Genomic DNA, 56,022 nt, shown 5'->3' on the forward strand with positions numbered 1-56,022 from the left:
GCGCCGGGTGCCGCGCGGCACCGTCGTGCTGCTCGACGAGGCGTATATCGAGTTCACCGGGCCTGAGCACCGGATCGACGTATCGGCCTTGGTTGCGCGTTTTCCCAATGTGGTGGTCGTGCGGACCTTCTCCAAGGCGTACGGCTTGGCGGGGCTGCGGATCGGTTACGGGGTGGCGTCGCAGGGCCTGGCCCGGGCGCTGTGGTCCCAGCAGCTGCCATTCGGCATCGCGATCACCAGCTTGCTTGCGGTCGCGGCTTCCTACAGTGCGGAAGACGAACTGCTGCAACGGGTCCGGCTGATCACCACCGAACGCCGCTATCTCCGTACGCGCCTGAGCGCAATGGGGATATACACGACTGCCGCACATGCGAATTTCATGTACCTGCCTTCGAGGGGTGGGCAGGGTCGGCCATGGCATGAAATTTTGACCGACAGTGGACTCCATGTGCGGCACTACGCGGACGGCGGTGCGCGGATCACCGTGGGCAACCGCGCGTCGACGCTGGCGGTGCTGTCTGCGCTTGGAAAGGCCACGCGTCGGGTCCAAGTGCGGTAAGAAGGGGCGTGGCCGCCTCACGAACTGAAAAACGTGACCCGATCGCTGCGGCACGGGCCAATTGGGAGCGCGCCGGGTGGGGCGACGTGGCGCAGGGCATGGTCGCGGTCACCTCGGTGATGCGTGCGCACCAAATCCTGCTGGCCCGTGTCGAGGCCGCGCTGCGTCCGTACGATTTGAGTTTCTCCCGCTTCGAATTGCTGCGGCTGCTGGCGTTCAGCCGGACCGGGGCGCTGCCGATCACGAAGGCCTCCGATCGGCTGCAGGTGCACGTCACCAGCGTGACCCACGCGATCCGCCGGCTGGAGGCCGACGGACTGGTTCAGCGCGTGCCGCACCCCACCGATGGGCGCACGACGCTGGTGCGGATCACCGAGCTCGGCCGTTCCACGGTCGAGGACGCCACCGTCACGCTCAACGAGCGGGTGTTCGCCGACATCGGAATGTCCGACACCGAATCGCAGGCCTTGGCGTCGTCCATCGATACGTTGCGGCGCAACGCGGGCGACTTCTGACCCGCGGCGGCTCGCCAGCGTCTGGCTCAGTTGCCGCGCAGCATTTCGATGACGGCGCTGAAGTCTAAGGCGCCATGGTCGGCGGCGAACTTGGCGTAGATCTCGGCGGCGTGCGTGCCTAGCGGCGCCGACGAACCGGTGGATGCCACCGCGTCCATCGCCAGGCCAAGGTCCTTGTTCATCAGTGCGGTGGTGAAGCCCGGCTTGAAGCCGTTGTTGGCCGGTGACGTCGGAACCGGGCCCGGCACCGGGCAATTGGTGTGCACCGCCCAGCAATTGCCGGTGGCGCCGGTGATGACGTCGAACAGGGATTGCGCCGACAGTCCGAGCTTTTCGGCCAGCACGAACGCCTCGCCGATCGCGATCTGTTGCACCGCCAGCACCATGTTGTTGCACACCTTGGCGGCCTGCCCGGCGCCGGCCGCGCCGCAGTGAATGATCTTGCCCGCCATGGGTTCCAAAATCGGATGCGCGCGACGCAGGCTTTCCGAGTCACCGCCCACCATGAACGCCAGCGTCCCGGCCACGGCACCCTTCACCCCGCCGGAGACCGGCGCGTCCAGCTGCGACACCCCGTGCGACTGCGCCAGCGAGTGCACCTCGCGGGCGTCGTCAACCGAAATCGTGGAGCTGTCGATGAACAGCGCGCCGGCTTTCGCGGCGGGCAGCACGTCGGCGTAGCAGCGTTTGACGATGCCGCCGTTGGGCAGCATGGTGATGACCACGTCGGCGTCGGCCACCGCGTCGGCGGCGGTGTCGAACACCGTGACGCCGCCCGTGGTCGCGGCGGCCGCGGCCGCGGCCACCGGGTCGAACCCGCGCACGGTATGGCCGGCGGTGACAAGGTTCGCCGACATCGGCCCGCCCATGTTGCCGAGCCCCAGGAACGCGATAGCCGTCAACTGACCCTCCTACGCGCTGGCACGCACCCGCGCGGCCTCGGCCCGGCCGATGACCACCCGCATGATTTCGTTGGTCCCCTCCAGGATTCGATGCACCCTCAAATCACGGACGATCTTTTCCAGACCATACTCGCGCAGGTAGCCATAGCCGCCATGCAATTGCAGGGCCCTGTCGGCGACCTCGAAGCAGGTATCGGTGACGTAGCGCTTGGCCATCGCGCACAGCTCGACCTTGTCGGGATCGTCGGCGTCCAACGCATTCGCGGCCCGCCACAACATCATTCGCGAGGTTTCCAGCCCGGTGGCCATGTCGGCCAGGGTGAACCGGACGGTCGGCTCGTCGAGCAGGGCAGACCCGAACGCCCGCCGCTCCCGCACGTAGGCCCCCGCCTTGTCGAAGGCGGCCTGCGCGCCGCCGAGTGAGCACGCCGCGATGTTGAGCCGGCCGCCGTTGAGGCCGTTCATCGCGATGCCGAAGCCGGCGCCCTCGCCATCCGCCCCGCCCAGCATCGCGTCGGCGGGGACCCGCACCCCCTCCAGGATCACCTGCGCGGTCGGTTGCGCGTGCCAGCCCATCTTCTCCTCGGGTGCGCCAAAACTCAGTCCCTCAGTGCCCTTTTCGACGACGAAGGCCGAGATGCCCCGCGGGCCCGCCTCTCCCGTGCGTGCCATCACCACATACACGTCCGAGGCGTCCGCACCGGAGATGAACTGCTTGACGCCGTCGAGCACGTAGTCGCCACCCTGTTTGACGGCTCGGGTGCTCAGCGCGCTGGCGTCGGATCCGGCGCCGGGCTCGGTGAGGCAGTAGCTGGCGATGACGTCCATCGGAGCCAGCCGCGGAATCCATTCCTTGCGTTGGTCGGCGGTGCCGAAGGTGTCGATCATCCACGCGCACATGTTGTGGATGGACAGGAACGCGGCGGTCGTCGGGTCGGCGGCGGCCAACTGCTCGAAGATGCGGACCCCGTCGAGCCGGCGCAGCCCGCTGCCGCCGACGTCGTCGCGGCAGTAGATCGCCGCCATGCCGAGTTTGGCGGCCTCGCGCAACACGTCTACCGGAAAGTGCTTGGTGGCATCCCATTCCAGGGCGTGCGGGGCGAGGCGTTTGGCGGCGAACGCGGCGGCCGTTTCGATGATGACCCGCTCGTCGTCGTTGAGAGTAAACATAAGGGTCTAATTCATTGTGGGGATGACGAATTCGGCGCCGTCCTTGATGCCGGATGGCCACCGCGACGTGACGGTCTTGACCTTGGTGTAGAACTGGATGGACGCGGGGCCGTGCTGGTTGAGATCGCCGAAGCCGGAGCGCTTCCAGCCGCCGAAGGTGTGGTAGGCCACCGGGACGGGGATCGGCACGTTGACACCGACCATGCCCACCTGCACCCGGGAGACGAAATCGCGGGCGGTGTCTCCGTCGCGGGTGAAGATCGCCACGCCATTGCCGTATTCGTGCTCCGAGGGCAGCCGCAACGCCTCTTCGTAATCATGCGCCCGCACCATGCACAGCACGGGGCCGAAGATCTCGTCGGTGTAGATCGACATGTCGGGGGTGACGTGGTCGAACAGGGTCGGCCCGATGAAGAAGCCGCTTTCGAGGTTGGCGTCACCGAACGTCAGGTCGTCGCTGCGACGGTCGCGGCCGTCGATCACGATCTCGGCACCGGCTGCCACACCCTGGTCGATGTAATTGCGCACCCGGGCCACCGCGGCCTCGGTGACCAGCGGGCCGTAGTCGGCCTTGGGGTCCAGGCTGTGCCCCACGCGCAGGTTGTTGATCCGCTCAATCAGCCTGGCGCGCAACCGGTCCGCAGTCTGCTCACCGACGGGTACCGCGACGCTGATCGCCATGCAGCGCTCGCCGGCGCTGCCGTACCCGGCGCCGATCAGCGCGTCGACGGCCTGGTCGAGGTCGGCGTCGGGCATCACGATCATGTGGTTCTTGGCGCCGCCGAAGCACTGCGACCGCTTGCCGGTCGCCGCGGCCGTCGCGTAGATGTACTGGGCGATGTCGGAGCTGCCGACGAAGCCGACCGCCTTGATGTCGGGGTGGTGCAGGATCGCGTCGACGGCCTCCTTGTCACCGTGCACGACCTGGAACACGCCCGGCGGCAGGCCGGCTTCCAGAAACAGCTCCGCGAACCGCACCGGAACAGACGGGTCACGCTCACTTGGCTTGAGCACGAACGCATTTCCGCACGCGAGGGCGGGCCCGGCCTTCCACAGCGGGATCATCGCGGGGAAGTTGAACGGGGTGATGCCCGCGACCACGCCCAGCGGCTGCCTTAGGGAGTAGACGTCGATGCCGGGGCCGGCGCCCTCGCTGTACTCGCCCTTGAGCAGGTGGGGAATCCCGATGCAGAACTCGATCACCTCGATGCCGCGCTGGATGTCGCCGCGCGCGTCGGGCACCGTCTTGCCGTGCTCGCGCGACAGCAGCTCGGCCAGCTCGTCGCTGTTCTTGTTGACCAGCTCGATGAATCGCATCAGCACGCGGGCGCGGCGCTGCGGATTCCACGCGGCCCAACCCTTTTGGGCCTCGACGGCCGAGGCCACCGCCGCGTCGACGTCGGCCTTGCCGGCCATCGGCACTTTCGCCTGCACCTCGCCCGTGCTGGGGTTGAAGACGTCGGCGGTGCGGGTGGACTGGCCGGCGGTGCGCTTCCCGTCGATGAAGTGCGGGATCTGTGCGGTCATGGGTGCCCTCGAAAATCGGTTATGCGCGAATACTTGCATACCCTAGTAACCGCTTCTGGTGCTGGCAAGTCGGGTGACTTGTCCCACGTTTACGGCCTGATTACCGTTTCGCCGTGTCCGAAGAGACCGGTCTCGGCGCCGGTGCGGCGCGGGCCCGCGAAACGGTGTTGGCTGAGAGCGTCCGGGTGCCTGGCGCGGCTGACAGGATGGTCGTGCCCACGCTGCGGGCCGCTTATGGAAGCGTGCTGCGAGGGCGGTGGCAGCTCGACGCGATCGGGGCCGACATCGAGAGCGCCGTGGCGAATCAGCGGGCGCTGGCGCTCGACACCCCCGCGGGTGCCGTCACGTTCGCCAAATTCCTTGCTGCCAAGGCACAAGACATCAACCGGGTGGTCACCGAAACCGCCGAGGGATCCCGGGGCGGGGCGGCGACACTCGGGTCCCTGGGTCCGTCCTACCAAGCTCTCGGATATGGCCCCAAACCACAGGAGCCGCCTCCGGCCCCGGTGCCTTTTCCTCCCTACCAACCGAAGGTGTGGGGCGCGTGCCGGGCCCGCGGCCAGGACCCGGACAAGGTCGTCAGGACGTTCTACCATGCGTCGATCAGCGCGCGATTCCGGTCGTTGCCCGCCGGTGACTCGGTGCTGTATTGCGGCAACGACAAGTACGGGCTGCTGCACATCGAAAAGGAACACGAAGATCAGTGGGATCGGATCGCGAACTCACGATGGCCGAGCGCAGGCAATTGGCGCTACCTCGCCGATTACGCGATCGGCGCTACGCTGGCGTACCCCGAGCGGGTGGAGTACAACCAAGACAACGACACGTTCGCCGTATATCGCAGGATCTCGCTACCGGACGGCCGGTACGCATTCACCACTCGGGTCGTGATTTCGGCAAACGACGGGAAGATCATCACGGCCTTTCCCCAGACGAGTGCATGAGCCGGTTGACCAAAGGAGGTGACTCATGACGGAGCCGCCGCGGAGTTATACCGGGCGTCGCGATCTCATCGCCGAGAAGCTGGAGCCCTACTTCCAGATCAGCGACATGCTGCCGAGCAACGTCAGACCCAGCTCAGAAGCTGCCGAAAAGTTCTGGGACAACTCATTGTGGTGCAGCTGGGGGGACCGGGAAACGGGATACACCCGCTCGGTCACGGTGGCGATTTACCAGGTGGCTGACGGCGAGCGGCGAGCCAACGAGATCCGCACCATGATGCGGGAAGAGTGCCCGTCCGGTCTAGATTTGCAGAGCCCAAACCCCGAGGCCTACGAGGTCACCGGCCAGCGGGCTGGGGAATACGTCTTCGTGCTGAATTACCTGGGACATGTGAGAGCTGTAGTGGGTAGGTGCGTCGTCGAAATCATGCCGATGGGCACGGGGATCGACCTGAGCAAATTGGCCGACGTGGCACTGGATATCGGCCGCACCGTTGGCTGCTCGGCCTACCAGAACGACTTCACGCTGCCGGACGTGCCAGAAGAATGGCGCAATCAGCCGGTGGGGTGGTCGACGGAGGGATTTCCCCCGTACATACCGGGGGCGGGCTAGCCGTCACCCGGAAACCCTGGTTACCGCCAGCTCGTCGGCAAGTCGGTGATGTGGTTGGGGCAGTAGTCTTGAGCCGCCTGAGACATGATGTTTCGCGCGTCCTCGGCCGACATCGTGGCGCGCAGCTGCATGAAGGCGTATTCGGCCGGCGCGTAGCCCTGGTCGCGCCCCGCCGGATCGTCCATCAGCTGGCACGCCTCCTTCTCCTGCCTGGCGTCGGCGTGCGCGACGCCCGAGCAGAACACCGCCAGGCCCACCAGGCCGCCGGCGGCCATCTTCGTGACAGCCCTCATGGGCGTTTCCTCCTGCCTACGCGCCTCGCGCCCGCCTCACCGGTTTTTCCTTTGGTGGGTGCCGCGCATGCCGTCCACGAACCTCTGCGTCTCCTCCCAGGTGGGCAGGAGACCGGACGCGCGCACTTCGTCGAAACCCGGGGCCGCGGCGTCGCGGTCGGACAGGCTGGGAGGGGCGCCGTCAACCAGCGGCCAGTCGATTGCCAGCGCCGGGTCCGTCGCGCAGATGGTGTGCTCGCGCTGCGGGTTGTACTCCGCCGAGCACAGGTACATCACCGTCGAATTGTCTTGCAGTGCAAGGAATCCGTGCCCGAGGCCCTCGGAGAGGTAGATCGTCTTGCGGTCGGAGTCGTCGAGCAGAACCGAGTCCCATCGGCCGAAAGTCGGTGAGCCCAAACGGATGTCGACGACAACGTCGAACACCGCGCCGCGCACGCAGGTCACGTACTTGGCCTGGCTCGGCGGCAGCTGGGCGAAGTGCAGGCCGCGCAGCACGCCCGCCGCGGACACCGAACAGTTGGCTTGCCGGACGTCCAGGCGGTGACCGGCGAATGCGGTGAACCCGCGGTCGGTGAGCCATTCGAAAAATAGGCCGCGGGAGTCGCCGTGGATGGTGGGGGTGATCTCCCAGGCGCCGGGAATGCCGAGTTCGCGAACCTTCATTCACTGACCGCGTTCTTCGTAGCGGGCTTCCGCGGCGTCCTTCAACGGGCGCCACCACGACTCGTTGTCGCGGTACCAGTCGATGGTGGCACGCAGCCCCTCCTCGAAGTCGGTATGCTTTGGCGCCCAGCATAATTCGTCGTACAGCGACGACGGGTCGATGGCGTACCGCAGGTCGTGGCCCACCCTGTCGGTGACGTGGTCGAAGTCGTCCGGGTCGCGACCCATCATCTGCAGCAGCGTGCGCAGCACGGTCAGGTTGTCGCGCTCGCCCTCCGAGCTGATCAGGTAGGTTCGGCCGATCTCGCCCTTGTCGAGGATCCGCCGCACCGCGCTGTTGTGGTCGTCGACGTGGATCCAGTCGCGCACGTTGGCGCCGCTGCCGTACAACTTGGGTCGCCGGCCGGTGAGCACGTTGGTGATCTGGCGCGGGATGAATTTCTCGATGTGCTGATACGGCCCGTAGTTGTTGGAGCAATTGGAGATCGTCGCGCGCACCCCGTACGAGCGCACCCAGGCGCGGACCAGCATGTCGGCGCCGGCCTTGGTCGCCGAGTACGGGCTCGACGGGTTGTAGGGCGTCGACTCGGTGAACCGCTTCGGGTCGTCGAGCTCCAGGTCGCCGTAGACCTCGTCGGTCGAGATGTGGTGCAGCCGCACACCGTGGCGTCGCACCGCTTCCAGGATGGTGAACGTTCCGACCACGTTGGTCCGCAGGAACGGCTCCGGGTCATCGAGCGCATTGTCCACGTGACTCTCGGCGGCGAAATGCACCACCGCGTCGGATTCGGCGACCAGCCGGGAAACCAGCTCGGCGTCGGTGATGTCGCCCACCACCAGCCTGATGGCATCCTCGACGTCGGCCAGCGACTCGCGCCGGCCCGCGTAGGTCAGGGCGTCGAGCACCGTCACCGCGTCCTCGGGATGCTCACGCACCGTACTGTGCACAAAATTGGCGCCGATGAAGCCGGCTCCCCCGGTGACCAGCAATCGCATGGTCAAACCCTAACCGAGCGGGATACTCAGCTCGGGGGAGTTAGCCCCAATGGCCCGGCCAATTCGCTCAGCGCGGGCAGCAGCGTGTCCTCGTTCCAGCCGCCCAGCACCTGAATCGCCACGTGGTCGGCGCCGGCCTTCACGTGCTCGTTGAGGCGGCGCGCGATGGCCTCCGGCGTGCCGTAGGCCACCAGCGCGTCGATCAGCCTGTCGCTGCCGGGCTTGCGCACGTCGCCTTCGGCGAACCCCAGCCGCAGCCAGTTGTTCACGTAGTTGCTCAGCCCCAGGTAGAGGTCGAGGGCGGCGCGGCCCGCCGCGCGGGCTTTCGCCGTGTCGGTGGTGAGTATCACCTTGTGTTCCGGCGCCAAAAACACCGTCTTCCCGACGAGTTCGCGCGCCTTGGCCGTGTGTTCGGGAGTGGTCAGATACGGGTGGGCCCCGGCGCTGCGTTCCGCTGCCAGCCGCAACACCCGCGGTCCGAGGGCGGCAAGCACCCGACGGCTGGTCGGCACCATCGCGGCGTCGAGCTCGTCGAGGTAACCGACCAGCGCCTCGTAGGGCTTCGCATACTCCTGCGTGTGCTCGCGGTGGCCCACCCCGATGCCGAGCAAAAACCTTCCCGGATAGGCGCTTTCGATGCGCGCGAACGACTCGGCGACCGCCGGTGCCGGCGCCGACCAGATATTGACGATCCCGGTCGCCAGTTGCAACGAGGTGGTCGCTGCGAGGGCGGGTTCGACCCAGTCCAGTTCCGCGTCCGGCGACCCGCCGACCCACGCCGCGCCGTAGCCGAGCGATTCGATCTTGGTGGCCAGTTCGGGCGTGATCGACCGGGTGGGCAGCCAGACGCCGAACCGGCCCAGGTCGGGTTTCAGTGCAACTGCCTCGGTCATCCGGGTCCCCCTCTGCGTTAAGGCTGAGTCAGGCCGAGCGGCTCGGCCAGTTCGGCCAGCGCCGAGACCAGGTTTTCATCTTTGGTGAGGACCTGCACGGCCACGTGGTCGGCGCCGGCGTCGAGGTGCTGCTTCAGCCGCGCCGCGATCTGGTCCGGCGTGCCGTAAGCCACCAGGGCGTCGACCAGGCGGTCGCTGCCGGGCCGGGTGATTTCCTCGTCGGAAAAGCCCAGCCGTTTCCAGTTGTTGCGGTAGTTGGCGAGATTGAAGTAAATGTCGAGCGCCTTGCGACCCACCGCGCGAGCTTTCTCGGTGTCGGTGGTCAAGACCACCTTGTGTTCGGGCGCCAGGAACGCCGACGGGCCGATCAGTTCACGGGCCCGCGCGGTGTGTTCGGGCGTGGTCAGGTAGGGGTGCGCGCCGGCGCTGCGTTGGGCCGACAGCTTCAGCACCCGGGGACCCAGGGCCGCCACCACGCGCCGGTTGGCGGGCACGCCGTACTCGTCGAGCTTGTCCAGGTACTCCGCCAGCGCCTCATAGGGCTTGCGGTACTCGCTGTGCGCCTCCGGATGGCCGACGCCGATGCCCAACAGGAAGCGGCCGGGGTGGGCCTTGTCGATCCGGTGGAACGAATCGGCCACCGGCTTGGCGGCTGCGGTCCAGATGTTGACGATGCCGGTGGCCACCTGCAACGTGGTCGTCGCCTCGAGGATGGGCTCCACCCAAGCCAGCTCGGCGGGCGGGGATCCACCCACCCAGACGGCCCCGTAGCCCAGAGACTCGATTTCTTTGGCTTGCCGGGGCGATACGCCGCGCCCGAACGATCCGAACCGGCCGAGATCGGGCTTGCTCGCTGCAGAGCTGGCATGCGCGTCGGTCATGGTGTTCCCAACCTGCGGTGTGCTGCCGCTATTCCGCGCCCTGAGCTCTCGCGGAACGATTTTGGTCAGGGCGAATGACCGGGTATCGTGGAGTAACGGTGCGGCATCCGCGCCGGCTTTTTGCGTGCCCAGTCCCTCGGAAATTCTAGGAATTTCCCGTCACCGGCTCACGTTTGAAGTCCGGGTAAGCGTCGCGCCGAACGGGCGCGGACGGGAACGAAACAAACGACGAGGATTTTTGGGGAGTATGGCCAAGAAAGACGGTGCCATAGAGGTCGAGGGCCGTGTGGTCGAGCCCCTGCCCAATGCGATGTTCCGCATTGAGCTGGAGAACGGCCACAAGGTGCTCGCCCACATCAGCGGCAAGATGCGGCAGCACTACATCCGCATCCTGCCCGAGGACCGGGTGGTGGTGGAGTTGTCTCCCTACGACCTGTCCCGGGGCCGCATCGTGTACCGGTACAAGTAAAAGCCCGAATCAAACCACCGACGAGCAGACAGAACAGGATCGAAACGGCCGTGAAGGTGAACCCGAGCGTCAAGCCCATCTGTGACAAGTGCAGGGTGATCCGTCGGCATGGGCGGGTCATGGTGATCTGCTCAGATCCGCGCCACAAGCAGAGACAAGGCTAGTCCGTCCGGCGACGATTCCCACTGGCCTGAGGTGGGGGTCCCCCCTCCGGGGGAGAGACGGACAATCAGTCAGGGTTTCTGCTTACACAACTGAATGCAGACCTCCCAGCACCAGTGAGCGGCTGGCATCTATTGAGATGGGCCAGCTCATCCACGCCCGGACGGAGGCCGGGCCCCGCCTCAAACATTGGGGCGGGAACGGGCTGGGACCAGACCTCCGCCTAGAAAAGAGGAAACGCCACCCATGGCTCGACTAGTCGGCGTCGATCTGCCGCGCGATAAGCGGATGGAGATCGCCCTGACCTACATCTACGGCGTCGGCCGTACCCGCTCCAACGAAATCCTGGCGGCCACCGGCATCGACCGCGACCTGCGCACCCGGGATCTCACCGACGACCAGCTGACCCACCTGCGTGACTACATCGAAGCCAACCTAAAGGTGGAGGGTGACCTGCGCCGCGAGGTGCAGGCCGACATTCGTCGCAAGATCGAGATCGGCTGCTACCAGGGGCTGCGGCACCGCCGCGGCCTGCCGGTGCGCGGCCAGCGGACCAAGACCAACGCGCGGACCCGCAAGGGCCCCAAGCGCACCATCGCAGGCAAGAAGAAGGCCAGGTAGTACAGATGCCACCAGCGAAAAAGGGGCAGGCAGGCTCCGCCAAGAAGGGACAGAAGACCCGCCGTCGGGAAAAGAAGAACGTCCCGCACGGTGCCGCGCACATCAAGAGCACGTTCAACAACACGATCGTGACGATCACCGACCCGCAGGGCAACGTCATCGCCTGGGCGTCGTCGGGCCACGTCGGCTTCAAGGGCTCGCGGAAATCCACCCCGTTCGCCGCTCAGCTGGCCGCCGAGAACGCCGCGCGCAAAGCGCAGGAGCACGGCGTGAAGAAGGTCGACGTGTTCGTGAAGGGCCCGGGCTCGGGCCGGGAGACCGCGATCCGGTCGTTGCAGGCCGCGGGCCTGGAGGTCGGTGCGATCTCCGATGTCACTCCGCAGCCACACAACGGTTGCCGTCCGCCCAAGCGCAGAAGGGTCTAGGAGGAGAATTCATGGCTCGTTACACCGGACCCATTACCCGCAAATCGCGCCGGCTGCGCACCGACCTCGTCGGCGGCGACCAGGCCTTCGAGAAGCGTCCCTACCCGCCCGGCCAGCACGGCCGCGCGCGGATCAAGGAGAGCGAGTACCTGCTGCAGCTGCAGGAGAAGCAGAAGGCCCGCTTCACCTACGGCGTGATGGAAAAGCAGTTCCGCCGCTACTACGAAGAGGCCGTGCGTCAGCCCGGCAAGACGGGTGAGGAGCTGCTTCGAATCCTGGAGAGCCGGCTGGACAACGTCGTCTACCGCGCCGGGCTGGCGCGGACCCGCCGGATGGCCCGGCAGCTGGTCAGCCACGGGCACTTCACCGTCAACGGCGTGCACGTCAACGTCCCCAGCTACCGGGTATCGCAGTACGACATCGTCGACGTGCGGGACTCCTCGCTCAACACGGTCCCGTTCCAGATCGCGCGGGAGACGGCGGGGGACCGCCCGATTCCGAGCTGGTTGCAGGTCGTGGGGGAGCGCCAACGCATCCTGATCCACCAGTTGCCGGAGCGCGTGCAGATCGACGTGCCGCTCGCCGAGCAGCTGATCGTCGAGTACTACTCGAAGTAAAGGCGCAGACTTCCGCCGCTGCATCCGCACCGGCGGGAAACCTTGCGGCGATCGCAAGCGCGGCGAAGCCGGGCGAAGCGGGTCGACGCGAGAACCAAACGGCATCAAATAGCGGGTGCCGAGAAGGAGAAGAAGAAACACCATGCTGATCTCTCAGCGACCCACACTGGCCGAGGAAGTCCTCACCGACAACCGGTCCCAGTTCGTCATCGAACCGCTTGAGCCGGGATTCGGCTACACGCTGGGCAATTCGCTGCGTCGCACGCTGCTGTCGTCGATTCCCGGCGCCGCCGTCACCAGCATTCGCATCGATGGTGTGCTGCACGAGTTCACCACCGTGCCCGGGGTCAAGGAAGACGTCACCGACATCATCCTGAACCTCAAGGGCCTGGTCGTGTCCTCGGAGGAGGACGAGCCGGTCACCATGTACCTGCGCAAGCAGGGCCCGGGCGAGGTCACCGCGGGTGACATCGTGCCGCCCGCCGGTGTGACCGTGCACAACCCCGGCATGCACATCGCGACGCTGAACGACAAGGGCAAGCTCGAGGTCGAGCTGGTCGTCGAGCGTGGCCGCGGCTATGTGCCGGCGGTGCAGAACCGGGCCTCGGGTGCCGAAATCGGCCGCATCCCAGTCGATTCCATCTACTCCCCGGTGCTCAAGGTGACCTACAAGGTGGACGCCACCCGTGTCGAGCAGCGTACCGACTTCGACAAGCTGATCCTGGACGTGGAGACCAAGAGTTCGATCACCCCCCGCGACTCGCTGGCGTCGGCGGGCAAGACGCTGGTCGAATTGTTCGGCCTGGCACGCGAACTCAACGTCGAGGCCGAGGGCATCGAGATCGGGCCGTCGCCGGCCGAGGCCGACCACATCGCGTCTTTCGCGCTGCCGATCGACGACCTGGACCTGACCGTGCGGTCCTACAACTGCCTCAAGCGCGAGGGTGTGCACACCGTCGGCGAGTTGGTGAGCCGCACCGAGTCCGACCTGCTCGACATCCGCAACTTCGGCCAGAAGTCCATCGACGAGGTGAAGGTCAAGCTGCACCAGCTGGGCCTGTCGCTCAAGGACAGCCCGCCCACCTTCGACCCGTCGGAGGTCGCGGGCTACGACGTCGCCACCGGCACCTGGTCCACCGAGGGCGCCTACGACGACCAGGACTACGCCGAAACCGAACAGCTCTAACGGCCGTCCGGTGACGAGGCGGGCGTTAGGCCCGCTGAGGAGCCAGACAATGGGACTCAGCAGAATCTAGACAGGAGCGTCAGCAATGCCCAAGCCCACCAAGGGCCCTCGCCTCGGCGGGTCGTCTTCGCACCAGAAGGCCCTGCTGGCCAACCTGGCCACGTCGCTGTTCGAGCACGGCCGGATCAAGACGACCGAACCCAAGGCCCGTGCGCTGCGGCCCTACGCGGAAAAGCTGATCACGCATGCCAAAAAGGGCACGCTGCACAACCGGCGAGAGGTGCTCAAGAAGATCCGCGACAAGGACGTGGTGCACGCCTTGTTCGCCGAGATCGGGCCGTTTTTCGCCGACCGAAACGGCGGCTACACCCGCATCATCAAGGTCGAGGCGCGCAAGGGCGACAACGCTCCGATGGCCGTGATCGAGCTGGTACGGGAGAAGACGGTGACGTCCGAGGCCGACCGGGCGCGGCGGGTGAAGGCGTCGAAGGCGGCTGCGGCGCCGCAGGCGGCCGTCGAGCCCGAAGAGGCGGCCGGACCCACGGCAGCGGAGGTTACGGCCGAAGCCGACGAGCCCGAAGCCGAGCCCGAAGAGGCCAAGGCGGCCGCTGAGGAGGCCGAGGAGGCCCCGGCCGACGAGCCAGATGAGGCCACCGACAGTTGACGAGGCCGTCCGTCTGCGGCTCGACATCGCCTACGACGGAACGGAATTCGCGGGCTGGGCGGATCAAGCCGGGCAGCGTACCGTCGCCGGCGTCCTCGACGAGGCGCTGACGACGGTTTTCCGCACGCCGGTGCGGCTGCGCGCGGCCGGGCGCACCGACGCAGGCGTGCATGCCAGCGGGCAGGTGGCTCACCTCGACGTGCCGGTCGACGCGTTGCCGAACGCCTATCCGCGGTCGCCGCGCGCCGGCCAAGCGGAGTTCCTGCCGCTGGTGCGCCGCCTCGGTCGGTTCCTGCCCGCCGATGTCCGGGTGCTCGGCATCGCCCGCGCCCCAGCGGGTTTCGACGCGCGGTTCTCGGCGCTGCGCCGCCATTACGTCTACCGGCTGTCGACGGCGCCCTACGGTGTGGAGCCGCAGCGGGCGCGCTACGTCACTGCCTGGCCGCGCGCACTGGACCTGGACGCGATGCGCGCCGCATCGCGAGATCTGCTGGGACTGCATGACTTTGCGGCGTTCTGCCGTCGTCGGGCTGGCGCCACCACCATCCGCGACCTGCAGCGGTTGGACTGGTCGCGGGACGACGACTTGATCACCGCGCACGTCACCGCCGACGCGTTCTGCTGGTCGATGGTGCGGTCGCTGATCGGGGCGCTGCTGGCCGTCGGCGAACGCCGCCGCCCGGCGTCCTGGTGCCGCGAATTGCTCACCGCCACAAGCCGATCCAGCGATTTCGCCGCCGCCCCGGCGCGCGGGTTGACGCTGACCGGTGTCGATTACCCGCCCGACGATCAGCTGGCCGCGCGGACCCTGATCACCCGGGGTCTGCGCTCGCGGGGCTAGATCCTGCCCGCGACGACGCGGCGGTCAGACCAGACCGGGTTGGGGGGACGGCGAGCTCGGCGAAGGCGCCGGTCCGTGTATCGACGGGCCGGACCCCGGTGCCCCGGGCGCCTGCGGCAGCTGTGGGACGTACATTTGCGGGGGCCCATACCCGGGCACCTGCTGGCCGGTCCCGGCCAGCAGCTTGGACGCAACGAAAGCCGCCGCCTGGGTGGTGTACACGGGGACGTAGCCCTCGGTGTGCCCGCTCCACTCGTTGCCCGGACCCGCGTGGCAGATCGGGTCGTTGGGGTTGCACAGATCGATCGCCTTGGATCCCAGCATCGCGCTCGCGGTCGGCAGCGAGCCGCCGGCCCGGTCGGCCACGTCGCCGAAGGTGACCACCGCCGCGATGTTGTTGGCGTACTCCGGCGGCAGCGAACTGCCCCAGTCGATGCCGCCGATGGGAACGCCGGCCACGATGTCCATCACGGACGCGCCCTGCGAGTAGCCGCCCAGCACGATCTTGGTGTTCGGGCACTTCTGCACCGTCTGCTTGACACGATTGATCGTGTCGTTGGCGCCGTCACCGCCGTGCAGCTGCAGCTTGCTGGCGGCGTAGTTCACCCCGTAGGTGTCGATGCTCATGCCGCCGGTCTGTTGGCGCAGCGAGTCGACGAAGGCGTCGCCCACCCGGCCGAGGCCGGGCGGCTCGTTGGTGCCGCGCGCGAAGATGACCTCGGCGTCGGGGCAGTTGTCGGCGGACGCGACCGGTGTCGCGAGGGGGGTGCAGAGCAGGCCGGTCGCGGTGACCAGTGCCGAAGCGCCCAGGCCGACCCAGCGGCCCGTTGATGACCGCGCGCTGCCCGCCCGAGGGCCCCGTATGCGGTGAGACTTCACGCCGAAATTTTACCCGCATTCGGGCGCAGCGAAACTTCCGCTTGCCTGTGGATGGACCGCCACAGCGATGTTGACCTGCGGCTTAACGTGAGGGCGAAGACGGATTCGATAAGTTTTCGGGGGAATTTTGGACCGATCACCGCCGCACCGGCCGACGACCCGATTGCAAATCGGTGGTTACCGGTTTTTGCTGCGTCGCCTCGAGTGCGCGTTGCTGGGCAGGGATGTCGGCGCGGTCAACGAACCCCTGCGCGCGCAGTCGGCGTCGCTCACAATCGGGTGCGTGCTGGCGGCCGTCGCCATCGCCGGATGCGCGGTTCTGGGTTTGCTGCGGCCGCGCGCGGACCTCGATCGGGCACGGATAGTGATGGGCCGGGAATCCGGGGCGCTGTATGTGCGGGTGGGCGACACCTGGCATCCGGTGCTGAACTTGGCCTCGGCGCGGCTGATCATCGCGACGGCCGCCGACCCGCAGCCGGTGCGTGAGTCCGATCTGAGCCGCACCAAACACGGCCCGCTGCTGGGTATTCCGGGTGCGCCGCAGTTTCTCGGCAAGCCGCTGTCGGCGGGCGAATCGGCCTGGACGACCTGCGATACCGACGGCGCCGCCGCAACGACGGTCGTCGTCGGGCCCACCGGGGGGCCGTCGGTCCGTCGCCTGGCTTCCGAGCAGGCCATCCTGGTCACGCCCGCCCCGGGTTCGCCGGCCTACCTGCTCTACAACGGGCAGCGGGCCGTCGTGGACCTTGCCGACGCCGCGGTCCTGCGGGCACTGCGGCTGGAAGGCCACGCGCCACGCGTCGTCTCGCAGTCGTTGCTGAACGCCGTGCCCGAGGCGCCGCCGATCGGCACCCCACGGATTCGCGGCGCGGGCGGCAAGGCGGCCGGGCTGCCCGGGTTCCCGGTCGGCAGTGTGCTGCGCATCACACGTGGCGACGGTGACGAGTATTACGTCGTCCTGGCCGCCGGGGTCCAGCGCATCGGCCGGGTGGCCGCGGACCTGCTTCGGTTCGCCGACTCGCAGGGGACCGCAAACGCCGTCACGGTGGCGCCCGACGCGCTCCGCACCGCCGCGATCGTGAACACGCTGCCGGTGGCGAGTTTCCCCGACCGGGCGCCGACGCTGCTGGACGGCGAAAGCGCCGTGTGCGTCACGTGGAAGCCCGCGCCATCCGGGCGCTTCGACACCGCGTTGCTGGCGGGGAGCGGCCTGCCGGTGCCGGCCGGCCAGGCGCCGGTGACCCTGTCCCAGGCCGATGGCGACGGCCCCGCGCTGGACGCGGTCGGCCTGCCGCCCGGCCGCAGCGCCTACGTGTGGGGCAACGGCCGGATCGGCACGCGATACCTCGTCACCGACACCGGGGTGCGGTTCGCGGTCCACGATGACGACGCGGCGCACGACCTCGGCCTTCCGGCGCCGGTCCCGGCGCCCTGGCCGGTGTTGGCGGCCCTGCCGGCCGGACCGGAACTGAGCAGGCAGACCGCGTCAGTCGCCCGGGACACCGTTGCGGGACCCCCGTAACCGGCCCCCGGCCGCACCGGCCGCCAGGGCCGCCACCAGCGCGACAAGGCAAGCGCCCGCGCCGCGCAATGCGATGGTTCGGGCGCGAGAATTCGGCGGCTCGGGTGGGGGTGGTGTGCCGATCGGCACGGGCGCCGGTGCCGGTTTGGCGGTGGTGCCACCGGCCGGAGCGGGGTCGGTACTGACCGCGGCCAGCGCGTCGATGGTGCCGTTGCCGACGAGCGGATCCCAGCCGGCGGGTGGGTGATGGGCGGTGGACTCGATGCGCCGCATCACCTGGCGTGCGGTCAACGCCGGGAAGCGGGCCCGGATCAGCGCGGCCAGCCCGCTGACCACCGGTGCGGCGTAGCTGGTGCCCGATACCGGTTGCGAACCGAGCGACGTCACGGCCTCGCCGGTGGCGGCGACGTCCACCCACGGCCCGGCGAGGGTGAACGCCGACGGCGTCCCTTCGGCGTTCACCGAGCCGACGGTCAGCACGTAGTCGTCGTACCAGGCCGGGCTGACCGCGACCGTGACGGTCGCCCAGGTTGCGTCGGACCGCTGAGGCGGACACTGCGCCGTGCCGCCGGTATTGCCCGCCGCCGCCACGACGACGGCATTCTTGACGTCGACCGCGTAGGCCAGCGCGGCGCCCAGTGCGCGGTCGTCGGGGGCCGACGCAACCGGAACGCAGGCAACCGACGAAATGTTGATCACCGATGCGCCGAGATCGGCGGCCGTGCGGACGGCTTTCGCCATGGTGTCGACGTCACCGACCCCGGCGTGGGACCGCTCGCCGGCGGGGGCGAACTTCGCGCTGGACTGGCGGATGCTGATCAGCGTGGCCTCGGGCGCCACCCCGCCGAAGCCGTCGGCCCTGGAATCCGGTGCGGCGGAGATGATTCCGGCCACCAGGGTGCCATGCGCGTCGCAATCCTGGGTGCCGTCGCCGACGGACACATAGTCACCTCCGGGCACCACATCGGGCAGTCGGCGGTGCCGCGAGACGCCGGTGTCGATGACCGCGACCCGTTGTCCCGCACCGCGGCTGAGTTGCCACACCCGCGGCAGGTCGATCAGGTCCGGGAGCCCGTCGCGGCGTGGTCCCGGGTCCGCCGTCATCGTCGCGCAAACCTCCCGTTGCACGGTCGGCCACGGCGGCGCCGGCAAGGCCGGCTTCGGTAGCCACCTGTCGTCGATCTGCGGCGGCGAAACCGCGTGTGCCGGCGGCGTTCCCGGCTGGCACAGCGCGGTAAGCACCGACACCGCCAGCAGGCGCGCGACGCGTGCCGCGCTCACTTGGGACTCCATCCGCGAACGGCACCGTAGAGGCCGCATACCCAGCACGTCAGCGGCACCATCGCGACCAGCGCCAGACACTCCAGCAGCTCGACGCTTCGCCGCACCACGGGCGAGACCGAGATCGCCGGGGCGACGAAGCCCAGGTAAATCGCCGCGGCGGCCAGCACCGCCGTCACCGCGGCTATCCATGCCCCGCGCTCGGGCACGTTCAGGGCCGTGACGCCGAATGTCGTTGCGGTGACGACGGTTCCGCTGGCGACGAACACCGGCGTCCTTACCCCGGAAACCGAACGGGCGCGCAGCAACAGCAGCGAGCCCGTGGCAATGCCAAAAGCGACGCAGCACAGGCGCGGCGCGCCGGCGAGCACGGTGACGACGGCACCGGCGGCGGCCGACGACGAGAACGCGGCGAGCAGGCCGGTCAGCCAGTTGTCGGCGCGGATCGCCCTGGCGGCCAACCGATCCCCGGTCGATTCGGCGGTGTCCGGGCCCGGCGGCAGCCGAGGCGATAACCCCGCCAGCATGATCGACGCCCGCGCCGCCACCCCGAGCAGGCCGAGGGATATCAGCGCCGATACCGAACCGATGGCGCGCGGCGGCGCGCCGGTGATCACGCCCACCAGCGCGGCGGCGGCAACGATCGCCGCCGCGCAGGAGACCGCGGTCAGCGTGACGACACCACAGCCCGAAGCCCGCATCGCCAGCACCGCGGTGACGGCCGCCGCCGTGGCGGCCAGCAGTGCGTTGGGGATGCCGGGGGCGCCGGGGACCGCCAGAAAGCCGGCAACCGCCGCGAACCCGGTGGCGATCGCGCTGAGCGCGAGCCCGGCGACCGCGTCCCGATAGGCGCGGTGGGCGATCACCGCGAACAGCAGAGCGAGCAAGCCGGCGAACACCGCAGGGCCCGCAGTGGCGCCGGTGGCCTTGGCGCTGACCGCATTTCGCACGAGCGCCAGCGCGCCGACGCCGGTCAGGCAGCCCGCCGCCACCGCGCCGGTGAGCCGGGCGGCCTGCCGGCGCCGGGCGTGGCCCCAAGGCCGGGCCGCCTCCAGCGTCGCCGCCACGGCCTCGGCCGCGTCGTCGTAGCGGACGGTGGGTGGCGGGGTAGGGGACTGGCTCAGGACCAGAACGGCGCCGTCTTGGATGCCGTTCTGCGCCAATGTCGCCGACGTGTCCAAGGCGGACGTGCCCGGGCGGGACAGCCGGTAACGCCTCGCCTCCAGATCGTCGATACCGCGGCCCTCCAGGATGTCGACGATCGACGGGATCAGGATGGCGACGGCAACCCCGGCGGGCAGGGCCACGTCGGCGACGGCCGTGCCGGCATGAACTGACACGCGGCGCAGCCCCGGATCGGACGCGGGCAATGGCGGACCCCTTCGGTCGGATTACCCGCACGGTAACCGGTTTTCGACGCCCCGGTATCCGGCTGTCCACAGGTGACTTGCGGCCGGTTGCGGGGCTGCCTACCTTCGCCGAAACGGTGGGAGGGACCGAGATGACTCAGGGTGTCGTGCCCGCGGCGCGGCGGTTGCCGCCGGCGGTCGCGACCGCGGACATCGCCGTCGACGCGCCGCCCGGCCTGCCGCCGCCGGGATCGGCGAGCATGCTGCCGCGCCTGCTGCCGACCGTCGCGGCGCTGGCGACCCTGGGCGTCGTGGCGGTGGCCTTCTTCTCGGGGTCGGCCGTCACCCGCAGCCCCATGTTCCTGGCGTTCCCGGCGATGACGCTGGTTTCGATGGCGGTGACGGCGGGAACCGGGCGTAGTGGGCGGCGGGGCCGCGGCATCGACGCCGACCGCGTCGAGTACCTCGGATACCTGGGCGGGCTCCGCGATACCGTCACAGATATCGCTGCAGCGCAAAGGGTTTCATTATTCTGGAACAATCCCGACCCCGATACGCTGTGGACGTTGATCGGCGGCCCGCGGATGTGGGAGCGGCGAGCGTCCGACTCCGACTTCTGCGTGGTCCGGGTCGGCGTCGGAACCCAACCGCTTGCCGCCCGTTTGGTGGCCCCCGAGCCGCTTCCCCAGCCGTCGGATCCGGTCACCGCCGCGGCCTTGCGTGGCTTTCTCCATACGCATTCGACGATCGCGGACGCGCCGATCACGATCGGCCTGCGCGACGTCGGGTGCGTGACGATCGACGGCGACCCGGCCCCGGTGCGCGGACTGCTGCGCGCGATGATCTGCCAACTGGCCGTGCTACACCCGCCCGACCAATTGCTGATCGCCGGCGCGATCGGCGACCGGAATCGAGCCCACTGGGATTGGCTGAAATGGTTGCCGCACAACCAACATCCGGCCGCCGCCGACGCGGTCGGGCCGGCCCGCATGATGTATCGGAGCCTGGCGGAGGCGCGGGACGCGGTCGCGGGATCGCCGCACGCGATCGTGGTCGCCGACCCGGACGACGATGGCCCGCTCGGCGCCGGAGCGAACACGGGTGTGACCGTGCTCCGGGTGGGCGCGAGCGGTGGGCCGTTGACGATCGGGCGGGCCGGCGAAGCCCTACCGTTGCCGCGCGCCGACCGGATGGATCCGGTGGACACGCTGATATGCGCCCGCCGGCTCGCGATGTACCGGGCCGGGGCGGCGTGCGACCGGGACGGCGGCCCGGGCTGGCCCAGCCTGCTCGGGCTCGGCGATGTCACCCAGTTCGACCCGATCGTGTTCTGGCGCAGCCCGGCCCACCACCGACTCCGCGTTCCCATCGGAACCAGCGCCGACCACGCGCCGCTCGAGCTGGACATCAAGGAGCCCGCCGAAAACGGCATGGGCCCACACGGGCTCTGCGTGGGCGCTACCGGGTCGGGCAAGTCGGAGCTGCTGCGCACCATCGCGCTGGGCATGATGGCGCGGAACTCCCCGGAGGCGCTCAACCTGCTCCTCATCGACTTCAAGGGGGGCGCAACGTTTCTCGATTTGGCGCGGGCGCCGCACGTGGCCGCGGTCATCACCAACCTCGCCGAGGAGGCGCCGCTGGTGGCGCGGATGCGCGACGCCCTGGCGGGCGAGATCAACCGCCGGCAACGGCTGCTCCGAACGGCGGGCTGCGCCAGCGTCGCGGCCTACGAACGCGCGCGTTGGGCCGGCTTGGCCGCCCTGCCGACGTTGTTCATCATCATCGACGAATTTTCCGAATTGCTCAGCCAGCACCCCGATTTCGCCGATATGTTCGTGGCGATCGGCCGGCTCGGCCGATCGCTGGGCATGCACCTGCTGCTGGCCAGCCAGCGGCTCGAGGAGGGCCGGCTGCGGGGGCTGGAAGCCCACCTCTCCTACCGGATCTGCCTCAAGACGCTGTCCGCCGGCGAATCGCGAACGGTATTGGGAACACCGGACGCCTACCAATTGCCGAACACACCCGGCGCGGGGTTCCTGCGCGCGAGCGGCGGTGAGCTGATTCGCTTTCAGGCCGCGTTCGTCTCGGGACCGCTGCGGGCCGACACGTCAGCTCGTGCGCCCACCGTGGGCGCGGCTTCGGCGCGGGTGTTCAGCACCCGGCCGTCCGGCTCGGTCGTGCCCGCCGCTGCCAGGGCCGACTCGCCCAGCCGGACCGTCCTGCAAGCGGTCCTCGACCGCGTGTGCGGGCACGGACCGCCCGCGCACCAAGTGTGGCGGCCGCCGCTCGACGCGGCACCGGCGCTGGACGCCCTGCTTCGCGATGCCGCATGGGCGCCGGGCGGTCTCGCCGTGCCCATCGGTATCGTCGACCGCCCATTCGAACAGCGCCGGACGCCGCTGATCGTCGACTTGTCCGGGGCCGCGGGCAATGTGGCGGTCGTCGGTGCCCCCCAATCGGGCAAGTCGACGGCACTGCGGACGCTGATCACGGCGTTGGCGGCCACGCACGATCCGAGTCGGGTGCAGTTTTATTGCCTGGACTTCGGCGGGGGAGCGCTGGCGTCGGCGCGCGCCGTGCCGCACGTGGGTGCCGTCGCCGGCCGGGCCCAGCCGCGGCTTGTCGCGCGCATCGTCGCCGAGTGCGAGTCGATCGTGCGATCCCGCGAGGCCATCTTCGCCGACCACTGCGTCGACTCGGTCGCCCAGTACCGTCGGCTGCGAACGGAGGGGCTCGGGCCGGCCGACAACGACCCGTTCGGTGACGTGTTCCTCGTCGTCGACGGCTGGGCAACCCTGCGCCAGGAGTTCGAGACGCTCGAGGCGTCGATCACCGCCCTTGCGGCCCAAGGGCTTTCGTTCGGCGTGCATGTGGTGTTGTCGGCATCGCGGTGGGCCGAGGTCAGGCCGTCGCTGAAGGACCAGATCGGCACTCGCATCGAGTTGCGGCTCGGCGATGCCGCGGACTCCGAGCTCGACCGCAAGCGGGCCCAGCAGGTCCCCCACGACAGACCGGGCCGCGGTCTTTCCCGCGACGGGCTGCACATGGTGATCGCCCTACCCACGGACAAGATCCCCGATGGTGAACCGGCGGCGCCGCCGATACCGCTACTGCCCACGCACGTGGACCACGACACCGTCGTCCACCGGGCGGACGGCGAACCCGGCGCGCCGATACTGCTCGGTCTCGAGGAGCGGCGACTGCGGCCGGTCCCAGTCGATTTCGAGCAGCATTCACACCTAGTGATCCTCGGTGACAACGAGTGCGGGAAGACCGCCACGCTACGGACGCTGTGCCGGGAGGTCGTCCGGACGAAGACCGCCGCACAGGCCCGGCTGTTCATCGTCGATTTCCGGCGTTCCCTGCTCGGTGTCGTCGAGTCGGAACACCTTGGCGGCCATGTCATGTCGCCGGCCGCGCTGGGCGCGATGCTGCCGGGCCTGCTCGATCTCTTGCGGCGGCGGATGCCGCCTTTGGACGCGAGCCAGGCGCAGCTGCGCGCCAGGTCCTGGTGGTCCGGGCCGGATGTCTACGTCCTGGTCGACGACTACGACCTGGTCGCCACGCCGGCGGGCAACCCGCTATCGGCCATCCTCGAATACCTGTCGCATGCAACAGATCTGGGACTGCACCTGGTCGTGGCGCGGCGCAGCGCGGGCGCCGAGCGTGCCCTGTTCGACCCGCTGCTGGCGGGCCTGCGTGAGCTCGGCTGCCTGGCACTAATGATGAGTGGGCGCCCGGACGACGGGCCACTGCCGGGCTTTGGCCGCCCGGCGCGGCTACCACCGGGCCGCGGCGTCCTGATCACTCGTGCCGGCGACGAACAACTTGTCCAGGTCGCCTGGAGCCCGCCCCCATGAGCCCGGCCGCCGGCGCGCACCGGGCGGTCATCGAGGCCGGCCCCGGCACGATCCGCCGGTTGTGTTGCGGCACAAGCATTATCGTCGACGACATGGCCGAGGTCGCCGCCGAGGCGCTGGGCGCGATCGACGACCGAGTGGCGCTCGTGGGTGGGCGCCCGGTGGCCGTCGGCTCGCTGTGGCGCGCCGCGCTGCGGTCGCTGATCTGTGCCGATTCCGACGGCCTGGTCGTCGTGCATCCCTCGTGGTGGCCGTCGGCGCGCGTTGCCGTGGTCACCGCGGCCGCAACGGTCGTGGCCGACGGCGTGGTCGCGCGCCCCCGGACGTGGCTGCTGGCACATGCATCCCATGCCGAGCGCGAGGCGACGGTGGTGGAGATCGCGGAGCGGCTGGTGGTGATCACGGGTGCCGAGGTCGTGGCCATACCCCGCGGCGCGGAAACGCAGCCCGTCGCCGAGGACGTCGCAACGGCCGTCGCCGCGATGACTCGCGATGCGACGGCGGTCGTGCTGGTCGACGCCCCGGGCGCGGTCGCCGGGGCGCCGGCGCTCGCGTCGTCGATCGCCGGTGCGGTGCGCGGTGGCGGACGCACGGCCATCGAAATAGGCGACGCCCGGCTGCCTCGGCTGGCCCGGTCGGCCCTACAGCTACCGGACGAGCCGTCGCCGCCGCGCGCCGGTCGCGCTCGGATGCTTACCGGGGCTGCGGGCGCGGGCGTCGTGCTGGCGGTGTCGTCGCTGGCGGTTTCGGCCGTGCCCACCGGGGGCCGCCATGGCGAGTCGCCCCTGGCCCAGGTGCAGGCGGCGCCGACAACGTTTCTGGTGGAGGGCCGGGTCGCGCTGACGGTGCCCGCGAACTGGCCCACGCAGCGGGTAGTCGCCGGGCCGGGTTCGGCGCGGATACAGGTCACGTCGCCGTCGGATCCCGAAGTGGCGTTGCACGTCACGCAGTCGCCGGTCGCGGGCGAGACGCTCAGCGGCACCGCCGAGCGGTTGAAACACGCGATCGACGCGGAGCCCGCCGGGGTGTTCGTCGACTTCGATCCGTCCGGAACCAGCGGCGGCCGGCCCGCGGTGACCTACCGCGAAGTGCGCGCCGGCCACCACGTGCGGTGGACGGTCCTGCTGGACGGGCCGGTCCGGATCAGCGTCGGATGCCAGAGCCGACCCGGCGGTGAGGAGGCCGTCCGCGACGCGTGCGAGCAGGCGGTGCGGTCCGCCCACGCGATCGGATGAACCGGGTGGAACCGAACGGGGGTTGGCGCGGTCCTATTTGGTATGGCAACGAACACACTGAGCACCGACTTCGACCTGATGCGCTCGGTCGCGGGCACGACGGATGCCCGCAACGAAGAGATCCGGGCGATGCTGCAGGCATTCATCGGCCGCATGAGCGGCGTGCCGCCGGCGGTGTGGGGCGGGCTCGCGGCCGTGCGATTCAAGGACGTGGTGGATCGCTGGAGCGCCGAGTCGCTGAGGCTTTACAACATCCTGCACACGATCGCCGACACCATTCGGCACAACGAGGCCACGCTGCGGGAGGCCGGCCAGAACCACGCCCAACGCGTCGCCGCCGCCGGCGGAAACCTGTGACCGGGGGATTGCCCATGGACCCGGTGTTGTCCTACGACTTCGGCGAGATCGAACACTCCGTGCGCCAGGAGATCCACACCACGTCGGCCCGTTTCAATGCCGCGCTGGACGAGCTGAGATCGCAGATCGCCCCGCTGCAGCAGCTTTGGACCCGCGAAGCGGCGGCCGCGTACCAGGTCGAACAGCTCAAGTGGCACCGGGCGGCGACCGCGCTCAACGAGATGCTGGTCGACCTCGGAAATGCCGTGCGTGAAGGCGCGGAAGAGGTGGCGAACGCCGATCGCCGGGCGGCCGGGATCTGGGCGCGGTAGCGCCAGCTAGCCAGATGGCTCCTGTGTGGTCCCGGCGGGGGAGAGCCGCCGGGACCACACAGTCATTTTGACCTGCGGGGACGCCCATCGGTAAGCTGCTCGGTTGGCGTGCGGTACGCCGGGGTCTCGGGTCAATGTCGGTCGCCGAGAATAGACCCCGCCGTGGACCTACCAGGGACGCCTGACCGGCACCCGGCTCGAACCGGGATCCACCCACGAGAGAAGGTAAGCGCTGTGCCCACCTATGCGCCCAAGGCGGGTGACACCACGCGGTCGTGGTACGTCATCGACGCCACGGACGTGGTGCTTGGCCGCCTTGCCGTCGCGGCGGCCAACCTGCTGCGCGGCAAGCACAAGCCGACGTTCGCCCCCAATGTCGACGGCGGTGACTTCGTCATCGTCATCAACGCCGACAAGGTCGCCCTCAGCGGCGACAAGCTGCAGAACAAGCTGGCTTACCGCCACTCGGGGTACCCCGGCGGCCTGCACAAGCGCACCATCGGCGAGCTGCTGCAAAAGCACCCGACCCGCGTCGTGGAGAAGGCGATCGTCGGCATGCTGCCCAAGAACAAGCTCAGCCGTCAGGTCCAGCGCAAGCTTCGCGTCTACGCCGGCCCGGAGCATCCCCACGCCGCTCAGCAGCCGGTTCCGTACGAGATCAAGCAGGTGGCCCAGTGACCGAAACGACAGAGGCCGTGGAAGAGGCCGTGGAAGAGGTCGTAGAAGAAGCCGCGGCCGAGACTCCGGCGGCCCGGACCGGCGATTCGTTCGTGTTCGAGCGGCCCATCCAGACCGTCGGTCGCCGCAAGGAGGCCGTGGTGCGGGTGCGCCTGGTGCCCGGCACCGGCAAGTTCGATCTCAACGGCCGCAGCCTGGAGGACTACTTTCCCAACAAGGTGCACCAGCAGCTCATCAAGGCCCCGCTGGTCACCGTCGACCGGGTGGAAAGCTTCGACATTTTTGCCCACCTGTCCGGCGGCGGCCCGTCGGGTCAGGCCGGTGCGCTGCGCCTGGGCATCGCCCGGGCGCTGATCCTGGCATCGCCGGACGACCGGCCCGCGCTGAAGAAGGCCGGCTTCCTCACCCGCGACCCGCGTGCCACCGAGCGCAAGAAGTACGGCCTGAAGAAGGCCCGCAAGGCGCCGCAGTACAGCAAGCGCTGATCGACGATCACTTTCTGGCCGCGAGCGTGCATAGTTGTACGCATCCGTCGGCGTGTCGACGTGCAAACACGCACGCTCGCGGTAAAGAGGAGAGGCATGGGTCGACTGTTCGGCACCGACGGTGTTCGCGGGGTCGCCAATCGTGAGTTGACCGCCGAGCTGGCGCTGGCGCTGGGCGCCGCGGCGGCGAGGCGCTTGGCGGGCTCGGGCGAACCGGGCCGGCGGGTCGCCGTCATCGGCCGCGATCCCCGGGCCAGCGGCGAAATGCTGGAGGCCGCGGTGATCGCCGGGTTGACCAGCCAGGGTGTCGACGCGCTGCGGGTCGGGGTGCTTCCGACGCCCGCGGTGGCGTACCTGACCGGCGCGTACGACGCCGACTTCGGGGTGATGATCTCGGCGTCGCACAACCCGATGCCCGACAACGGCATCAAGATCTTCGGCCCCGGCGGCCACAAGCTGGACGACGACACCGAGGACCGGATCGAAGAGCTGGTCGCCGCCGGACCCGGGTTGCGCCCGGTCGGCGCCGGGATCGGCCGCCGCATCGACGCCGAGGACGCCGACGACCGCTACCTGCGCCACCTGAGCAAGACCAACACGCTGCGGCTCGACGGCCTGACCGTGGTGGTCGACTGCGCCCACGGCGCGGCCTCGTCGGTGGCGCCGCGCGCCTACCGCGCGGCCGGTGCGCGGGTGATCGCGATCAACGCCGACCCCGACGGGCTCAACATCAACGACGGCTGCGGCTCGACGCACCTGGACTCGCTGAAGGCGGCCGTCGTCGCCCACCGCGCCGACCTCGGCCTCGCGCACGACGGGGACGCCGACCGCTGCCTGGCCATCGACGCCGACGGGCGGCTCGTCGACGGCGACCACATCATGGTGGTGCTGGCGCTGGCGATGAAAGACGTCGGCGAACTGGCCTCCGACACCCTGGTGACCACCGTGATGAGCAACCTCGGGCTACACCTGGCCATGCGCTCGGCCGGCATCACCGTGCGCACGACCGGCGTCGGCGACCGCTACGTCCTGGAGGAGCTGCGGGCCGGCGACTACAGCCTCGGCGGCGAGCAGTCCGGGCACATCGTGATGCCCGCGGTCGGCTCCACCGGCGACGGCATCGTCACCGGGCTGCGCCTGATGACGCGCATGGTGCAAACCAACTCGGCCCTGGCCGATCTCGCCTCGGCGATGCGGGCGCTGCCGCAGGTGCTGATCAACGTCAAGGTCGCCGACAAGGCCACCGCCGCCGCGGCGGCCTCGGTGCGGACCGCGGTCGCGAAGGCCGAGGCCGAACTCGGCGACACCGGCCGAATCCTGTTGCGCCCCTCGGGAACCGAACCGATGATCCGGGTCATGGTGGAGGCGCCCGAAGAGGGCGTCGCGCAGCGGGTCGCCACCCGGGTCGCCGAAGCGGTGAGCGCCGCGCGCTGAACCTTCGCTCCCTGAGCGCGGGAACCCCGACGCGTCGTCGGGCGTCGGATTAGGCATGAGATTCGATAGCCGAGCCGGTTTTGCCCGTACCGAGGTCGACGTCGCGGCGGTGCACGAAGTCGCCGAAAAGCTGAGCGGCGCCGCCGAACTCGTCGACGGCGCGGTGCGCAACCACCTGGCGAGGTTGGCTTTCACCGGGGCCGGCGCCGGCCGGGCGCACACCGCACGCGGCGACGCGCTGCGCGTCGAACTGGAGCGGCTGGCGGCCCAGGTGTCGCGGTGGTCGCGGGCGGCCGCCGAGATCGCCGGCGCGCTGCGCGCCGGCGCCGACCGCTACGCCGACGCCGAACTGTATGCCGCCGCACGGATCGCCTGACCGTGGCCGACCGGTTAGACGTCGCCGAGCGCCTCGCCGAGGGCCGGCCCGCCGTCGAGCACACCCAGAGCTACGTGCGGGCGTGCCATGCCCTCGGCTACCAGCATCCCGACCTGACGTCGCACCCCACCCAGGTCCGCGACTGGTACGACAGCGAAGACGGCCTCGACCTTCACGCCCTCGACCGCGACTGCGCGCAACTACGGGCGGCCGGTGAGGCGGTCTCGGAGGCGTTGCGGATGCAGCGCGCCCAGCTCGCCGAGCTGGCCGCGGCATGGGCGGGCCCGGGCGGGGACGCCGCGGTTCGGTCCCTGCAGCGTCATGTCGACGCCGCAAATACGGTGGCCACCGAAGTCCGCGCGGCGGCCCAGCGGTGCGAGTCCCTGCGCGACAACCTGTGGTATCTGGTCGATTCCAAGGTCGCGACCGCCATCGCCATCGACGATCGCACGCAGGCGCAGCGGCAGGCGTGGTTGGCCGCGGCCGCCGCCGTTACGACCGGGGTGGGGGATCGGCCGGGCGCCGAGGAGGTGATCCGCCAGCAGGTAAACCCGCACGTGGACAACGAAATTCGCAACGACTGGCTGACGACGATGCGTTCGACGCTGGACGGGGTGGCGACGTCCTACGCCATGGTCACCGACAGGATGGCCGCCGCGCCGGCGCCGTGCTTCGAGTTGCCCGGCGATCTGGCGCCTGGCTATCAGCCGCTACCGCCAACCGTGCCGAGCGCGCCGGCGCCGGCCGCCGCGGTGCCGCCCGCCGGGCTTCCCAGCCCGCCGGCGGACCCCGCGCCGGCGCCGGCCCCGACTGCCGCCGCTCCGGCCCCGGCGCCCACGATCCCCGCGCCGCCGCCGCCGGACCCGGGAACCGCGCTCGGCGATGCCGCGGCCATCCCGGCGGGCGACGTGGGCGGCGGGCTGGGCGGTCTTGGCGGGTTGGCCAACCGGATTGTCGACGCGATGGGTTCCCTGCTGGGTTCGGCGGCCGACCAGGTGGGCACCGAGGGCGCCTTCGACGACGAGGACCCGTTCCATGCCGACGACGGGCACGACGTTGCCGAGGACAAGCGCGATGAACCCGAGGAGGTCAAAGAGGTCGACGAGACCCCGGACACCGAGGAGGCCCCGGACACTCAGGAGGCCACGCCCGCCGAGGAGGCTCGACCGGTTGGCGCGGCACCGCCGGCGGACGCACCGCCCGTCGACGCGCCACCGGCACCGATCGACGCGCCCGCGCCGGTTCCCGCCGCGCCGATCGCCGGACCGGCGCCCCCGGCGAATGACGGATCGACACCGTGCGAAATCGCCGCGGACCAGCTTCCGCAGGCGGGCCAGTGACAGCTCAGGCGGGCCGCAGCCGAAGCACGTCCTCGACAAAGCGCACGGATTCGCCGGGGTCGGCCGCCACCGGGCTGACCAGCAGCGTCGTCACGCCGGCCTCGGCGAAGGCGGCCAGGCGCTCGGCGATGAATCCGCGCGGGCCGACCAGCGAGATCCCGCGCACCAATTCGTCGGGCACCAAGCCGGTGGCCTCACGCTTGCGGCCGGACAGGTACAGCTCCTGGATCCGGTCCGCGACCTGGCCGAACCCATAGCGGGTCGCCAGGTTGTGGTAGAAGTTGCGGCCCCTGGCGCCCATCCCGCCGATGTAGAGGGCCAGCTGCGGCTTGGTCCAGGCCAGCCGCTCGTCGACGCCGTCGCCGATGGCCAGCGACGCGTGCACCACGACGTCCAGCGGCCCCAGCGCGGGGTCCCGCTTGGCGGTGCCGGCCGCCAGGGCCTCGCCCCACACCGAATGGGCCTTTTCCGGAAGGTAGAAGACCGGCTGCCAGCCCTCGGCGATCTCGGCGGTGAGCTCGACGTTCTTCGGGCCCAGCGCCGCGATCGTGATCGGAATGCGTTCGCGCACAGGGTGATTGATCAGCTGGAGCGGCTTGCCCAAACCCGTTCCGCGATCGGCGGACAGCGGGATTTGGTAGTGCTTGCCCGCGTATTGCAGCCGTTCCCGGCGCCACACCGCCCGGCAGATCTCCACGACCTCGCGGGTGCGGCCCAGCGGGGCGTCGAACTCGACGCCGTGGAACCCCTCGATCACCTGGGGTCCGGACGTGCCGATGCCGAGACGGAACCGCCCGTCGGACACGAAATCCAGGCCCGCGGCGGTCATCGCCAGCAGCGACGGCGTGCGGATGTAGAGGGGAAACACCCCGGAGGCCAATTCGATGGTGTCGGTCTTGGCGGCCAGGTACCCGAGCTGGCTGACCGCGTCGAAGGAATACGCCTCGGCCACCACCGCAACCTCGAGGCCGGCCTTCTCGAGTTCGACGACGCGGTCGACGGCCTCGCGGAAGCCGCGCGAGTAATCCAGAGCGATCCCGATTTTCACCACCGACAGATACCACGACGGCGGCCGCGCGCCACGGCGGGGCGCGTTACTTCAGCAGCGTTACTTCAGCAGCGCGACGATCTTCTCTTCCAGGGCGATCGGCTCGGCCTCGGGATCCACCCGGTCCGTCCCGGGCAGCTTGGCGTCCGGATCGGCGAAGTCGCGGTAGGTTTTGTCGCCGCCCAGCGCGTAGAGCAGGTAGCCGGTCAGCAGCGCCCGCACCGATCGCTGCGTGCGCCGGTGCGGGCCGGGCAGCCCGAACACCGTCGCCAATCGCCGGCCCTCGGCCAGCCCGCCGGGTCGGGCTTTGCTGACGACGCGCAACGTGGCCGCGTCCCACACGGCGGAAAGCGGCAGCGCATCGGAGTTCAGCGTTTTGGTATCTCCCGGGGCGGTCAAGATCAAGCCCGGCACTTTGCACGCCACGGCCGGCTGCTCGGCCGGGGGACTGGTGACCGTCGGGAAAATGGCCGCCACGGCCGCGGGCTTTGCTGACATCCCGGCCGCGGCGAACACCGCGGCCGAGCCGCCGAAACCGTGGCCCGCCACGCCGAGCTTCGCGGGATGCACGCTGATGTTCCCGGGCCCGAGGCGCACGCCCGCCACGATGTCGAGGGCGGTACCGAGGTCGAAGGCGAAGTTCAGCACCGACGGCGCCAGGCCCCGCTCGGTGTCCGGAGCGCCGGCCACGATCCCCCACGACGCCAGATGCTCCAGCAGACCCGAATAGCGAGCGGCGCCGGTGAGCCAGTCGTGACCGAAGGCCACGCCCGGCAGGTTCAGCCCGGCTTCGGGGGTGTACACCACCCCGGGCAAACCGGCGAAGGCCAGGTCACCGCGCAAAACCCGATGCGGACCACGCCGGCTGAGGGCGGCGGCGAGCTTGCGGATGCGGGCCACCCGTCGACGTTAGCGCATCGCCGCGCCGCGCCGGGTCGGCGCAACGGCCTGTGGAACGGCCTTAAGCCGTGACCTCGATCAGGCCCATCCGCCACAGCACCGCGTACAGCTGGCGCAGCGGGATGCTCAGCAAACGAGTCGCCGCGTCGGCCAACGGGTCGCCCCCGGCGCCGACCGTCGGGTGCGGACGCCGCTTGGGCGCCGGCCTCGGCGCCGGCGATAGCGTCAGCCCTGGCTCGGGTGGGGTCGTCACCACATCGTCGTACAAAACAGCGGTCATGATTCCCTCCTGGAAGATGGTGCGCGGTCCGTCAGGGGTCAAAAGCCGTCCTTTTCCGAATGCGACCCGAAGCCGGATTTCCGATTTACGTTTTACGTTTGCGCCGTTGTGAATATCCGCACCACTACAATCCGTGGCACGGCTCCCGACGCGCTCGATGCCATCGGCGTCGATATCTGCTGAAAGAACTGAGGGCAAAAGGGCGGTCACGCGGTTGTACACCGATTCGCGGCTCTGGTGAACGCGTTGCGCCGTAGCATTATTCGCCCGTGGCGGTCCGCTCCGAAACCTTGTGCAGTCATGATCAGACGAGCGTCAACACCGTTTCCTTCCCACTGGTCTATTTCGCGGCTCACATTTAGTCCTCGGTGGTTGCCAGCCGTAGCCGATATGGCGAAGCTTAGGTACACGCGTTGCTGACGCAATGAAGCGATCGAAAACGTCGGAAATATATCAGGTGAAAAGAGCTCCCGCTTTATGAATGCGGCATGAATTGAAATGGACGCGGCCTCGTGGGCGTCGCGGCCGCATCGCCCAGGTCAGTCGCGCGCGGCCGTCGCGGGGGATGCCTGCACTACCCTGGTCAGAATGTGCGGAATTGTCGGCTACGTCGGGCAGCGCCCGGCCTGCGGGGTCGTCATGGACGCGCTGCGCCGAATGGAGTACCGCGGCTACGACTCATCGGGAATCGCACTGGTCGACGGGCACGGCAAACTCACCGTGCGGCGCCGCGCCGGCCGGCTGGCCAACCTGGAGGAGGCGGTGGCCGAGACCTCCGAGGCGGTGCTGACCGGCACCACCGGCCTGGGCCACACCCGCTGGGCCACCCACGGCCGTCCCACCGACCGCAACGCGCACCCGCACCGCGACGCCGCCGGCAAGATCGCCGTCGTCCACAATGGCATCATCGAGAACTTCCCGGCCCTGCGCCACGAGCTGGAAACGGCCGGCGTGGAGTTTGCCAGCGACACCGACACCGAGGTCGCGGTGCACCTGGTGGCGCAGGCCTACCGCCACGGCGACACCGCCGGTGATTTCGCGGCCTCGGTGCTGGCGGTGCTGCGCCGGCTGGAGGGTCACTTCACCCTGGTGTTCGCCAATGCCGACGAGCCGGGCACCATCGTCGCCGCCCGCCGCTCCACCCCGCTGGTGCTCGGGATCGGCGACGGCGAAATGTTCGTCGGCTCCGACGTCGCGGCGTTCATCACGCACACCCGCGACGCCGTCGAACTCGGCCAGGACCAGGCCGTGGTGATCACCGCGGACGGCTACCGGATCACCGACTTCGACGGCAACCCGGACGACGCGAGCGCCCGCCGTTTTCGCATCGACTGGGACCTGGCCGCCGCCGAGAAGGGCGGCTACGAGTACTTCATGCTCAAGGAGATCGCCGAGCAGCCCGCCGCGGTGGCCGACACCCTGCTCGGGCATTTCGTCGACGGCCGGATCGTGCTCGACGAACAGCGCCTGTCCGATCAGGAACTGCGCGAGATCGACAAGGTGTTCGTGGTCGCCTGCGGCACCGCATACCACTCCGGGCTGCTGGCGAAATACGCGATCGAGCACTGGACGCGGCTGCCGGTGGAAGTGGAGCTGGCCAGCGAATTCCGTTACCGCGACCCGGTTTTGGACCGCAGCACACTGGTGGTCGCCATCTCGCAGTCCGGCGAGACCGCGGACACCCTGGAGGCGGTCCGGCACGCCAAGGAGCAGAAGGCCAAGGTGCTGGCCATCTGCAACACCAACGGCTCGCAGATCCCGCGCGAGTGCGACGCGGTGCTGTACACCCGCGCCGGCCCGGAGATCGGCGTGGCCTCCACGAAGACCTTCCTGGCGCAGATCGCCGCCAACTACCTCGTTGGCCTGGCGCTGGCGCAGGCCCGCGGCACCAAGTACCCGGACGAGGTCGAGCGCGAGTACCGCGAGCTGGAAGCGATGCCGGACCTGGTGGCCCGGGTGCTCGCGACGATCGAACCGGTGGCGGCCCTGGCGCATCGGTTCGCCCAATCGTCGACGGTGCTGTTCCTGGGTCGCCACGTCGGCTACCCGGTGGCGCTGGAGGGCGCGCTGAAGCTCAAGGAGCTGGCCTACATGCACGCCGAGGGGTTCGCCGCCGGCGAGCTCAAGCACGGCCCGATCGCGCTGGTCGACGACGGCCTGCCGGTCATCGTCGTCATGCCCTCGCCCAAGGGGTCGGCCACGCTGCACGCCAAGCTGCTGTCCAACATCCGCGAGATCCAGACCCGCGGGGCGGTGACCATCGTGATCGCCGAGGAGGGCGACGACACCGTGCGTCCCTATGCCGATCACTTGATCGAAATCCCGTCGGTGTCAACACTTTTGCAGCCGCTACTGTCGACCGTCCCGCTTCAGGTGTTCGCCGCGTCGGTCGCGCAGGCCCGCGGTTACGACGTCGACAAGCCGCGGAACCTGGCCAAGTCCGTCACCGTCGAATAGAGGGTGATCATCGTGGCGCACGCATCGGTGGGGACACGACTGCGAAGCATGGGATTGGCGGTGTGGCATTTCGTCAGCGGCGCGCCGTTGACCTACGCCTGGCTGTTCGTGCTGCTGATCACGACGATCATCCAAAACGAACTCCCCGGGCGGCAACTGCACACGGTGCTGCTGCACCGCTCCACCAACATTCACGCGCTGGCGACGGATCCGCTCGACGTGTTGTTCTCCAGCCTGCTGTGGATCGACGGCAAGAACCTGGAACCGTACCTGTTGCTGTTCACCCTGTTTCTCGCGCCGGCCGAACACTGGCTTGGCCACCTGCGTTGGCTCACCGTGGGATTGACCTCCCACATCCTTGCCACCTATTTCAGCGAAGGCCTGCTCTATTTTGCGATCGAGGAACACGATGCCTCGGAACGGCTGGTGCACGCCCACGATATCGGGGTCAGCTATTTCCTCGTCGGCGTGATGGCCGTGCTGACCTATCACATTGCGCGGCCGTGGCGCTGGGGCTATCTCGGGGTGCTACTGATCATCTTTGGCTTCCCGTTGATCACCATGGACCGCGTCGAGCTGAACTTCACCGCGATCGGGCACTTCGCCTCGATCGTCATCGGTTTGTGCTTCTACCCGATGGCGCGCGAGCGCAGGCGCCCGCCGTTGAACCCGGCGAAACTCAAGACCGCTTTCCGGCGCGTCCGTTCTCGCGAGGCGTCGCGCAGGGCCGTCTAGGTTCGCTGCCGTCGTTTGGATCGAGCCGGACGCGACTGTACGCCCGGACATGGAATGCTTGAGTCGATGCGGCATTACTACCCTGTAGACGCGATCCGCGACGCCGAAGCGCCGCTGCTGGCCAGCCTGCCCGATGGCGCGCTGATGCGGCGCGCGGCCTTCGGGCTGGCCACCGCGATCATCGGGGAACTGACCGCCCGCACCGGCGGGGTTGCCGGCCGCCGGGTGTGCGCGGTCATCGGCTCGGGCGACAACGGCGGTGATGCGCTGTGGGCGGCGACCTTCGTGCGCCGCCGTGGCGCGGCCGCCGACGCGGTGCTGCTCAACCCGGACCACACCCACCGCAAGGGGCTGGCGGCGTTCCGGAAGGCCGGTGGGCGCGTCGTGCAAAGTGTTTCGGCCGCAACCGATCTCGTCATCGACGGGGTGGTGGGCATCTCCGGCTCGGGTCCGCTGCGACCGGCGGCGGCCGAGGTGTTCGCCGGCGTGGAAGCCCACGGGATCCCGGTGGTCGCCGTCGACATCCCCAGCGGCATCGACGTGGCGACCGGCGCGATCACCGGCCCCGCGGTGCGCGCCGCGCTGACCGTCACCTTCGGCGGCCTCAAACCCGTGCATGCGCTCGCCGATTGCGGCCGGGTCGAGCTGATCGACATCGGGCTGGACTTGCCGCCCACCTCAAAAACATCAGTGCTGGGTTTCGAGGCCGCCGATGTGGCCGCGCGTTGGCCGGTGCCCGGCCCGCGCGACGACAAGTACACCCAGGGCGTGACGGGGGTGTTGGCCGGCTCGTCGACGTATCCGGGTGCCGCGGTGTTGTGCACCGGCGCCGCCGTCGCGGCACACTCCGGCATGGTTCGGTACGCCGGCGGCGCGCGTGGCGAGGTGCTCGCACGCTGGCCGGAGGTGATCGCCTCGCCCACCCCGGCTGCGGCCGGCCGGGTGCAGGCCTGGGTCGTCGGGCCGGGACTGGGCACCGACGAAACAGGCGCCGCCGCATTGTGGTTCGCGCTGGACACCGACCTTCCGGTGCTGGTGGACGCCGACGGGCTGACCATCCTGGCGGCCCACCCCGAGCTGATGACTAAGCGCGCTGAAAGGGGGGTGCCGACGGTGCTGACCCCGCACGCCGGTGAATTCGCCCGGCTGGCCGGGAACCCGCCCGGGGACGACCGGGTGGGCGCCACCCGTAAGCTGGCCGACACGTTCGGCGCCACCGTGCTGCTCAAGGGGAACGTCACGATCATCGCCGACCCCGGCGGCCCGGTCTATCTCAATCCCGCCGGCCAGTCCTGGGCCGCCACCGCAGGCTCCGGCGACGTGCTGTCCGGGATGATCGGCGCGTTGCTGGCCTCCGGGTTGCCGGCGGCCGAGGCGGCCGCGGCCGCGGCCTTCGTGCACGCGCGCGCGGCGGGCCTGTCGGCGGCCGATCCGGGCCCGGGTGACGCGCCGACGTCGGCGTCGCGGATCGTGGGCCACATCCGGGCCGCCCTGGCCGAGCTGTAGCGCCGAGCCACCGCAACGAAGCCGACCTGAAAGGATCCGCCGTGTCCCGCAGCCATCCGTCCGTGCCCGCGCATGCGATCGCTCCCGCCTATACCGGCCGCCTATTCGACGCGCCCGTACCCGCGTTGCGGCTGCCCGAGGAGTCGATGGACCCGGAGGCCGCCTACCGCTTCATCCACGACGAGCTGATGCTCGATGGCAGTTCCCGGCTGAACCTGGCCACCTTCGTCACCACGTGGATGGATCCCGAGGCCGGGAAACTGATGGCCGAGACGTTCGACAAGAACATGATCGACAAGGACGAATATCCGGCCACCGCGGCCATCGAGCAGCGCTGCGTCTGCATGGTCGCCGACCTGTTTCATGCCGAACACCTGCGCGACGACGACCCCTCGAGCGCGTGCGGGGTGTCCACCATCGGCTCCAGCGAGGCGGTGATGCTGGGCGGGCTGGCCATGAAATGGCGGTGGCGCCAGAAGGTGGGTAAAGGCTGGGAAGGCCGCACCCCGAACCTGGTGATGGGCTCCAACGTCCAGGTGGTGTGGGAGAAGTTCTGCCGCTACTTCGACGTCGAACCGCGCTACCTGCCCATGGAGGAGGGGCGTTACGTCATCACCCCCGAACAGGTGGTCGAGGCCGTCGACGAGAACACCATCGGCGTGGTGGCGATCCTCGGCACCACCTACACCGGTGAACTCGAACCCGTCGCCCAGATCTGTGCGGCGCTGGACAAACTGGCGGCTGATGGGGGCGTGGACGTCCCGGTGCACGTCGACGCGGCCAGCGGTGGTTTTGTGGTGCCGTTCCTGCACCCGGATCTGGTGTGGGACTTCCGGCTGCCCCGGGTGGTGTCGATCAACGTCAGCGGCCACAAGTACGGGCTGACCTACCCCGGCATCGGGTTCGTCGTGTGGCGCAGCGCCGAGCATCTGCCCGACGAACTCGTTTTCCGGGTCAACTACCTGGGCGGCGATATGCCGACCTTCACGCTGAACTTCTCCCGGCCCGGCAACCAGGTGGTCGGCCAGTACTACAACTTCCTGCGGCTGGGCCGGGAGGGATACACCAAGGTCATGCGGAGTCTGTCGTCGACCGCGCGCTGGCTGGGTGCGCAGCTGCGCGATGGCGACCACTGCGAGCTGATCTCGGATGGTTCGGCGATCCCGGTGGTCAGCTTCCGGCTGGCCAGGGACCGCGGCTACACCGAGTTCGACGTCTCCCACGAGCTGCGGGGCTACGGGTGGCAGGTGCCCGCCTACACGATGCCCGACAACGCCACCCATGTCTCCGTGCTGCGCGTCGTGGTGCGGGAAGGGCTCTCCGCCGACCTGGCGCGAGCGCTGCACGACGACGCCCGCAGCGCGCTGGCCTCCCTGGACAAGGTCAAGCCCGGCGGGCACTACGACGCCCAGCACTTTTCTCATTAGCGCGAGACTGTAACTGGCGACACAAATCGCGAGTGGCGGCGTCGCTAGTTACAGTTTCGCGGCGCATTTTTGGTTTCTGGGACAATGGCGGCCGTGGCAGTTAGGCCGATATCCCTGACGCCGGGCGTCCACGCCGAGGCCTCGGTGGACCTGGGCGCGATCCAGCACAACGTCCGGGTGCTGCGCGAGCACGCCGGCAGCGCGCCGGTGATGGCCGTCGTCAAGGCCGACGGCTACGGCCATGGGGCCACCCGGGTCGCCCACGCCGCGCTGACCGCCGGAGCGGCCGAGCTGGGCGTCGCCACCGTCGACGAAGCACTGGCGCTGCGCGCCGACGGAATCACCGCCCCGATCCTGGCCTGGCTGCATCCGCCCGGCATCGATTTCGGGCCGGCGCTGCTGGCCGACGTGGAGATCGCCGTGTCCTCGGTGCGTCAGCTCGACGAGCTGCTGGACGCGGTGCGCCGGACCGGACGCACGGCGACGGTCACCGTCAAGGTGGACACGGGGCTGAACCGCAACGGCGTCGCCCCGGCGGACTATCCGGCGATGCTGACCGCGCTGCGCCTCGCCGTCGCCGAGGACGCGATCCGGCTGCGTGGGCTGATGTCGCACATGGTGTACGCCGACCAACCTGACAATCCCTTCAATGACGTTCAGGCCCAACGGTTTACCGAGATGCTGGCGCAGGCGCGCGACGAGGGTGTGCGGTTTGAGGTTGCGCACCTGGCAAATTCGTCGGCCACGATGTCGCGTCCCGACCTGGCCTTCGACCTGGTGCGGCCCGGCATCGCGGTGTACGGCCTGAGCCCCGTGCCCGGCCTCGGTGACATGGGGCTGATACCGGCGATGACGGTGAAATGCGCTGTCGCACTGGTGAAATCGGTTCGGACCGGCGAGGGCGTGTCCTATGGACACACCTGGGTCGCCGACCGTGACACCAATCTGGCGCTGCTGCCGATCGGCTACGCGGACGGCGTGTTCCGGACGCTGGGCGGGCGGCTGGAGGTGCTGATCAACGGCGGGCGGCGGCCCGGTGTCGGGCGGATCTGCATGGACCAGTTCCTCGTCGACCTGGGCCCCGGGCAGGTCGATGTGGCCGAAGGCGACGAGGCGATCCTGTTCGGGCCGGGCACCGCGGGCGAGCCCACCGCGCAGGATTGGGCCGACCTGCTCGGCACCATCCACTACGAAGTGGTGACCGGCCCCCGCGGGCGGATCACCAGAACCTACCGCGAGGCGCAAACCGTTGAGCCCTGAGAGAACCCGCAGGCGCCACAGCGGCAGGACGTGGCTTGCGGGAGGCGCCGGGCTGGGCGCCGTCGCCACCATCGTCGGGGCCTCGGCCCGCCGGTCGATGACCCAACGCGCCACGGCGCTCCAAGACCCTTACGCCAACGAGGATTTCGGGACGCTGGACCGCGACCGCAGTTACGTGGTGACCACGCCCGACGGTGTACCGTTGGCGGTCCGCGAAGCCGGCCCGGTGGACGCGCAGGTGACGATGGTCTTCGTCCATGGATTCTGTCTACGCATGGGCGCCTTCCACTTTCAGCGGACGCGGCTCGCCGAGAAATGGGGACCGCGGGTCCGGCTGGTCTTCTACGACCAGCGCGGGCACGGGCGCTCCGGTGAAGGACCGCCCGAGACCTACACGCTGACCCAACTCGGCGAGGACCTGGAAAGCGTGCTGAAGGCGATCGCGCCGCGCGGGGTGATCGTGCTGGTCGGCCATTCGATGGGCGGCATGACGGTGTTGTCGCATGCCCGGCAGCACCCCGAGCAGTACGGGCGCAGGATCGTCGGCGCGGCGCTGATTTCCACTGCGGCCGAAGGGGTTACGCGATCACCGCTGGGCGAGATCCTGAAAAACCCGGCCCTGGAAGCCCTCCGGTTCACCGCCCGGTCCGCGCCCAGGTTGATGCACCGCGGCCGCAACGTGTCACGTTCGCTGATCGGCCCGGTCTTGCGGGCCGCGTCCTTCAGCGACCTACAGGTCAGCCGGAGCCTGGACGCGTTCTCGCAGCGGATGATGAACGACACCCCGATCGCCACCCTGGTGGGCTTCCTGGAGGCCCTGGAAAAGCACGACGAAACCGCCGGGCTGTGGACGTTGCTCAAGGTCCCGACCCTGATCGCATGCGGTGACCATGACTTGGTCACCCCGGACGAATATTCGCGGAAGATGGCCGCCTCGCTGCCGTTGTCCGAACTGGTCATCGTCACCGGGGCCAGTCACCTGGCGCTGCTGGACAAGCCCGATGCCATCAACGACGGGCTGGTCCGGCTGGTGAACCGGGCCGTTCCGGGCACGATGGCCCTGCGGTACCGGCGATTCAGGGAACGGTTTCGGCGCCATGGCTGAGCAGCAGGGAACTGCCACGTGCGAGCGCGTCGAGGACACCGTCGCGCTGGGGTCGCGGCTGGGTGAGCAGCTGCGGGCGGGCGACGTGGTGGTGCTCTCCGGTCCGCTCGGCGCGGGAAAGACCGTGCTGGCCAAGGGGATTGCGGCGGCGATGGACGTCGACGGCCCGGTCACGTCACCGTCGTACGTGCTGGCGCGGGTGCATCCGCCGCGGCGGCCCGGCGCGCCTGCGATGATCCACGTCGACATGTATCGGCTCTTGGACCATCACGGCGCCGACCTGCTCGGCGAGCTCGACTCACTCGACCTCGACACCGATCTCGACGACGCGGTCGTCGTGGTGGAGTGGGGCGAGGGCCTCGCCGAACGCCTCTCGGAGCGCCACCTCGACATCCGCCTGGAGCGCGTCAGCCACTCCGACGTGCGGGTCGCGACCTGGGAGTGGGGCGGCTTGTGAGTCGCACCGGCGACGATGCAGAGCGCAGCGATGAGGAGGAGCGGTGCGCGTAAGCAATGTTCTCGCCCTTGACACCTCCACGCCCGCGGTGACGGCCGGCTTGGTACGGCTCGAGCGCGGCGTCCTCACCGTGCTGGCCGAGCGAGTCACCGTCGACGCCCGCGCGCACGCCGAGCGGCTCACCCCGAACGTGCTGGCCGCCCTGGCCGATGCCGCGCTGACGATGGCCGACCTCGAGGCCGTCGTGGTGGGCTGCGGCCCCGGCCCGTTCACCGGCCTGCGGGTCGGAATGGCCACCGCGGCCGCCTACGGGCACGCGCTGGGCATCCCGGTGCACGGCGTGTGCAGCCTGGACGCCATCGGGGTGCAAACCACCGGCGACGTCCTGGTGGTCACCGACGCCCGCCGGCGCGAGGTGTACTGGGCCCGCTACCGCGACGGGGCCCGCACCGACGGTCCGGCGGTGAACGCCCCGGCCGACGTCGACCCCGGCACGGCGCGCGCGGTCGCCGGCTCGCCCGAGCACGCGGCGCTGTTCGGCCTGCCGGTATGCGGGCCCGTCCACCCGACGCCGGCCGGCCTTATCACCGCAGCGACGATGCGGGCCGCAAACCCGGCGCCGCTGGTGCCGTTGTATCTGCGCCGGCCCGACGCCAAACCCTTGGCGGCCCGCCGATGACCGCCCCCAGTGAGCCCGTGACCCTCGGCGCGTTGACACAAGCCGACGCGCGGCGGTGCGCCGAGCTCGAGGCGCTGTTGTTCGACGGCGACGACCCGTGGCCCGCGGCGGCGTTCAACCGCGAATTGGCCAGCGCCCATAACCATTACGTGGGCGCGCGTGTCGCCGGCACGCTGGTGGGTTACGCGGGCATCTCGAGGTTGGGCCGCACCCCGCCGTTCGAGTACGAGGTGCACACCATCGGCGTCGACCCGGCCTATCAGGGCCGGGGCATCGGGCGCCGGCTGCTCGACGAGCTGTTGGATTTCGCCGACGGCGGCGTCGTCTACCTGGAGGTCCGCACCGACAACGAGGCGGCCATCGCGCTGTACCGCAGCACGGGGTTCACCCGGATCGGCCTGCGCCGGCGCTACTACCGGGCCAGCGGCGCCGACGCGTACACGATGCGGCGGGTGGGCTCATGACGATCATCTTGGCCATCGAAACCTCTTGCGACGAAACGGGAGTCGGCATCGCGCGGTTGGACGAGGACGGCGCCGTGACCCTGCTGGCCGACGAGGTGGCCTCCAGCGTCGACGAACACGTCCGCTTCGGCGGCGTCGTCCCCGAGATCGCCTCGCGGGCGCACCTGGAGGCGCTCGGTCCGACCATGCGCCGCGCGCTGGCGGCGGCGGGCCTGAAAAAACCCGATATCGTCGCCGCCACCATCGGGCCCGGGCTGGCCGGCGCCCTGTTGGTGGGAGTGGCTGCGGCCAAGGCGTATTCGGCCGCCTGGGGGGTGCCGTTCTACGCCGTGAACCACCTGGGCGGGCACCTGGCCGCCGACGTGTACGAACACGGACCGCTGCCCGAATGCGTGGCGCTGTTGGTGTCCGGCGGGCATACCCACCTGCTGCACGCGCGTTCCCTCGGCGAGCCGATCGTCGAACTCGGCGGCACCGTCGACGACGCCGCCGGCGAGGCCTACGACAAGGTGGCGCGGCTGCTGGGGCTGGGCTACCCGGGCGGCAAGGTGCTCGACGACCTGGCCCGCACCTGCGGCCGAGAGGCCGCGGAGATCCCCGCGTTCCCACGCGGCATGACCGGCCCGGCCGACGACCCGTACGCCTTCAGTTTCTCCGGGCTCAAGACGGCCGTCGCACGGTATGTGGAGAGCAATCCGGAGGCGAGTACGGCGGATATCGCCGCCGGCTTCCAAGAGGCCGTCGCCGACGTGCTGACCATGAAGGCGGTGCGTGCGGCGACCGCTCTCGGCGTCTCGACGCTGCTGATCGCGGGGGGAGTGGCCGCGAACTCGCGGCTGCGGGAGCTGGCCGCGCGACGCTGCGCGGCGGCGGGCCTGACGCTGCGGATCCCCAGGCCCCGGCTGTGCACCGACAACGGCGCCATGATCGCGTCGTTCGCCGCGCACCTGGTGGCCGCGGGGGCGCCGCCGTCGCCGTTGGACGTGCCCAGCGACCCCGGCCTGCCGGTGCTGAAAGGCCTCGTCAACTGACCGCGGCCCGCCAACGCGCGGGAAGCAGCGGGCCGGCCTTGAGTGCTAGCACTCTCATGTATAGAGTGCTAGGTGGCAATCGGACGGTCCCCTGCGCCGGCACCCGCGACGACGGCGCGAGGGCACGGACGGCTGCCAAATCACCTGATAACCCGGACGGTTCGGGGCAGTCCCCGGACCGACCGCCAACCCCGGTCCGGAGGCCCCGGACCCGATCTAACTAGTGGAGGGCTCCAATCGTGGCGAAGGTGAACATCAAGCCACTCGAGGACAAGATTCTCGTGCAGGCCAACGAGGCCGAGACCACGACCGCGTCCGGTCTGGTCATTCCTGACACCGCCAAGGAGAAGCCGCAGGAAGGCACCGTCGTCGCAGTCGGCCCCGGCCGGTGGGACGACGACGGCGCGAAGCGGATCCCGCTGGACGTGTCGGAGGGTGACACCGTCATCTACAGCAAGTACGGCGGCACCGAGATCAAGTACAACGGCGAGGAGTACCTGATCCTGTCGGCCCGCGACGTGCTGGCCGTCGTCAACAAGTAAGGACCGTGTTCCGCCCCGGCGATCCCCGCGTTTGACCGCGGGTGATTTCCGGGGCGGCATGCGTTCGCAGCGGGCGGGCCGTTTCTCGGCCCGCATCGTCGGCCGGGCGAAAGGAACCTGATGAGCAAGATCATTGAGTACGACGAAACCGCGCGCCGCGCCATGGAGGCGGGCGTGAACAAGCTCGCCGACGCGGTGCGGGTGACACTGGGGCCGCGCGGCCGGCATGTGGTGCTGGCCAAGGCATTCGGCGGACCGGCGGTGACCAACGACGGTGTCACCGTCGCGCGCGAGATCGACCTGGAAGACCCGTTCGAGAACCTGGGCGCCCAGCTGGTGAAGTCGGTGGCCACCAAGACCAACGACGTCGCCGGCGACGGCACCACCACGGCGACCGTGCTGGCGCAGGCGTTGATCAAAGACGGCCTGCGCATGGTTGCAGCCGGGGTCAACCCGATCGCGCTCGGCATTGGAATCGGCAAGGCCGGCGACGCGGTGTCCGAGGCGCTGCTCGCGTCGGCGACCCCGGTGTCCGGCAAGGACGCGATCGCGCAGGTGGCCACGGTGTCGTCGCGCGACCAGCAGATCGGTGAGTTGGTCGGCGAGGCGATGACCAAGGTCGGCGCCGACGGCGTGGTCAGCGTCGAGGAAGCCTCGACACTGACCACCGAGCTGGAATTCACCGAGGGCGTCGGCTTCGACAAGGGCTTCTTGTCGGCGTATTTCGTGACCGACTTCGACTCCCAGGAGGCCGTGCTCGACGAGCCGCTGATCCTGTTGCACCAGGAGAAGGTCAGCTCGCTGCCCGACCTGCTGCCCATGCTCGAAAAGGTCGCCGAGACGGGCAAACCGCTGCTGATCATCGCCGAGGACGTCGAGGGTGAGGCCCTGGCGACGCTCGTCGTCAACTCCATCCGCAAGACGCTGAAAGCGGTCGCCGTCAAGGCGCCGTTCTTCGGCGACCGCCGCAAGGCTTTCCTCGAGGACCTGGCGGTGGTCACCGGTGGTCAGGTGATCAATCCCGACGCCGGCCTGCTGCTGCGCGAGGTCGGCACCGACGTGCTCGGCTCGGCCCGCCGCGTGGTGGTCGGCAAGGACGACACCATCATCGTCGACGGCGGCGGCTCCAAGGAGGCGGTCGCGGGTCGCATCAAGCAGCTGCGCGCCGAGATCGAGAAGAGCGACTCGGACTGGGATCGCGAGAAGCTGCAGGAGCGGCTGGCCAAGCTGGCCGGTGGCGTGGCCGTCATCAAGGTGGGCGCCGCCACCGAGACTGCCCTCAAGGAACGCAAGGAAAGCGTCGAGGACGCCGTCGCGGCCGCCAAGGCCGCCGTCGAGGAGGGCATCGTCGCGGGCGGCGGATCCGCGCTCATCCAGGCCCGCAAGGCGCTGAAGGAATTGCGCGCGTCGCTTAGCGGCGACGAGGCGGTCGGTGTCGACGTGTTCTCCGAGGCGTTGGCCGCGCCGCTGTACTGGATCGCCACCAACGCCGGGCTGGACGGCGCCGTCGCGGTCAACAAGGTCAGCGAACTGCCCAGCGGGCAGGGGCTGAACGCGGAGACGCTGCGCTACGGCGACCTGATCGCCGACGGCGTCATCGACCCGGTGAAGGTGACGCGGTCCGCGGTGGTCAATGCGGCGTCGGTGGCCCGCATGGTGCTCACTACCGAGACGGCGGTGGTCGACAAGCCTGAAAAGGCGGAAGAGCACGACCACGGCCACGGGCACCATCACCACCACTGAGTCCCCACGCGAGCAGACGCAAAATCGCCCATTTCATCTCGAAATTGGGCGATTTTGCGTCTCGCCGGGCGCGGTTAGGCCGAGCGGCGGCGGCCGATGTCGCCCTTCAGCAGTAGGTCGCGCTCGGATTCCGACAGGCCGCCCCAAACACCGTACGGCTCACCAACTCCCAGGGCATGGGAACGGCACTCCTGGATCACCGGGCAGCGCCGGCACATCTCCTTGGCGCGCTGCTCGCGCTGCATGCGGGCGCGGCCACGCTCGCCGTCGGGGTGGAAAAACATCGACGAGTCAACGCCGCGGCACAGGCCTTGCAGTTGCCAGTTCCAGATGTCGGCGTTGGGCCCGGGTAGCTGCTCCGGCTGTGGCATTGGATCGTTCCCTCTCTGCACGGCACGCCCAGAAGGTCAGGTTTCGCGAAGCGTCCGAAAAGCGATTGTGCGACTGATTTTTCAGTGGCGTCACCGATGACTACCCGTCACCCGTAGAACTTAGGGGCGACGGCGAATTTCCGTCAATAGCCAGTTAGAACACCAAAATATATGGGCGTTGGAGCAGAATTAACTCATCGTTCATCTGTAACACATTCGTCGAACGGGGACCGTGCTACCAGGCACTTGACCAAACTGAGATTTCGCAGCTCAGGGCGCAGCGAAGCGGAGGCAGCAATTAGTACAAAGCCGACCGTGATTAACATTTCGGTAACACAGACACCACGAACTGTTTACTACTATCACCGTGATTGAAACTCGTCACACTTCGATGATTGAGCGAACGCTGGCCGCGGCCGCATTCGGGGGCCGGCCCGGCAGCTGGCCGCTGCCGGCGGCGACCACGCCACAGCAATTGTGGCTGCGGGCCGTCGCGGCGGGCGGGCAAGGTCGCTACGGCAGCGCCTACCGCGACCTGGAGGTGCTGCGACGCAGCGGCCCGACCGGTCGGTTGGTTTCGCTGGCCCACAGCACGCAGGCATCGTTTTTGCGCCAGCTCGGTTGGCACAGTTGGGCGCGGGGCTGGGACGGGCGCGCCTTGGCGCTGGCCGGCACGGATCCCGAGGCCCGTGCCGATGCGCTGATTGGGCTGGCGGCCGACGCCCTGGGCGTCGGCCGTTTCGCGGTCGCCGCGACGTTGTTGACCCGCGTGGACACGCGGCCCGGCGTGGTGCCGGACCGGCTGCCGGTGCGCCGGCGGTGGGTGGCCGCCGAGCTGGCGATGGCCCGCGGCGCCGGGGAATCGGCCATGCGCCATGCCGAGGAAGCCGTGGAGCTGGCGCGGGCCATGACCGTTCCGTCGGCGCGACACCGGGTCAAGAGCGACGTGGTGCTGGCCGCCGCCCTGTGCAGCGCGGGCAACACCGACCGCGCCCGTGCGGTCGCGGCGCCGGCGCTGGAGGCCACCGGCAGACTGGAACTGATACCGCTTCGCTGGGCATTGGCGTGCTTGCTTATCGATATCGGACACGCCACGTTTTCGGCACAAAAGCTGCACGAAATTCGCGATATCTGCGCAGGCCAGGTGCGGCGCGCCGGTGGGACGTGGCGTTCCGCTTGAAACGGCCTTCCGCCCGTTATTGTCATTTAGTTAGTTAGCCCGCGATGTGTCCCATTCGTAACGTTGGAGCTACCGCCGTCGATGACAATGCAAGGGGAACGTCTCGACGCTGTGGTTGCGGAGGCCGTGGCCGGAGACAGCAACGCACTACGGGAGGTGCTGGAGACCATCCGACCGATTGTCGTGCGATATTGCCGCGCGCGAGTCGGCACAGTCGACCGCGGCGGCCTCTCAGCAGACGACGTGGCTCAGGAGGTGTGCTTGGCCACCATTACGGCGCTGCCGCGGTACCGGGAGCGGGGGCGCCCGTTCCTGGCCTTCCTGTACGGCATTGCGGCCCACAAGGTTGCCGACGCCCATCGGGCGGCCGGCCGTGATCGTGCCTATCCCGCCGAATCGGTTCCCGAGCGCTGGTCGCCCGAGGCGGGCCCGGAGCAGCGGGCCATCGAAGCCGATTCGGTCAGTCGAATGAACGAATTGCTGGAGATCTTGCCCGGCAAGCAGCGCGAGATACTGATCCTGCGCGTGGTCGTCGGCCTGTCCGCCGAGGAGACCGCCGCCGCCGTCGGCAGCACCACGGGAGCGGTCCGAGTGGCTCAGCACCGGGCGCTGTCACGGCTCAAGTCCGAAATCGTCGCGGCAGGTGACTATGCCTGATCCTGGTTATGCATTCCCGGACCAGCCGGCCTTGGACGAGTTGGCCCGCACCGATTTGCTCGTCAACGCGCTCGCCGAACGTCGGCCGGTCGATCTGGACGACCCCAACGACCCCAATTTTGAAGCGCTGGCCATCCTGCTGGAGGACTGGCGCGACGACTTGCGGTGGCCACCGGCCAGCGCGCTGGTGTCGCCGGAAGAGGCCGTCGAAGCGCTGCGCACCGGAATAGCCGAGCGCCGGCGCGCCCGTCGTGGCGTGGCGGCGGTCGGATCGGTCGCCGCAACGCTGTTGGTGCTCAGCGGGTTTGGTGCCATGGTGGCCGAGGCCCGTCCCGGGGACGCCCTGTACGGCCTGCACGCGATGTTCTTCGACCAGCGGCGGGTCAACGACGACCAGATCACGTTGTCCGCCAAGGCCGATCTGGCAAAGGTTCAGCAAATGATCGACCAGGGCCAGTGGGCCCAGGCCCAGAATCAGTTGGCCGAGGTCAGCAGCACCGTGCAGTCCATGAACGACGGGGCCAGCAGGCATGACCTGATGAACGAGGTCAACCTGCTGAATACCCGGGTCGAATCACACAACCCGAACGCGACGCTGCCGGCCTCCGCCACCACACCGCCGCCGCCGGCCCTGATTCCCAGCACCACGGCCCCACCGGTGGTCAGCCCCGGCGCAATGGCTCCCGCCCCCAGCGAATCACCGAGCCCGTCGCCGAGTCCGGCTTCGGGTGGGCACCATCACCACCACCACGGACACAAGCCCTCGCCGTCGTCGGAGGCGCCAAGCGACACACCCTAGGCCAGGGGGCGCTCAGTGGCGGCGGTGAAACCCGTCGGCGTCTGACGTCGCTTCGTTGAGCGAGGCGTCGGCGTATCCCCGGCAGTAATCCCACGTGACGTAGGCGTCCGGTTCGGGATCGTAGGCGGGCTCGTGCGGGCGGACGGTGCCGTCGATCAGCAGTTGCAACAGGTTGGCCCGCAACATGTCCCAGTCGTGGTAGTGGTCTTGCTGGCACTCCTCGCAGCACACCACGAGCCCGCGAATACCTTTGTGCGCCAACAGGGCCTCATAAACGGCCAGATCGGCGAGGTCAGCCTCGACCGCCATCCGCTCTTGCTGATCCAGGGGCTGTCCCGGCTCGACGGCATCCAGCGCCGCTGACGGATCGCAGGGGTCGTCGGCGAATGGGTCGGGTGGCAAACCCGGCGGGAGGTGGTCACGCACGCCTCTAGCGTACGCAGGCGGGTGGCGATAACGCCAGCAGGGAGCCGCCCGCCGTTTCCGTGCCGTTCGGGTCGCGCGGCACGCCCAAGCAAGCGAGTCCGGAGCGAGCCGAGCCGATAGGATGGGCTTCTCACTCCAAGCGTGCGTATGGAGGGCCCCACCGATGTCCCGTGGCATGTCCCACTTAGAAGACAGCTCCGCGCTGGTCGGCACTCCGTATGTGCGCGACGCCCGTATTGAGGGCCTGGTCGACGACCCGGTGCCGACCGGGGGCGACAACCCCTACAAGGTGGCGATGCTGGGGCTCACCTTCGACGACGTCTTGTTGCTGCCCGCGGCGTCCGACGTGGTTCCCGCCACCGCGGACACCTCCAGCCAGCTCACCAAGAAGATCAGGCTCAAGGTGCCGCTGGTCAGCTCGGCGATGGACACCGTCACGGAGTCGCGGATGGCCATCGCGATGGCCCGCGCGGGCGGCATGGGCGTGCTGCACCGCAACCTGCCGGTCGCCGAACAGGCCGGCCAGGTGGAGATGGTCAAGCGCTCGGAGGCCGGCATGGTCACCGACCCGGTCACCTGCCGGCCGGACAACACCCTGGCCCAGGTCGAGGCGCTGTGCGCCCGGTTCCGGATCTCCGGACTGCCGGTGGTCGACGCACTGGGCTCACTTGTTGGGATCATCACCAACCGCGATCTGCGATTCGAGGTCGACCAGTCCAAGCCGGTCGCCGAGGTGATGACCAAGGCCCCGCTGATCACCGCCCAGGAGGGTGTCAGCGCCGACGCCGCGTTGGGCCTGTTGCGCCGCAACAAGATTGAGAAGCTGCCCGTCGTCGACGGCCATGGCCGGCTGACCGGGCTGATCACCGTCAAGGACTTCGTCAAGACCGAACAACACCCCCTGGCCACCAAGGACAGCGACGGTCGGCTGCTGGTCGGTGCCGCCGTGGGCGTCGGCGGTGACGCCTGGGTGCGCGCGATGATGCTGGTCGACGCCGGGGTCGACGTGCTGATCGTCGACACCGCGCACGCCCACAACAGGCTGGTCCTCGACATGGTCGGCAAACTCAAGGCCGAGGTCGGCGAGCGCGTCGAGGTGATCGGCGGCAACGTGGCCACCAGGGCCGCGGCCGCGGCCCTGGTCGACGCCGGCGCCGACGCGGTGAAGGTCGGTGTGGGACCGGGATCGATCTGCACCACCCGCGTCGTGGCCGGCGTCGGCGCCCCGCAGATCACCGCGATCCTGGAAGCAGTAGCGGCCTGTCGTCCGCATGGCGTGCCGGTCATCGCCGACGGCGGGCTGCAGTACTCCGGTGATATCGCCAAGGCGCTGGCCGCGGGCGCATCGACGGCGATGCTCGGCTCGCTGCTGGCCGGCACCGCCGAGGCGCCCGGCGAGCTGATCTTCGTCAACGGCAAGCAGTTCAAGAGCTATCGCGGCATGGGGTCGCTGGGTGCCATGCAGGGTAGGGGCGGGGGTAAGTCGTATTCCAAGGACCGTTACTTCGCCGACGATGCTTTGAGCGAGGACAAGCTGGTGCCCGAGGGGATCGAGGGCCGGGTGCCGTTCCGCGGACCGCTCTCGTCGGTGATCCACCAGCTGACCGGCGGTCTGCGCGCCGCGATGGGCTACACCGGCTCGCCCACCATCGAGGTGTTGCAGCGGGCGCAGTTCGTCCGGATCACCGCCGCCGGGCTCAAGGAGAGCCACCCGCACGACGTCGCCATGACCGTCGAGGCGCCCAACTACTACGCCCGGTGAACAGCGAACTGGCCATGGTCGAGATCGGGATGGGCCGCGCCGCCCGTCGCACCTACGAACTCAGCGAAATCAGCATCGTGCCGTCGCGGCGCACCCGCTCGTCGCAGGACGTGTCGACGGCGTGGCAGCTCGACGCCTACCGGTTTGAAATCCCGGTGGTGGCGCACCCGACCGATGCCTTGGTGTCGCCGGAGTTCGCGATCGAGCTCGGCCGGCTCGGCGGGCTCGGGGTGCTCAACGGTGAGGGGCTGATCGGCCGGCACGCCGACGTCGAGGCCAAGGTCGCACAACTGCTCGAGGCCGCCGAAAAGGAGCCCGAACCCTCGGCGGCGATCCGGCTGCTACAGGAGCTGCATGCGGCGCCGCTGGACCCGGACCTGCTGGGCTCGGCGGTGGCCCGCATCCGCGAGGCCGGGGTGACCACCGCGGTGCGGGTCAGCCCGCAAAACGCCCGGGCGCTGACACCGGTGCTGCTTCAGGCCGGCATCGACCTGCTCGTCGTCCAGGGCACGATCGTGTCCGCCGAGCGGGTGGCCAGCGACGGCGAGCCGCTGAACCTGAAGACCTTCATCGCCGAGCTCGACGTCCCGGTGGTCGCCGGCGGTGTGCTCGACCACCGCACCGCGCTGCACCTGATGCGCACCGGCGCGGCCGGCGTCATCGTCGGCTACGGCTCCACCCGGGGGGTGACCACCACCGACGAGGTGTTGGGCATCAGCGTGCCGATGGCCACCGCGATCGCCGACGCCGCCGCCGCGCGGCGCGAATACCTCGACGAGACCGGCGGCCGTTACGTGCACGTGCTGGCCGATGGCGATATCCACACCTCCGGCGAGCTGGCCAAGGCGATCGCCTGCGGTGCCGACGCGGTGGTGCTGGGCACGCCGCTGGCCGAATGCGCCGAGGCGCTTGGCGGCGGGTGGTTCTGGCCGGCCGCGGCGGCGCACCCGTCGTTGCCGCGCGGCGCGCTGCTGCAGATCGCCGTCGGGGAACGCCCGCCGATGGAGCGGGTACTGGGCGGTCCGTCCGACGACCCGTTCGGCAGCCTGAATCTGGTCGGTGGCCTGCGCCGGTCGATGGCCAAGGCCGGCTACTGCGACCTCAAGGAATTCCAGAAGGTCGGGCTGACCGTCGGTTGCTGAGTCTCGACGCTCCTCGACGCCGAGCGTCACGCTAGCGTGACGGCCACCGCCGAGCGTCACGCCAGCGCGGCACTGGGCCGTTGGATTTTCGCGGTGGCGTTCCGCTCGCGGCGACGACCGCGACGTCGTAGGCAAACAACTGCTCGTCGGCCCGTCATGATCGTCAAGTCGAGCAGCTGGAGAACCTGGATCGAGTTGAGGGACTGGTGGTTGCGCTCGTAAGTTCGTCGGGGTCAGGCCCCTGGAGCCACACCAGCCACACCAGCACCGCCGAACTTCTCCATGACTGATTCGCTGCAGGGCCTGGTGACGACCAACCTGGGCCTCGGCGACCTCGGCAATTACAACCGGGCAGTCCGGCTTCTTCAACGTGCGGGGGATCCTGCAGGCCCTGGCGGGTTGGTTCGGCTAGTTGGCAGGCAACCTGTGAGGACGGGCATACTGCCCAGATGAGGCCGGATTACGACGTTCTGATCATCGGCTCGGGGTTCGGGGGCAGCGTCAGCGCACTACGGCTGACGGAAAAGGGCTATCGCGTAGGCGTATTGGAAGCCGGCCGCCGCTTCTCCGACGAGGAGTTCGCCAAGACGTCCTGGGACCTGCGCAAGTTCCTCTGGGCGCCCAAGCTGGGCTGTTACGGCATCCAGCGCATCCACCCGCTGCGCAACGTGATGATCCTGGCGGGCGCGGGGGTGGGCGGCGGCTCGCTGAACTACGCCAACACGTTGTACGTGCCGCCGGAGCCGTTCTTCAAGGACCGGCAGTGGTCGCACATCACCGACTGGCGTGACGAGCTGATGCCCCACTACGAACAGGCGCAGCGAATGCTGGGCGTGGTGGAAAACCCGACGTTCACCGACGCCGACCGCATCGTCAAGGAGGTCGCCGACGAGATGGGATTCGGCGACACCTTCGTGCCGACACCGGTCGGGGTCTTCTTCGGCCCCGACGGCACCAAGACGCCGGGCAAGAGGGTGCCCGACCCGTACTTCGGCGGCGCCGGTCCGGAGCGCACCGGCTGCCTGGAATGCGGCTGCTGCATGACGGGCTGTCGCTACGGCGCCAAGAACACACTGGTGAAAAACTACCTCGGTCTCGCGGAATCAGCTGGCGCGCAAGTGATTCCGATGACGACGGTGAAGGGTTTCGGGCAGCGCTCCGACGGACTGTGGGAGGTGCGCACCGTCCGCACCGGCAGTTGGCTGCGCCGCGACCGGCGCACCTACACCGCCGCGCACCTGATCCTGGCCGCGGGCACGTGGGGCACGCAGCACCTGCTGTTCAAGATGCGGGACGCTGGGAAGTTGGCCCGGCTGTCAAAACAACTCGGCGTGTTGACCCGGACCAACTCCGAGTCGATCGTGGGGGCGGCGACGCGCGAGGTCTTGCCCGATCTGGACCTGACCCACGGGGTGGCGATCACGTCGTCGATTCACCCGACGCCGGACACCCACATCGAGCCCGTCCGCTATGGCAAGGGCTCCAACGCGATGGGGCTGTTGCAGACCCTGATGACCGACGGCCCAGACCCGGAGGGTCCCCCAGGCAGCTCCGTGCCGCGGTGGAAGCAGTTGTGGGACCAGGGCCGCGAAGATCCGCGCGGCCTACTGCGGATGCTCAATGTCCACCAGTGGAGCGAGCGAACGCTGATCGCGCTGGTGATGCAGCACCTGGACAACTCGATCACCACGTTTACCAAGCGCGGCAAGCTCGGCATCCGCTGGTATTCGAGCAAGCAGGGACACGGCGAGCCGAACCCATCGTGGATCCCGATCGGCAACGAGGTCACCCGCCGCATCGCCGCCAAGGTCGACGGCGTGGCCGGCGGCACCTGGGGCGAACTGTTCAACATCCCGCTGACGGCCCACTTCCTTGGTGGGGCGGTGATCGGGGACAGCCCCGAAAACGGCGTCATCGACCCGTATCACCGGGTCTACGGCTACCCCAGCCTGTTCGTGGTGGACGGCGCCGCGATCTCGGCGAACCTGGGCGTCAACCCGTCGCTGTCCATCACCGCGCAGGCCGAGCGGGCCGCCTCGCTGTGGCCCAACAAGGGCGAGATCGATCAGCGGCCGCTGCAGGGTGACACCTACCGGCGCCTGGCGCCGATCCCACCCGAGCACCCGGTGGTGCCCACCGGGGCGCCGGGCGCGCTGCGTTGGCTGCCGATCGATCCGGTCAGCACGGCGGGCTAGTGACGATCGCGAGCGCGGCGTAGCCGGGCGCTGCGGGTCGTCACGATGGTAGGTGACGATCGCGAGCGCGGCGTAGCCGGGCGCTGCGGGTCGTCACGATGGTAGGTGACGATCGCGAGCGCGGCGTGGCCGGGCGTTGCGGGTCGTCACGATTAGGTAGAGCCTCAGCTCGCGATCGCCTCGAGCGGGGCGCCGCTGAGCACCCGGCTGCGTTCCCCGTGCACGTTGACCGGCACGTCGCCCAACAGGGTGACGCGGTGCATGAGCCGCGGCTGGTCACCGTAGTCGTCGATCGCCCGGTGCTGCGTCGCCCGGTTGTCCCAGATGGCGACGTCACCCGGCTCCCAGTTCCAGCGGATGGTGTTCTCGGGCAAGGTGATTCGCCGGTGCAGCAATTCGAACAGCACGCTTGACTCGTAGCTGTCCAGCCCGACGAAGTTGCGGATGAAGTTTCCGGCCAGCAGGGTGCGTTCACCGGTCTCCGGGTGCACTCTCACCACCGGGTGTTCGGTCCGGAACTCCTTCTTCTGGAACGCATCCGCGAACGCCTGCTGGATTTCGGTCAGCGATTCCACTTCGGTGATCGCGTAATCGAATTGGTTGGTGTGCACCGCCCACAGGTTCTCCACCAGGTGCTTGAGCGGTTCGGGCAGGTGCTCGTAGGCCGCCGCGGTCGAGGCCCACAGCGTCGACCCGCCGTAGCTGGGCAGCGTGATCGCGCGCAGGATCGAGGCCGCCGGGTAGTTGGCGGCGAACGTGACGTCGGTGTGCCATTGGGTCGCCTTGCCCCATTCGGAGTTGATCGGGGTGATGATCGGGGCATGGGCATCATGGGCCCCGAAGGCGGCCGCGGCCGGGTGGCCGATCGGGGTGCCCAGCAGCCCGGCGAACGCGAGCTGTTGGTCGTCGTCGAGGTGGTGCTGGCCGCGGAAGAAGATCACCTTGTGGGTCAACAACGCCTGGTGGATCTCTTCGACGGCGGCCGGGTCCAGGTCGCCGCCGAGTTGCACCCCGTCGATACGGGCACCGATCCGGCTGCCCAGCTTGGTGACGGTTATCGCCTGTGTCATGTCTTTCGTCCTTTTGGCTGAAGCCGAGGTGTAGTCAATTGACTACATAAGTTAGCGTAGACAGGTGACTACAAGCTCGGCAAGTGTTTCGCGCCGCAAGATTCCCACCGGGCAGGGAGCCCCCACCGGGCGGGAGGCGGTGGCGGCGGCGATCCTCGAGGCCGCCACCGACCTGTTCGCCGAGCGCGGCCCGGCCGCGACGTCGATCCGCGACATCGCCGCCCGATCGAAGGTCAACCACGGGCTGGTGTTTCGTCATTTCGGCACCAAGGAACAGCTGGTCGGTGCCGTGCTCGACCACCTGGGTGCGACGACGGCCGCGTTGCTGCAGAGCGATCCCTCGGAGGCGGAGGCGGAACGGGTGACGGACCGGCACATCCGGGTGATGGCCCGCACCCTGCTCGACGGCTACCCGGCGGGGAAGTTGCAGTCGCGATTTCCCGGCGCCTCGCAATTGTTCGAGCACATCCGTCCGAGCCACGACGACGACCGCAGCGCGCGTCTGGCCGTCGCCAATGCCTTCGCGCTGCAGTTCGGCTGGCGGTTGTTCGCGCCCTTCATACGCTCGGCGGCCGGTCTCGACGAGCTGACGGACGACGAGCTGCGGGAAGCCGTGGGCGCCGAGGTGACCCGGATCGTCGAACCTCACTGACCCCCGGGCTCAAAGGCCGTCGAGCGTGCGTCCAGGGCGGGAAATCGGCCTGGATTCCGCCCAGGACGCACACCGAACGCCACCGGTGC

General features: G+C 69.2%; 58 protein-coding genes (1 of these 58 cut by a window edge). 41 read left to right on the top strand and 17 right to left on the bottom strand.

Annotation, left to right across the window (positions count from 1 at the left end; all coding sequences use genetic code 11):
- Positions 1-559: the 3' portion of a pyridoxal phosphate-dependent aminotransferase gene (locus tag K3U93_RS04605; protein WP_071511760.1), read on the top strand. It extends 503 nt beyond the left edge of the window; 559 of the gene's 1,062 nt are visible here — the last part of the coding sequence; the start codon falls outside the window, past its left edge; the stop codon is at positions 557-559.
- A gap of 8 nt (positions 560-567) precedes the next feature.
- A complete protein-coding gene (locus K3U93_RS04610; RefSeq protein WP_071511688.1) occupies positions 568-1,074 on the top strand; it encodes a MarR family winged helix-turn-helix transcriptional regulator in 507 nt (168 codons plus the stop codon).
- 26 nt (positions 1,075-1,100) lie between these two features.
- Here the strand turns inward: K3U93_RS04610 and mmsB are convergent, their stop codons facing one another.
- From mmsB to K3U93_RS04625, 3 genes are read right to left on the bottom strand one after another with little or no spacing between them, the layout of a single operon-like run.
- Positions 1,101-1,976 carry a 3-hydroxyisobutyrate dehydrogenase gene (gene mmsB / locus K3U93_RS04615; RefSeq protein ID WP_083009408.1) on the bottom strand — a complete coding sequence of 292 codons (876 nt, stop codon included), beginning with the start codon at positions 1,974-1,976 and terminating at the stop codon, positions 1,101-1,103.
- Positions 1,977-1,985: 9 nt separating this feature from the next.
- A complete protein-coding gene (locus K3U93_RS04620; protein WP_083009411.1) occupies positions 1,986-3,146 on the bottom strand; it encodes an isobutyryl-CoA dehydrogenase in 1,161 nt (386 codons plus the stop codon).
- Positions 3,147-3,152: 6 nt separating this feature from the next.
- On the bottom strand, positions 3,153-4,673 hold the full coding sequence (locus tag K3U93_RS04625) for a CoA-acylating methylmalonate-semialdehyde dehydrogenase (RefSeq protein WP_071511691.1): 1,521 nt from the start codon (positions 4,671-4,673) through the stop codon (positions 3,153-3,155).
- Between the two features lie 113 nt (positions 4,674-4,786).
- Here K3U93_RS04625 and K3U93_RS04630 point away from each other — a divergent pair, with 113 nt between their 5' ends.
- Positions 4,787-5,617: a DUF4226 domain-containing protein gene (locus K3U93_RS04630; RefSeq protein ID WP_083009414.1), complete on the top strand. Its 831-nt coding sequence runs from the start codon at positions 4,787-4,789 to the stop codon at positions 5,615-5,617.
- Positions 5,618-5,642: 25 nt separating this feature from the next.
- The gene (locus K3U93_RS04635; protein WP_083009417.1) at positions 5,643-6,227 is read left to right on the top strand and encodes a DUF7956 family protein; all 585 of its coding nucleotides are present in this window, start codon (positions 5,643-5,645) and stop codon (positions 6,225-6,227) included.
- Positions 6,228-6,247: 20 nt separating this feature from the next.
- Here the strand turns inward: K3U93_RS04635 and K3U93_RS04640 are convergent, their stop codons facing one another.
- The 5 genes from K3U93_RS04640 to K3U93_RS04660 are packed head-to-tail and all read right to left on the bottom strand — an operon-like array spanning position 6,248 to position 9,953.
- Positions 6,248-6,520 carry a hypothetical protein gene (locus K3U93_RS04640; RefSeq protein ID WP_083009420.1) on the bottom strand — a complete coding sequence of 91 codons (273 nt, stop codon included), beginning with the start codon at positions 6,518-6,520 and terminating at the stop codon, positions 6,248-6,250.
- A 36-nt stretch (positions 6,521-6,556) separates the two neighbouring features.
- Positions 6,557-7,183: a dTDP-4-dehydrorhamnose 3,5-epimerase gene (gene rfbC / locus K3U93_RS04645; protein ID WP_071511694.1), complete on the bottom strand. Its 627-nt coding sequence runs from the start codon at positions 7,181-7,183 to the stop codon at positions 6,557-6,559.
- Positions 7,184-8,179, bottom strand: coding sequence for a dTDP-glucose 4,6-dehydratase (gene rfbB / locus K3U93_RS04650; protein WP_083009423.1), 996 nt, complete (start codon positions 8,177-8,179; stop codon positions 7,184-7,186). It lies immediately after the preceding gene.
- A 26-nt stretch (positions 8,180-8,205) separates the two neighbouring features.
- Positions 8,206-9,072, bottom strand: a complete 867-nt coding sequence (locus K3U93_RS04655) for an LLM class F420-dependent oxidoreductase (RefSeq protein ID WP_071511696.1) — start codon at positions 9,070-9,072, stop codon at positions 8,206-8,208.
- 17 nt (positions 9,073-9,089) lie between these two features.
- A complete protein-coding gene (locus tag K3U93_RS04660; RefSeq protein WP_083009426.1) occupies positions 9,090-9,953 on the bottom strand; it encodes an LLM class F420-dependent oxidoreductase in 864 nt (287 codons plus the stop codon).
- A gap of 247 nt (positions 9,954-10,200) precedes the next feature.
- On the opposite strand from K3U93_RS04660, the gene infA reads away from it, so the two are divergent.
- The 8 genes from infA (at position 10,201) to truA (ending at position 14,938) form a co-directional block, all read left to right on the top strand.
- Entirely contained in the window at positions 10,201-10,422 is a 222-nt protein-coding gene (infA, locus tag K3U93_RS04665) for a translation initiation factor IF-1 (protein WP_003418601.1), read from the top strand.
- A 50-nt stretch (positions 10,423-10,472) separates the two neighbouring features.
- On the top strand, positions 10,473-10,586 hold the full coding sequence (rpmJ, locus tag K3U93_RS04670) for a 50S ribosomal protein L36 (protein ID WP_003879483.1): 114 nt from the start codon (positions 10,473-10,475) through the stop codon (positions 10,584-10,586).
- A gap of 244 nt (positions 10,587-10,830) precedes the next feature.
- The gene (rpsM, locus tag K3U93_RS04675) at positions 10,831-11,205 is read left to right on the top strand and encodes a 30S ribosomal protein S13 (protein WP_003873446.1); all 375 of its coding nucleotides are present in this window, start codon (positions 10,831-10,833) and stop codon (positions 11,203-11,205) included.
- Positions 11,206-11,210: 5 nt separating this feature from the next.
- Positions 11,211-11,630, top strand: a complete 420-nt coding sequence (rpsK, locus tag K3U93_RS04680; RefSeq protein WP_071511699.1) for a 30S ribosomal protein S11 — start codon at positions 11,211-11,213, stop codon at positions 11,628-11,630.
- 11 nt (positions 11,631-11,641) lie between these two features.
- Positions 11,642-12,247, top strand: coding sequence for a 30S ribosomal protein S4 (gene rpsD / locus K3U93_RS04685; RefSeq protein ID WP_071511700.1), 606 nt, complete (start codon positions 11,642-11,644; stop codon positions 12,245-12,247).
- 142 nt (positions 12,248-12,389) lie between these two features.
- Positions 12,390-13,433, top strand: coding sequence for a DNA-directed RNA polymerase subunit alpha (locus tag K3U93_RS04690; RefSeq protein WP_071511701.1), 1,044 nt, complete (start codon positions 12,390-12,392; stop codon positions 13,431-13,433).
- Between the two features lie 85 nt (positions 13,434-13,518).
- Entirely contained in the window at positions 13,519-14,097 is a 579-nt protein-coding gene (gene rplQ / locus K3U93_RS04695; protein WP_083009429.1) for a 50S ribosomal protein L17, read from the top strand.
- On the top strand, positions 14,042-14,938 hold the full coding sequence (gene truA, locus K3U93_RS04700) for a tRNA pseudouridine(38-40) synthase TruA (RefSeq protein WP_420915401.1): 897 nt from the start codon (positions 14,042-14,044) through the stop codon (positions 14,936-14,938). Before rplQ ends, truA begins: the two co-directional genes overlap by 56 nt.
- A 24-nt stretch (positions 14,939-14,962) precedes the next feature.
- Here truA and K3U93_RS04705 read toward each other — a convergent pair whose 3' ends face one another.
- Positions 14,963-15,817: a cutinase family protein gene (locus K3U93_RS04705; protein ID WP_420915374.1), complete on the bottom strand. Its 855-nt coding sequence runs from the start codon at positions 15,815-15,817 to the stop codon at positions 14,963-14,965.
- A 127-nt stretch (positions 15,818-15,944) separates the two neighbouring features.
- On the opposite strand from K3U93_RS04705, the gene eccB reads away from it, so the two are divergent.
- A complete protein-coding gene (eccB, locus tag K3U93_RS04710; protein WP_083009434.1) occupies positions 15,945-17,339 on the top strand; it encodes a type VII secretion protein EccB in 1,395 nt (464 codons plus the stop codon).
- Here the strand turns inward: eccB and mycP are convergent.
- Complete coding sequence (gene mycP / locus K3U93_RS04715; RefSeq protein ID WP_083009437.1) at positions 17,304-18,632, bottom strand: type VII secretion-associated serine protease mycosin; 1,329 nt, start codon at positions 18,630-18,632, stop codon at positions 17,304-17,306. The genes eccB and mycP overlap by 36 nt on opposite strands.
- Positions 18,617-19,990, bottom strand: a complete 1,374-nt coding sequence (gene eccD / locus K3U93_RS04720; RefSeq protein ID WP_083009440.1) for a type VII secretion integral membrane protein EccD — start codon at positions 19,988-19,990, stop codon at positions 18,617-18,619. The genes mycP and eccD overlap by 16 nt, the downstream gene beginning before the upstream one ends.
- A 131-nt stretch (positions 19,991-20,121) precedes the next feature.
- Here eccD and eccCa point away from each other — a divergent pair, with 131 nt between their 5' ends.
- The 9 genes from eccCa (at position 20,122) to K3U93_RS04765 (ending at position 30,045) form a co-directional block, all read left to right on the top strand.
- The gene (gene eccCa, locus K3U93_RS04725) at positions 20,122-23,829 is read left to right on the top strand and encodes a type VII secretion protein EccCa (RefSeq protein ID WP_083009532.1); all 3,708 of its coding nucleotides are present in this window, start codon (positions 20,122-20,124) and stop codon (positions 23,827-23,829) included.
- Entirely contained in the window at positions 23,826-25,064 is a 1,239-nt protein-coding gene (locus K3U93_RS04730) for a type VII secretion-associated protein (protein ID WP_083009443.1), read from the top strand. The genes eccCa and K3U93_RS04730 overlap by 4 nt, the downstream gene beginning before the upstream one ends.
- Before the next feature lie 42 nt (positions 25,065-25,106).
- On the top strand, positions 25,107-25,421 hold the full coding sequence (locus tag K3U93_RS04735; RefSeq protein ID WP_071511708.1) for a WXG100 family type VII secretion target: 315 nt from the start codon (positions 25,107-25,109) through the stop codon (positions 25,419-25,421).
- A gap of 8 nt (positions 25,422-25,429) precedes the next feature.
- Positions 25,430-25,732 (top strand): WXG100 family type VII secretion target, encoded by a 303-nt coding sequence (locus tag K3U93_RS04740; RefSeq protein ID WP_139796777.1) that lies wholly within the window; start codon positions 25,430-25,432, stop codon positions 25,730-25,732.
- 234 nt (positions 25,733-25,966) lie between these two features.
- Positions 25,967-26,410: a 50S ribosomal protein L13 gene (gene rplM, locus K3U93_RS04745; protein ID WP_071511710.1), complete on the top strand. Its 444-nt coding sequence runs from the start codon at positions 25,967-25,969 to the stop codon at positions 26,408-26,410.
- Positions 26,407-26,895: a 30S ribosomal protein S9 gene (gene rpsI / locus K3U93_RS04750; RefSeq protein WP_083009446.1), complete on the top strand. Its 489-nt coding sequence runs from the start codon at positions 26,407-26,409 to the stop codon at positions 26,893-26,895. Before rplM ends, rpsI begins: the two co-directional genes overlap by 4 nt.
- A gap of 96 nt (positions 26,896-26,991) precedes the next feature.
- Positions 26,992-28,329: a phosphoglucosamine mutase gene (glmM, locus tag K3U93_RS04755; RefSeq protein WP_083009449.1), complete on the top strand. Its 1,338-nt coding sequence runs from the start codon at positions 26,992-26,994 to the stop codon at positions 28,327-28,329.
- A 55-nt stretch (positions 28,330-28,384) separates the two neighbouring features.
- Positions 28,385-28,705: a type VII secretion target gene (locus tag K3U93_RS04760; RefSeq protein WP_071511712.1), complete on the top strand. Its 321-nt coding sequence runs from the start codon at positions 28,385-28,387 to the stop codon at positions 28,703-28,705.
- 2 nt (positions 28,706-28,707) lie between these two features.
- Positions 28,708-30,045 carry a hypothetical protein gene (locus K3U93_RS04765; RefSeq protein WP_071511713.1) on the top strand — a complete coding sequence of 446 codons (1,338 nt, stop codon included), beginning with the start codon at positions 28,708-28,710 and terminating at the stop codon, positions 30,043-30,045.
- Positions 30,046-30,049: 4 nt separating this feature from the next.
- Here K3U93_RS04765 and K3U93_RS04770 read toward each other — a convergent pair whose 3' ends face one another.
- The 3 genes from K3U93_RS04770 to K3U93_RS04780 form a co-directional block, all read right to left on the bottom strand.
- Positions 30,050-31,093, bottom strand: a complete 1,044-nt coding sequence (locus tag K3U93_RS04770; RefSeq protein WP_071511714.1) for an LLM class F420-dependent oxidoreductase — start codon at positions 31,091-31,093, stop codon at positions 30,050-30,052.
- A gap of 60 nt (positions 31,094-31,153) precedes the next feature.
- Positions 31,154-31,993, bottom strand: coding sequence for a dienelactone hydrolase family protein (locus K3U93_RS04775; protein WP_071511715.1), 840 nt, complete (start codon positions 31,991-31,993; stop codon positions 31,154-31,156).
- A gap of 61 nt (positions 31,994-32,054) precedes the next feature.
- A complete protein-coding gene (locus K3U93_RS04780; RefSeq protein ID WP_071511716.1) occupies positions 32,055-32,273 on the bottom strand; it encodes an Rv1535 family protein in 219 nt (72 codons plus the stop codon).
- Positions 32,274-32,861: 588 nt separating this feature from the next.
- Between K3U93_RS04780 and glmS the strand changes: the two genes are divergently transcribed.
- From glmS to groL, 12 genes are all read left to right on the top strand, one after another.
- Positions 32,862-34,730, top strand: a complete 1,869-nt coding sequence (gene glmS / locus K3U93_RS04785) for a glutamine--fructose-6-phosphate transaminase (isomerizing) (RefSeq protein WP_071511717.1) — start codon at positions 32,862-32,864, stop codon at positions 34,728-34,730.
- Positions 34,731-34,742: 12 nt separating this feature from the next.
- On the top strand, positions 34,743-35,465 hold the full coding sequence (locus K3U93_RS04790; RefSeq protein ID WP_139796767.1) for a rhomboid-like protein: 723 nt from the start codon (positions 34,743-34,745) through the stop codon (positions 35,463-35,465).
- Positions 35,466-35,531: 66 nt separating this feature from the next.
- A complete protein-coding gene (locus K3U93_RS04795; protein WP_071511764.1) occupies positions 35,532-36,971 on the top strand; it encodes a bifunctional ADP-dependent NAD(P)H-hydrate dehydratase/NAD(P)H-hydrate epimerase in 1,440 nt (479 codons plus the stop codon).
- A gap of 41 nt (positions 36,972-37,012) precedes the next feature.
- Positions 37,013-38,398 (top strand): glutamate decarboxylase, encoded by a 1,386-nt coding sequence (gad, locus tag K3U93_RS04800; protein WP_083009452.1) that lies wholly within the window; start codon positions 37,013-37,015, stop codon positions 38,396-38,398.
- A gap of 93 nt (positions 38,399-38,491) precedes the next feature.
- A complete protein-coding gene (gene alr / locus K3U93_RS04805; RefSeq protein WP_217808399.1) occupies positions 38,492-39,658 on the top strand; it encodes an alanine racemase in 1,167 nt (388 codons plus the stop codon).
- Between the two features lie 52 nt (positions 39,659-39,710).
- Positions 39,711-40,763 (top strand): alpha/beta fold hydrolase, encoded by a 1,053-nt coding sequence (locus K3U93_RS04810; protein ID WP_176219886.1) that lies wholly within the window; start codon positions 39,711-39,713, stop codon positions 40,761-40,763.
- A complete protein-coding gene (tsaE, locus tag K3U93_RS04815) occupies positions 40,756-41,220 on the top strand; it encodes a tRNA (adenosine(37)-N6)-threonylcarbamoyltransferase complex ATPase subunit type 1 TsaE (RefSeq protein WP_071509855.1) in 465 nt (154 codons plus the stop codon). Before K3U93_RS04810 ends, tsaE begins: the two co-directional genes overlap by 8 nt.
- Positions 41,221-41,263: 43 nt before the next feature.
- Complete coding sequence (gene tsaB, locus K3U93_RS04820) at positions 41,264-41,899, top strand: tRNA (adenosine(37)-N6)-threonylcarbamoyltransferase complex dimerization subunit type 1 TsaB (RefSeq protein WP_083009455.1); 636 nt, start codon at positions 41,264-41,266, stop codon at positions 41,897-41,899.
- Entirely contained in the window at positions 41,896-42,363 is a 468-nt protein-coding gene (gene rimI / locus K3U93_RS04825; protein ID WP_083009456.1) for a ribosomal protein S18-alanine N-acetyltransferase, read from the top strand. The genes tsaB and rimI overlap by 4 nt, the downstream gene beginning before the upstream one ends.
- Positions 42,360-43,394: a tRNA (adenosine(37)-N6)-threonylcarbamoyltransferase complex transferase subunit TsaD gene (gene tsaD, locus K3U93_RS04830; protein WP_083009459.1), complete on the top strand. Its 1,035-nt coding sequence runs from the start codon at positions 42,360-42,362 to the stop codon at positions 43,392-43,394. The genes rimI and tsaD overlap by 4 nt, the downstream gene beginning before the upstream one ends.
- 239 nt (positions 43,395-43,633) lie before the next feature.
- Positions 43,634-43,936, top strand: a complete 303-nt coding sequence (groES, locus tag K3U93_RS04835) for a co-chaperone GroES (RefSeq protein ID WP_071509858.1) — start codon at positions 43,634-43,636, stop codon at positions 43,934-43,936.
- A 120-nt stretch (positions 43,937-44,056) separates the two neighbouring features.
- Positions 44,057-45,679, top strand: coding sequence for a chaperonin GroEL (gene groL, locus K3U93_RS04840; RefSeq protein WP_083009461.1), 1,623 nt, complete (start codon positions 44,057-44,059; stop codon positions 45,677-45,679).
- Between the two features lie 74 nt (positions 45,680-45,753).
- On the opposite strand, the gene K3U93_RS04845 is transcribed toward groL, so the two are convergent.
- Complete coding sequence (locus tag K3U93_RS04845; protein ID WP_083009463.1) at positions 45,754-46,050, bottom strand: WhiB family transcriptional regulator; 297 nt, start codon at positions 46,048-46,050, stop codon at positions 45,754-45,756.
- 367 nt (positions 46,051-46,417) lie between these two features.
- On the opposite strand from K3U93_RS04845, the gene K3U93_RS04850 reads away from it, so the two are divergent.
- The 3 genes from K3U93_RS04850 (at position 46,418) to K3U93_RS04860 (ending at position 48,686) form a co-directional block, all read left to right on the top strand.
- Complete coding sequence (locus K3U93_RS04850) at positions 46,418-47,230, top strand: hypothetical protein (RefSeq protein ID WP_230981580.1); 813 nt, start codon at positions 46,418-46,420, stop codon at positions 47,228-47,230.
- An 81-nt stretch (positions 47,231-47,311) separates the two neighbouring features.
- A complete protein-coding gene (locus K3U93_RS04855) occupies positions 47,312-47,887 on the top strand; it encodes a sigma-70 family RNA polymerase sigma factor (protein ID WP_071509862.1) in 576 nt (191 codons plus the stop codon).
- Complete coding sequence (locus tag K3U93_RS04860; RefSeq protein WP_083009468.1) at positions 47,880-48,686, top strand: anti-sigma-D factor RsdA; 807 nt, start codon at positions 47,880-47,882, stop codon at positions 48,684-48,686. The genes K3U93_RS04855 and K3U93_RS04860 overlap by 8 nt, the downstream gene beginning before the upstream one ends.
- Positions 48,687-48,698: 12 nt before the next feature.
- On the opposite strand, the gene K3U93_RS04865 is transcribed toward K3U93_RS04860, so the two are convergent.
- A complete protein-coding gene (locus K3U93_RS04865) occupies positions 48,699-49,112 on the bottom strand; it encodes a DUF5319 domain-containing protein (RefSeq protein WP_071509864.1) in 414 nt (137 codons plus the stop codon).
- A 163-nt stretch (positions 49,113-49,275) separates the two neighbouring features.
- Here K3U93_RS04865 and guaB point away from each other — a divergent pair, with 163 nt between their 5' ends.
- The 3 genes from guaB to K3U93_RS04880 all read left to right on the top strand — a co-directional run bounded on the left by guaB (position 49,276) and on the right by K3U93_RS04880 (position 54,211).
- A complete protein-coding gene (guaB, locus tag K3U93_RS04870; RefSeq protein WP_071509865.1) occupies positions 49,276-50,874 on the top strand; it encodes an IMP dehydrogenase in 1,599 nt (532 codons plus the stop codon).
- Between the two features lie 14 nt (positions 50,875-50,888).
- Complete coding sequence (locus tag K3U93_RS04875) at positions 50,889-52,016, top strand: GuaB3 family IMP dehydrogenase-related protein (RefSeq protein WP_071509877.1); 1,128 nt, start codon at positions 50,889-50,891, stop codon at positions 52,014-52,016.
- Positions 52,017-52,465: 449 nt separating this feature from the next.
- Positions 52,466-54,211 (top strand): GMC oxidoreductase, encoded by a 1,746-nt coding sequence (locus K3U93_RS04880; protein WP_083009471.1) that lies wholly within the window; start codon positions 52,466-52,468, stop codon positions 54,209-54,211.
- A gap of 164 nt (positions 54,212-54,375) precedes the next feature.
- Here K3U93_RS04880 and K3U93_RS04885 read toward each other — a convergent pair whose 3' ends face one another.
- Positions 54,376-55,281 (bottom strand): TauD/TfdA dioxygenase family protein, encoded by a 906-nt coding sequence (locus K3U93_RS04885; protein ID WP_083009473.1) that lies wholly within the window; start codon positions 55,279-55,281, stop codon positions 54,376-54,378.
- Positions 55,282-55,345: 64 nt separating this feature from the next.
- Between K3U93_RS04885 and K3U93_RS04890 the strand changes: the two genes are divergently transcribed.
- Positions 55,346-55,933: a TetR/AcrR family transcriptional regulator gene (locus tag K3U93_RS04890; protein ID WP_083009476.1), complete on the top strand. Its 588-nt coding sequence runs from the start codon at positions 55,346-55,348 to the stop codon at positions 55,931-55,933.
- The last annotated feature ends 89 nt before the right edge of the window (positions 55,934-56,022 follow it).

The sequence above is a fragment of the Mycobacterium malmoense genome, from assembly GCF_019645855.1.
Lineage (GTDB): Bacteria > Actinomycetota > Actinomycetes > Mycobacteriales > Mycobacteriaceae > Mycobacterium > Mycobacterium malmoense.

What these genes read in the sequence shown, in the direction of transcription:
- rplQ (WP_083009429.1), top strand. Translation starts at nt 13,519, where the DNA reads ATGCCCAAGCCCACCAAGGGCCCTCGCCTCGGCGGGTCGTCTTCGCAC.
- K3U93_RS04860 (WP_083009468.1), top strand. Translation starts at nt 47,880, where the DNA reads ATGCCTGATCCTGGTTATGCATTCCCGGACCAGCCGGCCTTGGACGAG.
- K3U93_RS04880 (WP_083009471.1), top strand. Translation starts at nt 52,466, where the DNA reads ATGAGGCCGGATTACGACGTTCTGATCATCGGCTCGGGGTTCGGGGGC.
- K3U93_RS04625 (WP_071511691.1), bottom strand. Translation starts at nt 4,673, where the DNA reads ATGACCGCACAGATCCCGCACTTCATCGACGGGAAGCGCACCGCCGGC.
- rimI (WP_083009456.1), top strand. Translation starts at nt 41,896, where the DNA reads ATGACCGCCCCCAGTGAGCCCGTGACCCTCGGCGCGTTGACACAAGCC.
- rfbB (WP_083009423.1), bottom strand. Translation starts at nt 8,179, where the DNA reads ATGCGATTGCTGGTCACCGGGGGAGCCGGCTTCATCGGCGCCAATTTT.
- K3U93_RS04885 (WP_083009473.1), bottom strand. Translation starts at nt 55,281, where the DNA reads ATGACACAGGCGATAACCGTCACCAAGCTGGGCAGCCGGATCGGTGCC.
- glmS (WP_071511717.1), top strand. Translation starts at nt 32,862, where the DNA reads ATGTGCGGAATTGTCGGCTACGTCGGGCAGCGCCCGGCCTGCGGGGTC.
- glmM (WP_083009449.1), top strand. Translation starts at nt 26,992, where the DNA reads ATGGGTCGACTGTTCGGCACCGACGGTGTTCGCGGGGTCGCCAATCGT.
- infA (WP_003418601.1), top strand. Translation starts at nt 10,201, where the DNA reads ATGGCCAAGAAAGACGGTGCCATAGAGGTCGAGGGCCGTGTGGTCGAG.
- K3U93_RS04780 (WP_071511716.1), bottom strand. Translation starts at nt 32,273, where the DNA reads ATGACCGCTGTTTTGTACGACGATGTGGTGACGACCCCACCCGAGCCA.
- tsaE (WP_071509855.1), top strand. Translation starts at nt 40,756, where the DNA reads ATGGCTGAGCAGCAGGGAACTGCCACGTGCGAGCGCGTCGAGGACACC.
- mycP (WP_083009437.1), bottom strand. Translation starts at nt 18,632, where the DNA reads ATGGAGTCCCAAGTGAGCGCGGCACGCGTCGCGCGCCTGCTGGCGGTG.
- K3U93_RS04655 (WP_071511696.1), bottom strand. Translation starts at nt 9,072, where the DNA reads ATGACCGAGGCAGTTGCACTGAAACCCGACCTGGGCCGGTTCGGCGTC.
- K3U93_RS04620 (WP_083009411.1), bottom strand. Translation starts at nt 3,146, where the DNA reads ATGTTTACTCTCAACGACGACGAGCGGGTCATCATCGAAACGGCCGCC.
- K3U93_RS04640 (WP_083009420.1), bottom strand. Translation starts at nt 6,520, where the DNA reads ATGAGGGCTGTCACGAAGATGGCCGCCGGCGGCCTGGTGGGCCTGGCG.
- eccCa (WP_083009532.1), top strand. Translation starts at nt 20,122, where the DNA reads ATGACTCAGGGTGTCGTGCCCGCGGCGCGGCGGTTGCCGCCGGCGGTC.
- K3U93_RS04660 (WP_083009426.1), bottom strand. Translation starts at nt 9,953, where the DNA reads ATGACCGACGCGCATGCCAGCTCTGCAGCGAGCAAGCCCGATCTCGGC.
- K3U93_RS04690 (WP_071511701.1), top strand. Translation starts at nt 12,390, where the DNA reads ATGCTGATCTCTCAGCGACCCACACTGGCCGAGGAAGTCCTCACCGAC.
- K3U93_RS04735 (WP_071511708.1), top strand. Translation starts at nt 25,107, where the DNA reads ATGGCAACGAACACACTGAGCACCGACTTCGACCTGATGCGCTCGGTC.
- groL (WP_083009461.1), top strand. Translation starts at nt 44,057, where the DNA reads ATGAGCAAGATCATTGAGTACGACGAAACCGCGCGCCGCGCCATGGAG.
- K3U93_RS04635 (WP_083009417.1), top strand. Translation starts at nt 5,643, where the DNA reads ATGACGGAGCCGCCGCGGAGTTATACCGGGCGTCGCGATCTCATCGCC.
- rpsM (WP_003873446.1), top strand. Translation starts at nt 10,831, where the DNA reads ATGGCTCGACTAGTCGGCGTCGATCTGCCGCGCGATAAGCGGATGGAG.
- tsaD (WP_083009459.1), top strand. Translation starts at nt 42,360, where the DNA reads ATGACGATCATCTTGGCCATCGAAACCTCTTGCGACGAAACGGGAGTC.
- K3U93_RS04855 (WP_071509862.1), top strand. Translation starts at nt 47,312, where the DNA reads ATGACAATGCAAGGGGAACGTCTCGACGCTGTGGTTGCGGAGGCCGTG.
- K3U93_RS04875 (WP_071509877.1), top strand. Translation starts at nt 50,889, where the DNA reads ATGGTCGAGATCGGGATGGGCCGCGCCGCCCGTCGCACCTACGAACTC.
- rpsK (WP_071511699.1), top strand. Translation starts at nt 11,211, where the DNA reads ATGCCACCAGCGAAAAAGGGGCAGGCAGGCTCCGCCAAGAAGGGACAG.
- K3U93_RS04845 (WP_083009463.1), bottom strand. Translation starts at nt 46,050, where the DNA reads ATGCCACAGCCGGAGCAGCTACCCGGGCCCAACGCCGACATCTGGAAC.
- rfbC (WP_071511694.1), bottom strand. Translation starts at nt 7,183, where the DNA reads ATGAAGGTTCGCGAACTCGGCATTCCCGGCGCCTGGGAGATCACCCCC.
- K3U93_RS04795 (WP_071511764.1), top strand. Translation starts at nt 35,532, where the DNA reads ATGCGGCATTACTACCCTGTAGACGCGATCCGCGACGCCGAAGCGCCG.
- guaB (WP_071509865.1), top strand. Translation starts at nt 49,276, where the DNA reads ATGTCCCGTGGCATGTCCCACTTAGAAGACAGCTCCGCGCTGGTCGGC.
- K3U93_RS04760 (WP_071511712.1), top strand. Translation starts at nt 28,385, where the DNA reads ATGAGATTCGATAGCCGAGCCGGTTTTGCCCGTACCGAGGTCGACGTC.
- K3U93_RS04730 (WP_083009443.1), top strand. Translation starts at nt 23,826, where the DNA reads ATGAGCCCGGCCGCCGGCGCGCACCGGGCGGTCATCGAGGCCGGCCCC.
- rpsD (WP_071511700.1), top strand. Translation starts at nt 11,642, where the DNA reads ATGGCTCGTTACACCGGACCCATTACCCGCAAATCGCGCCGGCTGCGC.